This window comes from Rhizobium sp. Root1334, from assembly GCF_001426665.1.
Taxonomy (GTDB): domain Bacteria; phylum Pseudomonadota; class Alphaproteobacteria; order Rhizobiales; family Rhizobiaceae; genus Pararhizobium.
Genome location: NZ_LMEY01000014.1, coordinates 1 through 54,701, shown reverse-complemented (window position 1 = coordinate 54,701; position 54,701 = coordinate 1). Strand labels below are relative to the sequence as shown.

The following is a 54,701-nucleotide window of genomic DNA, read 5'->3' as shown; positions in this document are numbered from 1 at the left end:
TACTACAGTTGCGTTTACATTGAAATCGTGATTCACTTCCGGTGTTTGATGGGAGGGGCTTCGATGTCGGTTGCGGGTTGGTCTGGATCAGTTGTGGCCTGGCAGCAGGAGCTTGATTCACTGAAACAGCGACTAGGTCCGGTCTTTGCTCGGCGTGAACTCCGGGCATCGGCCAGTGCCTTCCTGGATGGTTTGTTGTCTGGTGTTGAGCGGAAGACCGGCTGGTTGATGGCTGAACAGGCCGGACTGGAAGGCCCCTATCGCATGCAATCGCTGTTAGGGCGCAGCCAGTGGGATGCCGACAAGCTGCGCGACGTGGTTCGCGCTTATGCGGTAGAGGCAATTGGCGATGCAGACAGCGTCCTTGTGGTCGATGAAACCGGGTTCCTGAAAAAAGGCACTCACTCGGTCGGTGTCGCACGACAATATTCGGGCACGGCCGGACGTATTGAGAACTGCCAGATCGGCGTCTTTCTTGCCTATGCAAGCCGCTACGGCCAGACCCTGATCGATCGGCAGCTTTATCTGCCCAAAGATTGGAGCGAAAACGAAGCGCGTCGAGCTGCGGCTCACGTCCCACAGCAGCAGGCCTTCGCAACCAAGCCGACCATTGCAGCCAAGCTCATTGCCGATGCGCTCGATGCTGGCGTGCCCTGCGCATGGGTCTTGGCCGATGCACTCTATGGATCGGATTCCAAGCTACGCCGTATGCTGGAAGGTCGCGGCCAGCCATATTGTCTGGCGGTTCGTTCCAATCATTGCCTACGCTTTGTCCGCGAGAAACACCTCGAGCAAACTGATCCGGAAACAATGGCTGCGGAACTGGACGCGGCGGCCTGGTCAAGTCATGCAGCCGGAGAAGGCGCCAAGGGTCTTCGGCTATACGATTGGGCCCGTATTCCTCTGAGCTCTCGTCCTGGTGGACAATGGGAACGCTGGCTTCTCATCCGTCGCAGCCGTCGCGAACCCGATGCACGCGCCTATTATTTTGTCTTTGCGCCTGTCGGTACAGAACTTAGCGAGTTGGCTGGTGCTGCCGGGCTACGGTGGACAGTGGAGGAATGCTTTCAGCGCGCTAAAGACGATCTCGGCCTGGATCATTGCGAAGCACGCTCCTGGCATGCCTGGAACCGGCACATGACGCTCGTCATGGCTGGCGCGGCTTTCCTCGCCAAGCTCGGCGCTGATCTACGCCGCGCGGCTAATGGCAAACCGAACGAAAGGAGTCCAAATCCTCCAATCGCCGCCTGACCCGGACGCTCGCTTTATTGCCGACCGTCGCAGAGATCCGATATCTCGATATATTCTCGCATGGTCACTATGGCGACGGACCCACCAGGCTTCCGCAATGATCTCTCACTATAAAACACGCCATCAAACGCAACTGTAGTACTAGAGCAATTTCCCGTCTGATTGAATCGATCAGGGTTTTCAAATCAGTGTCGAACTGATTCAACCTCCATGCTGGTGAAGGAGGCCAGCATGGATGGCTAAAGCTCTTTCACTCGATCTTCGCCAGCGCGTTGTGAATGCGATTGCCACCGGTATGTCCCGCAGACAAGCGGCTGAGCGGTTTGGTGTGAGCGCCGCCAGTGCTATTCGCTGGCAGAAGCAGTTCAGCGACACCGGAACCATTCAATCCGACAAGCAGGGCGGCGACCGTCGTTCGAAACACATCGACGCCCATGCCGCCACGATCCTTGCGCTTTACGAGACGACGCCGGATATCACCCTTGCCGAAATCAAAGTGCGGTTGGCTGAGAGTGGCATAAGGGCCGGGATCGGCACGCTCTGGCGGTTCTTCGACCGGCACGGGATCACGCGTAAAAAAAGACGGCGCACGCGGCCGAACAGGAGCGACCAGCTTTGATGCAAAAGCGCCAGGAGTGGTTCGAAAGCCAACCAGACCTCGATCCCGAGCGCCTGGTGTTCATCGACGAAACCTCTGCTTCAACGAAGATGGCGCGCCTGTATGGTCGAGCACCGAAAGGTCAGCGGTGCCGGGCATCCGTCCCGCATGGTCATTGGAAGACCACGACGTTCACCGCCGGCCTTCGACTGGGCGGCATGGCAGCTCCCATGGTGCTGGACGGCCCGATGAACGGCGACGCGTTCCTTGCCTATGTCAGCCAGGTTCTCGTTCCCGAACTGACGCCTGGCGATATCGTCATCATGGACAATCTTCCCGCCCACAAGGTTGCAGGCGTTCGCGACGCCATCGAAGCGGCAGGGGCAGGCCTGATCTACCTGCCGCCGTATTCACCCGACTTCAACCCGATTGAAATGGCATTCTCCAAACTGAAGGCCTTGCTTCGCGCCGTAGCCGCCAGAACCGTCCCTGACTTGTGGCAGGCCATCGCCGACGCCAGCAAACAGTTCAAACCTGACGAATGCCGGAATTACTTCAAGGCTGCCGGGTATGATGCTTTCTAATGGGAAATTGCTCTAGTGAGACCTGTGCGTCTGATTTTGCGTCCGGTTCGCCGCTCAAATCCAGCGCCCGGGTCACGCTCAGCGCTACGATCGTGCAGATCGCGCCGGAGATCAGGTAACCGCCAATGAAGATGATGCCGAAATTGCTGGCGAGGCCAAGCGCGACGAGCGGCGCAAAGCCGGCGCCGATCAGCCATGCGAGATCGGAGGTCAGCGCCGCACCTGTATACCGGTAATATTGGCCAAAGCGCGACGAGACGGCGCCGGAGGCCTGGCCGAAGGACAGGCCCAGAATGCCAAAGCCGATGATGATAAAGGCATCTTGCCCCGTGCGGCCTGCATCCAGCAGGAACGGTGCCGAGAACGAGAAAATGGCGATGATGATCGCGCCGATCATCAACTGGTTGCGGCGTCCGATACGGTCGGCAATGACGCCGGACAGGACAATGCCGATAAGGCCGACGGCCGCACCCGCTACTTGTACCCAGAGGAACTGCGCCGCCGACTGGCCGCCGAACAGCGTGACCCAGCTCAACGGAAAGATTGTGACGAGGTGGAACATCGCAAAGCTCGCCAGCGGTGCGAAGGCACCCAATAGAACGTCGGAGGAATGTTTGCTGAGCATTTCGAAAACCGGCCGCGCTTGCAGTTCGTTGTTTTCCAGTGCGGAGCCGAATTCCTGGCTGGCGACGATACGAAGGCGGGCAAATAGAGCCACCACGTTGATTGCGAAGGCGACGAAGAACGGATAGCGCCATCCCCAGGACAGGAAGTCCGCGTCGGGCAGATTGGCCACAAAATAACCGAAGAGCGTGCTTGCCAGCGCAAATCCGATAGGTGCGCCGAGCTGCGGGATCATCGCGAACCAACCGCGGCGATGCGACGGCGCGTTGAGGTTGAGCAGCGACGCGAGACCATCCCAGGCGCCGCCGAGCGCGAACCCCTGGCCCAGCCGGAACAGCGCCAGAAGTGCGACCGACCAGTATCCGACGGTTTCATAGCCCGGCAGGAACGCGATGGAGGCCGTGGAGCCGCCGAGAATGAAAAGGGCAATGGTGAGCTTGGTGCCACGTCCGTAATTGCGATCGATCCACATGAAGACGAAGGAACCGACCGGACGCGCCAGGAATGCCAGCGAGAAGACTGCAAAGGACATCATCGTTGCCGCAACCGGGTTGGGCGCAAACGAAAAAACCAGCCGCGGAAAGACAAGGACGGAGGCAAGGCCGTAGACGAAGAAGTCGAAAAATTCCGACATGCGGCCGATGATTACACCCAGGGCAATACTGCCGGCAGAAAGCGGCTTGTCGCCGTGCATCCGCCGGGCGTCCTGTTCGAGCCCTGATGACGATGGATTTCCAGCCACGCCCATAATCTTTTCTCCTCGCAGGATTCCGATTTCATCACAATGTGAACCCAGGCCGGGCTTTGATCAAGAATATGGTGCAAAACCGTTGTGGTCCATCCTATAAACGATTGTACCATTCAGGAAATGCAACAGACGCTTTGACCTCAACCAAAGACCGTTTATACCTTAGCCCAGCTAGACATTCGACTTCGATCGCAGCCACACTTTTTGCAACGCGACAAATTGCTGCACTGCGACGAACCACCTCATTCCGTCATCCGAGGTGCTTCGTTAGTGCGGACCAGACGAACGCAAAAACTCGAGCCCGCTATGTCAAAATGGAAATCCGCCAGCCGCTTTCTCGCCCTGTTGCCACTCCTGGCTTTGGCCGGGTGCAACATGGTTGTCATGGCCCCGTCCGGCGATATCGCCATGCAGCAGCGGGACCTTATCATCATCTCGACGGTGCTGATGCTTTTGATCATTGTGCCCGTGCTGTTCCTGATCGTGTTTTTCGCCTGGAGGTACCGCGGTTCCAACACCAGCGCCACCTACGCCCCCGAATGGCATCATTCGACGGCGCTGGAAGTCGTTATCTGGTCTGCGCCTCTTGCCATCATCGTCGCGCTCGGCGCGATCACCTGGATCAGCACCCACAAGCTTGACCCCTATCGCCCGCTGGACCGGATCGACGCTGAACGCGCGCTTCCTGCCGATGTGAAGCCGATCACCGTCGAAGTGGTCGCACTGGACTGGAAATGGCTGTTCTTCTATCCGGAGTACGGCATAGCCACCGTCAACGAGATGGCTGCGCCCGTTGATGTGCCGATCAATTTCAAGATCACGGCATCCTCGGTGATGAACTCGTTCTACGTGCCTGCTCTTGCCGGCATGATCTACGCCATGCCGGGCATGCAGACGCGCCTTCATGCCGTCATCAACAAGGAAGGCGAATATGAAGGCCTCTCCGCCAACTATTCCGGCGACGGCTTCTCTCATATGCGCTTCAAGTTCCATGGCCTGCAACAGGAAGGCTTCGACCAGTGGGTTGCACGGGTCAAGGCGCAGGGCACGGCGCTGAACCGCGACACCTATCTGAAGCTCGAAAAGCCGAGCGCCAAGGAACCAGTGCGTTACTACGCCACCGTTGCTGACGGGCTCTACGACGCGGTCCTCAACATGTGCACACATCCCGGCAAGATGTGCATGAGCGAGATGATGCATATCGACATGATGGGGGGCGCCGGTGTCGAGAGCCATGAAAACCGGGCTCGCCTCGAATACGATACCCGCCACAGCACCGAACAGGCACCGGCTGCCACGTTCCCCGCAACCGGCAACCCGGCACGCAGCGAGCAGCCGGCCGAGGGTGTGGATGAGCAGCCGATGAACCACGATATGCATCAGGGCCATTCCATGCCCGAAAACGATCAGAACAGCCCCGCTCCGGCGCAACTGAACACCAACAGCACGACGCAGCCGTAAGGCCGCGCACGCGACATTTTGGACAGAACAATGTTCGGCTATAATACTTTGACGGAATTCATCTTCGGGCGGCTGACCTTGGAGGCCATCCCCTATCACGAGCCTATCCTCGTCGTGACGTTTCTTGGCGTGGCACTTGGCGGTATCGCGGTTCTCGCCCTCATCACGAAGTTCAAGCTCTGGGGCTATCTCTGGACGGAATGGTTCACCAGCGTCGATCACAAGAAGATCGGCATCATGTATATCATCCTGGCGATCATCATGCTGCTGCGTGGTTTTGCCGATGCGATCATGATGCGTGTGCAGCAGGCGATCGCCTTCAACGGCAATGAAGGCTACCTCAATCCGCACCACTATGACCAGATTTTCACTGCCCACGGCGTGATCATGATCTTCTTCGTGGCGATGCCGTTTGTCACGGGTTTCATGAACTATGTCGTGCCGCTACAGATCGGCGCGCGCGACGTCTCCTTCCCGTTTCTCAACAATTTCTCGTTCTGGATGACCACGGCCGGTGCGATCATCATCATGATGTCGCTGTTCGTCGGCGAGTTCGCCCGCACGGGCTGGCTTGCCTATCCGCCGCTGTCCGGCTCGGATTACAGTCCGGGCGTCGGGGTCGACTATTACATCTGGGGCCTTCAGGTCGCCGGGGTGGGCACGACCCTGTCGGGCATCAATCTGATCGCCACCATCGTCAAGATGCGCGCGCCAGGCATGACCTTCATGAAGATGCCGGTCTTCACCTGGACTGCGCTTTGCACCAACATCCTGATTGTTGCCACCTTCCCGGTCCTGACCGCAACGCTCGCACTTCTGACCCTTGACCGTTACGCCGGCACGAACTTCTTCACAAATGACCTCGGCGGCAATCCGATGATGTATATCAACCTCATCTGGATCTGGGGTCACCCGGAAGTCTACATCCTCGTGCTGCCGGCCTTCGGTATCTTTTCCGAAGTGGTTGCGACCTTTAGTGGCAAGCGTCTGTTCGGCTACGCCTCGATGGTCTACGCGACCTGCGTGATCATGATCCTCTCCTACCTCGTGTGGCTGCACCACTTCTTCACGATGGGTTCGGGCGCTTCGGTGAATGCCTTCTTCGGTATCACCACGATGATCATTTCGATCCCGACTGGGGCCAAAATATTCAACTGGCTTTTCACCATGTATCGCGGCCGTATTCGCTACGAATTGCCGATGTACTGGACGATCGGCTTCATGATCACCTTCGTCATCGGCGGCATGACCGGTGTCCTCCTCGCGGTTCCGCCAGCGGACTTCGTTCTGCACAATTCGCTGTTCCTCATCGCCCATTTCCACAACGTCATCATCGGCGGCGTGCTGTTCGGCTTGATGGCGGGCATCGTCTACTGGTGGCCAAAAGCCTTCGGTTACAAGCTTGACCGGTTCTGGGGCCTGATGAGCTTCTGGTTTTGGCAGATCGGCTTCTTCTTCGCCTTCATGCCGCTCTACGTGCTCGGCTTGATGGGCGTGACGCGCCGCGTCTCGCAGTTCGAAGATCCTTCGTTGCAGATCTGGTTCATCATCGCGGCCTTCGGTGCTGTCCTCATCGCGCTCGGCATTGCATCCTTCGTCATCCAGCTTGTCGTCAGCTTCCTGCGCCGTGACCAGCTGGCCTGCGGCAGCGATCCCTGGGATGGCCGCACGCTCGAATGGTCGACGTCGTCGCCGCCGCCGGAATACAATTTCGCCTTCACCCCGGTCGTTCACGACCATGACAGCTGGTACGACATGAAGAACCGCGGCTATGAGCGTCCGCTCACCGGCTTCAAGCGGATCCACATGCCGAAGAGCACAGGCACCGGCGTCATTCTGTCCGCCATCAGCATTGCGTTTGCCTTTGCGATGATCTGGTACATGTGGTGGCTGGCGATTGCCTCCTTCATCGCTCTCGTCACCGTGGCGATCGGACATACGTTCAACTACAACCGCGACTTCTACATCCCTGCGGAAACCGTTACGTCGACGGAAGATTCGCGCACGAAACTGCTCGCGGAGCGGACCTGACATGGCACATGACATTCAAACGCAAGCGGGCGAAAAGCCGGTCTTCTACCTGACCGAAGATCATCATCCGGAAAGCAGCACCAATCTGGGCTTCTGGCTTTACCTGATGAGCGACTGCCTGATCTTCGCCGTGCTGTTTGCCACCCACGGCGTGCTCGGCCGCAATTACGCGGCCGGCCCCTCGCCTGCCGACCTCTTCGATCTGCCGTTGGTCGCGATCAACACGGCGATGCTGCTGTTCTCGTCGATCACCTACGGCTTTGCCATGCTGCAGATGGAGAGAAACGCCAAGGCCGAAACGCTGTTCTGGCTCGCAATCACCGGCCTGTTCGGTCTGGCCTTCCTCGGTCTCGAACTCTACGAGTTTGCGCATCTGATCAACGAAGGCGCCGGGCCGACGCGCAGTGCGTTCCTGTCCTCCTTCTTCACACTGGTCGGCACCCACGGCCTGCACGTCACATTCGGCATCATCTGGCTTGTCACCTTGATGGTTCAGGTCTCCAAGCGCGGCCTGATACCGGAAAACCGGCGCCGGCTGATGTGCCTGTCGATGTTCTGGCACTTCCTTGACGTCATCTGGATCGGCGTCTTCTCCTTTGTCTATCTGATGGGAGTCCTCGGATGAGCTCACACCCGCACGCCCCCGCGCATGAAGATGCAGCCGACGCTCATCACGGCCATGGCCACGAGGCGGGCCATGGTTCGCTGAAGGGTTACATGATCGGCTTCGGGCTTTCCGTCATCCTGACGGCGATTCCCTTCATTCTCGTCATGGCCGGGACCTTCGACAGCAAGTTGCTGACGGCTTTCCTCGTGATGGCGCTTGCCGTCGTTCAGATCATCGTCCACATGGTCTACTTCCTGCATATGAGCCCGCGCTCGGAAGGCGGCTGGACGATGATGGCGCTGATCTTTACGCTCGTCATCGTCGGCATTACGCTCGCCGGCTCACTCTGGGTCATGCATCATCTCAATGCGAACATGATGCCGATGTCGCCGGAGATGATGAAGAATATGCCCTGACGGGTAATCACGGTGACCGCAGAACATCCCGCGACCACAGGCAACCCGCGTCGCGCCCGGCTAGTTTTCGTCAGCGTCATGCTGATGCTGACAGCTGCCTTCATCGCGCTCGGTACCTGGCAGGTCCAGCGGTTGTTCTGGAAGCTTGACCTCATTGCCCGCGTGGAGACCCGTATTCACGCGGTTCCCGCTCCGGCGCCGATGGCAGCGGATTGGGGGACGATCAACGCGGAAAAGGACGAATATCGCCGCGTTACCGCGACCGGCCTGTTCGAGCACGACAAGTCGGTCCTTATTCAGGCCGTGACCGAGCGCGGCGCCGGATTCTGGCTGCTGACGCCCCTGCATCTTTCGGATGGATCGACGATTCTCGTCAATCGCGGTTTCTTGCCGGCCGGCCAAAGTGATTCCACGTCACGCGTCGCAAGCGAGATCGCGGCCGGACCGGTCGCGGTCACCGGCCTGCTGCGCATCAGCGAACCCGGCGGCGCTTTTCTGCGCTCGAACGCCCCGGGCGATGACCGCTGGTATTCCCGTGACATTGCTGCCATCGCGCTCGCTAAAGGCCTTGGCCCCTCCGTCGCGCCCTATTTCATCGACGCAGATGCGACCCCCAATCCCGGCGGCTTGCCAGTTGGTGGGCTGACGATGGTCAACTTCCGTAACAGCCATCTCGTCTATGCGATCACCTGGTATGCCCTTGCCATCATGACCGTAGCTGCGACCATTGCCCTTCGTCGCCGGCGGCTTATCTGATCTGGAGCGTCGATGACTAGTGGACAGGACCGCAAGGCAAGGGCTCGAAAGAGCCGCCCTCCGGTTATCAGTGACCTCGCGCAGCAAGCCATGTCTTCATCATGGCAATCTCGCCTTCCTGGGCTTTGATCACCTCCTCGGCGAGTTGGCGGACCTGCGGGTCCTTGCCGTGCTCAAGCACGATTTTTGCCATGTCGATCGCGCCCTGATGGTGCGGGATCATGCCCCGCATGAAGTCAATGTCGGCATCGCCGCTGAACTCGACCATCATGGCCTCATGCATGCGGTCGTTGGCGACTATATAGGCCTTCGTGGAAGGACTGCCGGTTGCTGACATCGCCATTCCTGTCATGTCGTGTCCCTGCATCGGATTGTTCTTGTTCATTTGGCTCTGTGCTGTCGCCAGGCCCGCGCTGATCGCGAGCGAGCCTGCGATGAAAATCGGAGTGAGCTTGTTCATGCAAACGCTCCTGTTCAGTTCGCGGTTGCCGGATAGCCGGCATCATCGAGAACCCTTTGAACAGCAACCGCGCTCACAGTCGTCTCGACCCTGACGGTGCGCGCGGCGGGATTGGTCTCGATCACCGCGTTGGGATCGACGGACTGGATCGCCTTGGTGACGGATTTGGCGCAGCCACCGCAGGTCATGTTCTCGATTTTCAGTTCCATTGGAATTCTCCTTGCTTGGGTTCTATGACGCGGAAGGTGGAGCTTCCCACCATGGGAAGGTCAAGTGGTGCGGAAAAGAAAAATCTGCTATTGACCTTCCCATGGTGGGAAGCCCCATCTTCCGTCCGAACCTGAATTTCGGAACGAGAAAAGGAGGCGGCTATGAATGCCCCCGTTCGAACAACAGACTTATCTGGAGCGATATCGCTACCCATCGAGGGCATGACTTGCGCGTCCTGCGTCGGCCGTATTGAAAGAGCATTGAAAGACGTGCCTGGCGTCGACACCGTTTCAGTCAACCTGGCAACGGAACGGGCGAGCATCACGACAAAATCGGCTGTTGCCCGTGAAAAACTTGTCGCTGCAGTCGAAAACGCCGGATACTCCGTGCCGGTCAAATCCGCCGCTTCCGTCGGTCCCACAGAGTTGTCGATTGATGGCATGACCTGCGCATCCTGCGTTGGCCGCGTCGAGCGCGCACTGAAGGCAGTCCCCGGCGTGACGGAAGCAGTTGTCAATCTGGCGACAGAACGCGCCACGATCCACGGAACAGCCGGTACTGCTGCCCTGATTACCGCGATTGGGGATGCCGGTTACGATGCAAGGGTAATCGGTGCTGCCGCCAATGACGGTGAGGACGAGAATGCCGAACGTGCCGAAAAGAAGGACGCAGAGCGCCGCGAGCTAACCCGAGACTTCACCATTGCGGCCGTGCTGACAGCGCCGATCTTTCTCATTGAGATGGGGTCGCACCTCATTCCGGGCGTGCATGGCATTATCGAAGCGACGATCGGCATGCAGTGGAGCTGGTACATCCAGTTTGCGCTGACAACGCTCGTCCTCTTCATTCCGGGCATCCGGTTTTATGACAAGGGATTGCCGGCGCTCTGGCGTCTTGCCCCTGACATGAACTCGCTTGTGGCGGTCGGCTCGCTTGCCGCCTACGGGTATTCGCTGGTCGCGACCTTCGCCCCCGGCTTCCTGCCGCCCGGCACGATCAACGTCTATTTTGAAGCAGCGGCAGTCATCGTGACGCTTATTCTGCTTGGCCGTCTGCTCGAGGCTCGCGCCAAGGGCCGGACATCCGAAGCGATCAAGCGCCTGGCCGGCCTTCAGGCCAAAACGGCACGCGTTCGCCGGGACGGCAAGACGATCGATCTGCCGATCGGTTCGGTCGTTTATGGCGATATCGTCGAAGTTCGTCCCGGCGAGCGCCTGCCCGTCGATGGCGAATTGGTCGAAGGCGCCAGCTATGTCGACGAGTCGATGATCACAGGCGAACCGATCCCGGTTTCGAAATCGGTGGGTAGCGAGGTTGTCGGTGGCACGGTCAACCAGAAGGGCGCGTTCTCGTTCCGGGCAACGGCGGTCGGCGGCAATACGGTACTGTCGCAAATCATCCGTATGGTGGAAGAGGCCCAGGGCTCCAAGCTGCCGATCCAGGCGCTGGTCGACAAAGTCACCATGTGGTTCGTGCCGGCGGTCTTTGCGGTCGCGGCGCTGACCTTTGCCGCCTGGCTCACCTTTGGCCCGTCGCCCGCACTCACTTTCGCGCTGGTCAATGCTGTGGCCGTGCTGATCATCGCTTGCCCGTGTGCCATGGGTCTGGCGACACCGACCTCCATCATGGTGGGTACCGGCCGGGGTGCCGAACTCGGCGTGCTCTTCCGCAAGGGGGAAGCGCTCCAGTTGCTGAAGGACGCCAAGGTCGTGGCGCTCGACAAGACTGGCACGCTGACCGAAGGCAAGCCGGCCCTGACCGATCTGGAGCTGGCTGATGGCTTCGACCGCCGGGCTGTTCTCAGTCTAGTCGCCGCTGTCGAGGCCAAGTCGGAACATCCGATTGCCAGTGCGATCGTCGATGCGGCCGCTGCGGAAGGCATTTCGCTGCCCGCCGTGTCGGACTTTGAATCAGTGACGGGTTTCGGCGTCAAGGCCGTGGTCGAAGGCAAGCGTGTCGAGATCGGTGCGGACCGCTACATGGTCGAGCTTGGCCATGATGTGGCAGCGTTCTCCAAGGTTGCCGGGCGTCTGGGCGATGAGGGCAAGTCGCCGCTTTATACCGCGATCGACGGCAAGCTCGCAGCGATCATCGCCGTGGCTGACCCGGTCAAGACGACCACGCCTGCGGCCATCAAGGCGCTGCATGCTCTTGGTCTCAAAGTCGCGATGATCACCGGCGACAACGCCCGCACAGCCTGGGCCATCGCTGCCCGGCTGGGGATCGACGAGGTGGTGGCGGAAGTGCTGCCGGACGGCAAGGTCGATGCGGTTCGCCGTCTCCGGGCCAAGTACGGCAAGGTTGCCTTCGTTGGCGACGGCATCAATGATGCGCCCGCACTGGCCGAAGCGGATGTAGGCCTTGCCATCGGCTCGGGTACGGATATCGCCATCGAGGCGGCGGATGTCGTCCTGATGTCGGGCAGCCTGCAAGGTGTGCCCAACGCGATTGCGCTGTCAAAGGCGACGATCGGCAATATCCGCCAGAACCTGTTCTGGGCGTTTGCCTACAACACGGCTTTGATCCCGGTTGCGGCAGGCGCTCTCTATCCAGCCTACGGCATTTTGCTGTCGCCGGTCTTTGCCGCCGGCGCCATGGCACTGTCGAGTGTGTTCGTGCTCGGCAATGCGCTGCGGCTGCGCACGTTCAAAATGGTAAGCTGACAAACCACAGCAGCCGGCCCTCTATACGGGGCGGCTGCTGTTCCATTTTAGGGAGAATACAGATGAACATCGGACAGGCATCAAAGGCATCGGGCGTTTCGGCCAAGATGATCCGTTACTACGAGCAAACCGGCCTCATTCCGGCTGCAGACCGGAAGCTGTCCGGCTACCGCGATTATTCCGACACCGATGTCCATATGCTGCGTTTCATCCGCCGCGCACGTGATCTCGGTTTTTCCGTTGCCGAGATCAGCGACCTTCTGGGTCTTTGGCGCGACGAGACCCGCCAGAGCGCTGAGGTCAAACGGCTGGCACAAGGCCACATCGATGAACTGAAAAACAAGATCAAGGGGCTGCAGGACATGGCCCATACGCTGACAACCCTGGTCAACGCCTGCCACGGCGACCACCGCCCCCACTGCCCAATCCTGCAAAGCCTCGAAAGCGGTCAGAAGGATGAAGACCTGTCGATCCAGCCCCGCACTGGCGCTGTCGCGCGCCTGTCGCAATAAAGAATGACCGGGGCGCTGTGCCGCGTCTCGGAAAGTACCAGTGCTACGCTCCGGCGCAAGCGTCAGCGGCCTGAATTTATAGTTCCGACGGCTTGATGCCGCTGCCACCGTCGCAAAGCCTGCTTGCGTTGAGAAGCCCCCATCCGAACACCGGGTCCTTGCCGGGCTTCCCGATGTCATCGGTAAATTGCCTTATTCTTACCTCCAGCTTCTCAGGCGACATATCCGGCTCGCCGGCAATCAGCACCGAGACCGCCGCCGTTACGAAGGGGGCCGCGAAGGATGTGCCGGTCTTTTGCCGTGCGCCGGAAACGGACGCGGCAGTCCAGACCCCGACGCCAGGAGCGGCAATATCAACATACTCGCCACGCACGGCGCGGCGGTAAGGGTTGCGCCCCTTGTCAACGGCCGTCACGGCAATCACGTCGTCATAGGCTGCGGGGTAGACCGGCTTGGCGTTCGGCCCGTCATTGCCGGCGGCAGCCACGAGGATCATCCCGCGATCGGCCGCCGTTTTCACCGAGGTCTCAAGCACCGCGTTCGCTGGACCGGTCAAGCTCAAGTTGACGACCTTGACGTCACGCTGAACGAGCAGATCCAGCGCGCGAACCAGGTCGTAGATACTGGCGATATCTGCGGATTTTCCGAACCGTTGAAAGGCATCGACGGCGATGAGTTCCGCTCCAGGCAAGAGGCCCGGGACCCGGCTGTCTGACGCTCCGATCAAGAGGGCGGCGACGGCAGTACCATGCTGTGCGCCCGACTTTGTCTCTTCCCCTTCGCCAAGGCGTATGACCTCCAGCTGCGTATTCGTCAGGCTCACGTGCCCGGCATTGATCGCCGTATCGATGAGGCCAATGCGGGGCGGCTTCGTACAATTCGTGATCTCATCGGCCGGCCATCCGACGATCTCACGGACGAGTGCACAGCTCTCCCCTGTGCAACCGGCCTTGCTCTCCGATTGCGGCTGGTAGAAATGATTGAAGTCGACCGTCGCCGTCGCGCTGCGGGCAACAACAGCGGCACGCGCCGTTGTGAGCGTCATGCCTCGCGGTACGATGAGCCGTACCATTTCACCCCCGATGAGCGTAATCCGGGTGCGATCCTCAACGGCAAATCCTTCCTGAACCAATCCAGCGATCGCTGCGTCCTCAAGACCGATCGCGATGAGCTCGTTTGGCGCACGCTCCGGCACCGCGGCTGGGCGTCGCACAGGTGCGCGGCGCTCGCGGGAAGGCCAGCGAAAGAGCGAACGCAAGTCGCCAAAGGTATCTCCGCCACGATGATATCCGCTGTTGCCGCGGTTTCCGTCGCGGCCATAGCCACCACCCCCAGCAGCACCACCGCCCCCGCCGCCGTCATCGTCTCCATCATCATCGTCCGCAAGCGCAGCGGGAATGGTGAAGGCAGCCTCATTGACCGGCAGTGGCAGAACCACCATCGCTCCTACGGTGACTGCGGCAGTGAGGAGGCGCAATGGTTTTATCTTGGCAATGAGCAGCACGGTCAGTCTCCTGTGGCGGCTTTCCAATCCAGAATCTTGGACCAGGGAGCCGCTTTCGATCAAACTATCCTGAAAATACGTTTGACTCGACAGGTTATTCCCTGGCGTGCAAAAAAGCGGAATGACCGACGACATGCAGACAGTACCGGAACGGCTGGTTGCCTTCCTGCCGAATCTCAGGCGTTTTGCAATCTCGCTCTGCCGTTCCCGGGAGATGGCAGACGATCTTGTGCAGACTGCCTGCGAGCGCGCCATACTCGCAGCCGACAGCTTCGTACCCGGCAGCCGGTTCGACGCATGGATGTTCCGCATTCTGCGAAATCTGTGGATTGACCACCTGCGCCGCCAGAAGACGGCAGGCCCGCACGACGATCTGGAGGAGGCGCGTGATGTGTCGGTTCCGTCGGGCGAAGCTGCCTCGCTTGCGCGCATGGATCTGCTCGAAGTCACCGCTGCCTTGCAGAAGCTGCCGGAGGAACAGCGCGAAGTGCTCGTGCTGGTCTGTGTCGAGGAACTGAGCTATCGCGACACGGCCGAAGTTCTGTCGATCCCAATCGGAACCGTGATGAGCCGCCTTGCCCGAGCGCGGAAAAATCTTGCGGAACTGACGGGAATAAGTTTCGGGGAAAAACGTTCGTTCGATACGAAAGGGGGCGTTGCATGACCCGACACGATTTTGACGACGAGACATTGATGGCTTTTGCCGACGGTGAGCTGGACGAGGCGACAAGCGCCCGGCTGGAGGCAGCCCTTGCAACCGACGAGACGCTGGCCGAACGATTGGCAGTGTTTTTCGAAAGCCGCCTGCTGGTCGCCGGCGCCATGAAGCCGTTGATCGATGAACCGGTGCCGGAAGCGCTTCTTAAATCCGTTCGCCGCATGGCTGACGACGCGCGCAGCGGGGAAACGAATGCCGGCAATATTGTGTCCTTGCGCCCGAAGCCGCAACGAGAAACACGTCGTTGGCTCATGCCGCTGGCGGCAAGTATCGTCGCGGTGATTACTGGCGTCGTCGGCTTCACGGTGGGCCGCAATCTGGACCCGGCCACGCTGGATTCCAGCGCCGAAATCGCTACGGTGCTGGACCGCGAGGCATCCGGACAAGATATCGCCCTTGGCGCCGGGGAGACGCTTCATGTCATCGCCTCCTTTCGCGATAAGAACGGCTCACTCTGCCGCGAGTACGAATTGAAGCAGGCGTCGAGCAGCACGGTCTCCATCGCCTGCCGCCAGGACCAGACGTGGGTGACGCAATTGGCCCTCTCATCTGCAAAAGCCGAGGGCTATGTCCCTGCTTCCGCGCAGGAGACGATCGATGCCTATCTCGCGTCGATCGAAGCCGGTGCTCCCCTGTCGCCCGAGGAGGAACGGGCAATCCTGGCGCCCTGATTGAATATTTTTAAACGCCGGGAATATGTCTTTCCGGGCGCCGTTCTTCTCACATCAAATCATGAGGAGAACAGCCATGGCACTCGCACTTTTAAGGAAGCCACAGCCCCGGCTGACCTTTCTTTGCCGCAAGGAGGACGAGGGTGTTATCTCCGCTCCCGTGCGTGCCAAGTCGGCACTGCCCGACTGGTTCCGCAAGCTGCCGCCTGTCGACGAGGCGCATGTCTCGCCCACCAATAGCGGGCTGACGGTGAAACGCTGCATGCCCTTCCTCGACGCCATGGCCGCGGGCTGGGTGATCGGGCTTGCCGCAAGCGTGCGCATGGAAATCTCCGATGGTGGCAAGACGGTCAATTGCGGCTGGGATTTTGACCGCACGCTCGTCAGCAATCATGCCAGCCACCAGGTGGCCGGTAATCCGCGAGAGCCGCTGCCGCCTTGCAAGTTCCACAATTACTGGACCATACGCACGCCACCTGGCTGGAGCTGTCTGTTCGTGCCGCCGCTCAATCGCCCGAATGGCGTATTTGAGATTGTTGCCGGCGTCGTGGATACCGATACCTATCAGTCGGAAATCCACTTCCCGTTTTTCGCGACCGGCGAGGACGGACTGCATGTGCTGGAGCGCGGCACGCCGATCGTCCAGGTCATCCCTTTCCGCCGCGAAACATTCGACCTCGATGCGGACATTCGAGCGGAAAGCCAGATGGAGGGTACCGTTCGCCAGACGATCCTGCGCAAGACGTTGGCATCGGACGGCTGGTATCGCCGGTTCGCCCGCGCCCAGAGATAGTTTTCCGGACCGCATCACCCGCCGTGACCGTCGCTACCCGAGTAGCGGCGGCGATGCTGCATGTGTTGCATTGGCTGCTTATCCGATTGAAAATATTTTCGTTTTTCGGGAATAAGGATCATTCGCCACCGTTTCTCCCTCGCAGCCAACGAGGCTGTCACTCAAAGGAGAAATGGCATGAAGAAGTTCATCGCAATCCTGAGCGCGTTCCTGGTCGTCGGCGCCGCAGCGCCTGCGCCGGCGGTCGCAGACGATCCGGTTCACCGCTTCCTGCAGAAGATGGCGAGAAGCAACAAGGCAAGCCAAGCTCACTACAACCGTAACCGCGACGATGACCGCCGCGGTGGCTGGAGTTCGAACCGAAACTCCAACAGTTCGTCGAATTCCTCCCGCAATTCCAACTCGAATTCCAGCTCGAATTCAAGTTCCAACAGCAGCTCCAATTCATCAAGCAATTCCAGCTCCAACAGTTCGTCCAACTCTTCGAGCAACTCAAGTTCGAATTCCTCGTCCAACTCCTCGTCGAATTCATCATCCGACGACGATTGAGCTGCAACCCGAAAGACTGAAAGGAGGGCGATCGTGGCCCTATATGCAATCGCCCCTATGGAACCCCACGCTGGCCAGCGTGGGGAACCGTCCACCGCATCTGAGCGCACAGTGCCGCTTGCCCGCGTCAAGCAGATCGTTGCAGCGATCGTGCTTGTCTTCAGCGTCGTCCTGATCTTCCTCGCGATCGACGGTCTCACCATGAACATGCGGTTGACGCTCGCCGTTTTTGTCGCAACGATTACCGCCTGGACCATTCTGGACTTGCCGGATACGCCCGTGGCGCTTGCGGGGGCGGCTATCTTGCCGGTCGTCGGCGCAATTGACGAGGACGTGCTTTACCGTTCGCTCGGGAATGACATTGTCTGGTTGATGCTGGCGGCCTTCGTCGTTGCCGGCGTGCTGCGGCAGGTGGGCGTCATCGAACAGATCATTCGCCGACTGCTTGTCCGGATCGCGACCGTGCAAGGCTTGTTCTGGACGTTGACGCTGTTGATTTTCGCCACGGCCTTCATCATCCCCTCAACCTCGGCGCGCGCTGCCGTTCTGGCGCCGGTCTATCTCGGCCTTTCCGCCGCGATCGGCAACGCACGGGTCAGCCGCGCGCTCGCGCTGCTCTTTCCCACGGTTATCCTGCTTTCCGCCGGCGCGTCGCTGATCGGTGCTGGTGCCCATCTCGTCGCGGCCGGGATGATGGAGCGGTTGCGTGGGCAAAGCCCCGATTTTCTGGGCTGGATCGCGCTTGCCGGTCCTTTCTCGGTTTTGTGTTCGCTGCTTGCCTGCGCCGTACTGCTGCGCCTTTTCCTCACCCGCGAGGAGCGGTCGATGATGATCGCCGAACGCAAGGCTAACGAAACCCCGACCGCGTTGACCCGCCAGCAATGGGCTGTGATTGCGGTCACCGGTGCGATGATCCTGCTGTTTGCGGCGCAGCCCATGCACGGCATCGGCATGCCCCTCATCGGTATTGCCGCCGCCCTTCTCCTGGCCAACCAGAAGGTCTCTGGCCTGCCGCTGAAAACAGCCCTCAAGAGCGTCGAATGGAACCTTCTGCTCTTCCTGGCCGGCACGCTCGTCATCGGCGAGGCATTGTTGGAAACCGGCACTGCGAAAGTGTTGGCCGAGCGGATGGTCGATATTGCCGGCAGCAGCATCGCGGCCTGGCCCGTGCTCATTATCGGGTTCGGCGCCATCGTGGCGACCCTTTCCCACCTCGTCATCACTTCGCGCACCGCGCGGGCAACCGTTCTCATTCCAGCCCTTGCTTTACCGCTTGCGGCCCTTGGCGTTGACCCGCTCAATCTTGTGATGGTCGTCACGCTGGCAAGCGGCTTCTGCCAGACGCTGATGGTGTCCGCCAAGCCGGTGGCGCTGTTCGGTGCGATGGATCCGCCGCCCTTCGGACAAGGCGACCTGCTGCGGCTTGCCGGTTTTCTGATCGTGCCCTTCGTGCTGCTCCTCGTCTTCTTTGCCACGCTCGTCTGGCCGCTGCAGGGCATGCCACTGCACTGAATGGCATGGAGAGACAAAAGAGAAGGTCGCCTCGTGCGGCCTTTTTTATTTAGCCGGCTAAATTTATTTTTAATCTGCCGGAATAGATTTTGGACCGTCCCGTTCCTCCCCTGTCACATCATTGTCATAGGAAAAGGAACACCCCATGTCTTTCACCGTTCTAGTCGCACCCTCCGGTTTCAAGGAAAGCCTGTCGGCGGATCAGGCAGCGGATTGCATCGAAAGTGGCGTCCTGCGCGCGTTTCCCGGCGTTACCGTCATCAAGGCGCCAATGGTCGATGGCGGAGAGGGTTTCACCAAGGCACTCGTCAAGGCGACCGGCGGGACGCTTCACCACCTGACAGTGACCGGCCCGGTCAATGATCCGGTCGAGGCGCATTTCGGTTTCCTTGGCGGCAGCAGTGAGCCGACCGCCGTCATCGAGATGGCCGCCGCCGCCGGGCTCAGCCTCGTACCGCGTGACCGGCGCAATCCCTGCCTGACGACGAGCTACGGCGTTGGCGAACTGGTCCTTGCCGCACTCGACCGCGGCGCGCGGCGCATCCTTCTCGGTTGCGGCGATAGCGGCATCAATGATGGTGGCGCCGGCATGGCCGAAGCGCTGGGCATCCGGTTCCTGGACGAAGCAGGCAATCTTGTGCCCCGCGGCGGTGCAGCCCTTGCCCGCCTCGCCACCATCGACATCGGCCGCCGCGATCCGCGCCTTGATAGCGTGCGCATCGATGCTGCCGTCAACTGGCACAATGTGCTGCTTGGCGAGCGCGGCGTCGCCCGCATCTTCGGGCCACAGAAAGGCGCAACCCCGGCCCAGGTGGAATTGCTCGCGACGGCCATGGAGACCTATGCGAGGGCCATCCGGTGCACAACGGGCATTGATGTCGGCATGGCGCCCGGGTCCGGCGCGTCCGGCGGGCTGGGTGCCGCGGTGCTCGGCCTCCTCGGCGGCAAGCTGCACCGCCGCTACGACATCGTCATGCAGTATCTGGAACTGGACCGGTTCATCGCACAGGCCGATCTGGTCATCACCGCAGAAGGCAGCCTCGACGGGCAAACCCCATTCGGAAAGGTGCCTGCCGAAGTGGCCGCACGCGCGAAAAACGCTGGCGTGCCCGTCATTGCGCTTGCAGGAACCATCGGCAAAGGCGTGCGCCTCAATTTCGAGCATGGCATTGATGCCTTTGCCTCGATCCTGAGCAGGCCCTGCTCGCTGGAAGACGCCATCTTCAGCGCGCCGAAGCTGCTGTCCCGGGCGGCAGAGGATGCCGCTCGCATGGTGATGGTGGGCATGAAACTTGGGGCAAGATGGCGCCAGGTTGCGTGATTTGCCTGAAGCGCAAATTGAAACGACCGGCCGCAGGGGCTGCCTGCCCCTGCGGCTCCTTGCGCGTTCTCGCTGTTATTGTTGCGACGGCAAACGGCTGCTGACGATGCTTGCGTCGAGGGCCTCGTAGCCCTTCAGGTCGATGAGATCGTACAGTTCCGCACGCGTCTGCATCGTCCCAACGGCACCGGTGGTGGAACCTTCGGCGGCGAGGTGCTGATAGAGACGCTGCTGGGCCTTGTTCGCCACGCGAAGCGAGGAGACAGGCCAGATCACCATGCGGTATCCGATCTCCTGCAGTTCGTCCGCAGTCATCGGGGGCGATCTGCCGAACTCCGTCATGTTTGCCAGAAGCGGCACACCCTTCATCGCTGTTGCGAACTCCGCAAACATCTCCGCGTTCGTCAACGCCTCGGGGAAGATCGCGTCCGCACCCGCCTGGACATAGAGCCTCGCGCGGTCGATTGCCTTGTCGAGTCCTTCGTCGGCAGCGGCGTCCGTTCGCGCCAGGATGAGAAGCGAACGCCGGGCACGCGCGGCAGCCGCCACCTTGGCAGCCATATCCGCCGGACTGGCCAGCTTCTTGTCGTTCAGGTGGCCGCATTTCTTCGGGAGAACCTGATCCTCGATCTGGATGGCCGCGGCTCCCGCCTCTTCAAGTCGGCGGCCAGTGTGCATGACATTCAGCGCCTCGCCGAAGCCCGTGTCCCCATCCACCAGCAAGGGTAACCCCGACGCCCGGACGATCTGCCGTGTAAAGAACAGCACGTCCTCGAGCGTCAGGATCCCGAGATCCGGCAGCCCCATGGAAGCACTCATCGCCGCACCTGACAGATACAGTGCCTGGAAACCGGCGGCTTTTGCCTGAAGGGCAGCAAGACCATTGTGCGCGCCCGGCATCCGGACGATCTCGGGCCTGGAGAGAAGTTCGCGAAGGCGCATTCCGGCGGGGACAGCTTCTTCTGCGGCAGGAACAAGGTACGTCATCGTTTGCGCCTCAGTCCGTTTCGGTCATTGTTTCCTCGCGCCAGCGCCGGAACCTCGGCATGAGCAGCGGAATGAGAAGGACCGCACTTGCCATGGCCCAAAGGGTGATCGAAATCGGACTGGACCAGAGGATGGCGACATCGCCCGCGGACAGCGACAGGGCGCGGCGCAGACTTTGCTCAAGGATCTTTCCAAGGACGAGGCCCAGGATCAGCGGAGCCATTGGAACATTTGCCCGGCGCAGGAAATATGCCCCTATACCAAGCCCCACCATCAGCACGAGATCGAACGTCGTGGATTTACCCGAATACACACCAATCGCACTGACGACAACGATGAAGGGGACGAGGACCCAAGCCGGCACCGAAAGCATGCGCGCAAAGACGCCGACGAGCGGGATGTTGATTGCAAGCAAAATAAAGTTACCGATGAAAAGGGAGGCGATCAGTCCCCACACGAGATCGGGCTGCGACCGGAAAAGTGCGGGTCCAGGAGTGAGATTATAGAGCGTAAGAACGCCCAGCATGATCGCTGTCGTGCCTGAACTCGGAATACCAAGTGTCAGCATCGGAATGAAGTTGCTGTTGGATGCACTGTTATTGGCGGCTTCCACGGAAGCCAGACCACGCATATCGCCTTTCCCGAAGCGGCTGCCTTCCGGATCGGTCTTGTCCACCACGCGCTTCTCGGTCGTATAGGCAAGCGCCGAGGCCACTGTCCCCCCCGCGCCCGGCAGAATCCCGACAAAGAAGCCGATAAGCGATCCGCGAAGCGTGGCCGCATTGGTGAACCGCATCTCGCTGAGGTTAAACAGCGATCGCCCGAGCTGCTGGATACGGACCGATGCGCCTGCGTGCATCGTCTCCAGCATGATCAGCAGTTCGCTGATCGCAAAAAGGCCGATGACCACTGTCGCAAACTGAACTCCATCAACGAGGTTTGGCGATCCGAATGTATATCGGTAGACGCCAGAATTGGCATCGATACCGATCGTCGAGATACCAAGCCCCAGCATGATCGCAAGGAGTGCCTTCACAGGCTGGTCCGTCAGCAACCCGGTCAGACATGCAAACGCAAAAACCATCAGCGCGACGTATTCGACGGGGCCAAACGCCAGTGCCCAGCTCGCCAGCACCGGGGCGGCAAGCACGATGCCGGTGGTCGCGATCGCAGACCCGACGAAGGATGTCCAGGCAGAGAGAGAAAGCGCGATACCGGCCTTGCCCTGACGGGCGAGCGGATATCCTTCCAGCGCCGTCATGACAGCAGAGGCCTCTCCCGGCACGTTGAGAAGAATGGCACTGATGCGGCCACCATATTCAGAGCCGATATAGATGGCGGCCATGAGGATCAATGAGCCTTCGGGCGGCAAGCCAAGGGCAAAGACGACCGGGACCAGCATCGCGACCGCGTTGATCGGTCCTAGTCCCGGCAGGACGCCGACCATGGTGCCGACGACCGCCCCGATCGTTGCCAGAAACAGGTTGGTTGGGGCCAGCGCGATGCCGAACCCGTGAATGAGATAGCTGAGCGTATCCATCAGATGATCCCTCCCAAAGGACCGGTCGGCAGGACCACGTCAAGAACGCGGTCAAAAAGCAGGAATGACGAGACCGAGAGCACTGCGCCCACCAAAACCCCCTGCCACCATTTCGCGCCGAAGATCATGGCGATCGGGATCATGAACACGGTCGTGGCGATGACGAACCCCAGTGGCTGGAAGAGGAGCGCGTATGCGAGAAGCAATCCCGACAGAGCCACTATGGCTCTGCCGGGCATGGGAGGCACCGACGGGTCCGCCTCGCCGGGCTTCCACACCAGGATCACGCCGCAAAGGGCGATCATCCCCGCTGCAATCAACGGAAAGGCGCGGGGGCCTGTGGGCTCATAGGCAAAGGGTGCCTCCAGGCCATAGCCGAAGGCGAGCATGATCGCTGCAACCGCGATTGCGGCTACACCCAGGATACGGTCGGTGTGCATCGTTTGAACCTTACTTGACGGCGAGCCCGAAATCGGCCGCGAGCTTCTTGTAGGCGGCCACCCGTTCCTCGACGAACGCCGTGGTTTGCTCACCCGTCATCGGCAGCGGGAAGAGGTTCCTCTTCTGCAGCTCGGCAGCGTAGTCCGGAGACTGCATCGTCGTGGCAAAGGCGTCCGCCCACCACTTGTAGTCGGCGTCGCTCACATCCGGACCGACATAGAAACCGCGCACGATCGGCCACTGGATATCAAAGCCCTGCTCCTTGGCGGTCGGCACCTCGGCCAGCTTGCCTGGAAGCCTGTCTTCAGAGAAGATCGCCAGGAGCTTGAGCGGTGCGCCGCCGTCGATCGCCGCCTGACTGTCACCAACGTCGTTCATGCAGACATGGACATGCCCGCCTTGAAGAGCCGTGGCGCAGTCTCCGCCGCCTTCAAACGCAACGAAGCGCATGGTCTTGTAGTCGATACCTGCAGCGCGTGCCGCCATGGCGGCCTTCATCCAGTCCTGGCTACCGATCGTACCGCCTGCACCAATGATGACGGAGGTTGCGTCCTTCTTGATGGCAGACATTAAACCATCAAGCGACTTGAACTCGCTTTCATTCCGAACAACGACCGCACCATAGTCGGCGCCGATGCTGGCGACCCAACGGACATCCTTCTCGGTGTAGGCTCCGAACTTGCCTTGCGCGAGGTTGAGCAGCGAGCCGGCCGAAAAAGCAACAATCGTGCCGGGTTCCGCACGGCGCTGGCCGACGACCGCATTATATGCGACGGCACCGATGCCGCCAGGCATGTAGGATACGCGAACCTGTGATTTAACCGCACCCGACTGCTGCAAGCTCGCCTGAGCAAGCTTGCAAGTGATGTCGAAACCACCGCCTGGCTGAGCCGGCGCGATGCATTCAGGATTTCTGGGTTCGGCGGCACTTACCGATGGCGCCGCCGTGAACGCACCCAATGAGATTGCGGCCGCAGAGACGGCGCGAGAAACGAATGACATTGATATCTCCTCCAAAGACGTGTGCAGATCTCCACATCTGCAGGAAAAGCAAATATCCGAGCGAAGCTTTCATTCACCTTTCAATGAACGACCGGCAGAGAAATCCTTACGATCAGCCCACTCTGTTCTTGCCGGTTGAGAACTGTCATCGTTCCGCCGTTGGCCCTTGCGACCGTCAGAGCGATCGCCAGTCCAAGCCCGCTACCACTGGAGACATGCCTGCCGCTGCGAAAACGCGTGCCTGCATGGTTGATTTCATCCTCGGTCATCCCAGGGCCTTCATCGATCACTTCGATAATCGCCATGTCGCGATCGGTTTTTAATATCACCGATATAAGGGACTTCTCCGGTGCGTAGGTGACGGCATTATCGATGATATTCACGAGCGCTTCGCGCAACAGGCCCTCATTGACGCGGACGGCGACCTTGCCATCGGGCGCTTCGAACGTGCAATCCATCCGCCTGCCCCGGATGCGGGGCCAAAGCATTCTGATCGTATCCGCAATCGTCTCGGACAGGCCGATGATGTCCTGTGGATAGATGTCAGTGCCCTGCGATGTCCGTGCTTTTGCAAGAGCGAGCAGTTGATTGGTCGTGCGGATAGACCGCTCCAGCACGTCCTTTGATGAACGCAGCGCGATGCGAACCTCCTCCGTATCGCGCTGGTGCAAGGCGTAGTCGATCTGCGTGCGCAGGATAGTCATCGGCGTTCGAAGCTGATGTGAGGCGTCGTCGAGAAAACGCCGCTGCTGTGTCGCCTCCTCCACCGTTTTCTGCATCAAGCCGTTCATTGCCTCGACAAGCGGGCGCACCTCGATCGGCAGCGATGCAACGGCAACCGGCTTGAGATCTTCTGGCTCCCGGGCATCGATCGCCATCCGCAGACTGTGCAGCGGCTTGAGTGCCTTGACCACACCCAATGCGATGAGCACGGCCAGGATCAGCACGACCAGTAAATCGCGGAGGATGGCGCGCACGATGAGCTCTTTTTGAAACGCAGATCGCGATATCTTGGTTTCCGCAACCTGGATGGTGATCTGAACACCGTCGGGATCGCCGGCATCGAGCGGCCGCTGGAGCGCACCGATGCGTATATCCTGACCGACATAGACGCCGTCATGGAAACGGAGCTCTCCGCTCTCGAGATCCGGGGTTTTCGGGAGCAGGACATCACCAATCTGAACGAGCCCATCACTCGTCGAAACGTTGAAGTAGACCGCTCCCTGCGCGGTGAGCTGAAAGAACTCGAAGAGATTGTAAGGCAGTTCGACACCAACCCCTCCGCTCTCGGTCGATATGTTGGCATCTACCGCCCGGACCGCACCTGCCAGCGACCGGTCATAGGCGCTGTCGGCCATTTCCTGGATGGTTGTCGTACTAAACCAGAGGGTGGAGGCCATCGCCGCAATGATCGCAGGCACGATCCAGAAGCCGAGCGTTACCGCCAGACTACGCTCATGACGTTCGGCCTTGGTCATGACTGTCCCGCTTCAAGAACGTAACCCAACCCCCTCAACGTTCTGATCTGAACGGTGCCGGACAGCTTCTTTCGCAGGCGGTGTGCGATCACCTCGATCGCTTCCAGGTGCATGTCGGCATCATAGGAGAACATGCGATCCATGATCTTCTGTTTGGACATCGGTTCGCCAGCATGCTGGATGAGGACACGCAACATCGAATGCTCGCGCGGTGTCAGCTCGATTGGTGCATCCTGCAGGCTGAACTTCTGTTCGGCGGACGAATAGGATAGCTCTCCGCACGAAAACGTGCCGGCATTTCGTCCATGGGATCTTCGGATCAGCGCCACGAGCCTGGCTTCCAACTCCTCTATGGCGAAGGGCTTTGCCAGGAAGTCGTCCGCACCTTCGTGCAGACTGTCGATCCGCTCGGCCAGCGTGTCACGGGCAGTCAATATCAATGCGGGCGTCGTGTCGTGTCTGGCACGCATCGCTGACAACACCGATCTTCCGTCCATGGCAGGAAGACCGAGGTCAAGGACAACCGCATCGAACTCTTCTGCACGCAGACGGCTATCGGCAACCGCGCCGTCCTCCGCCCACTCGATCATGAACGAATACCGTTGCTTCAATGCCTTGATCAGCCACTGCGCCAACTCGGCGTCGTCTTCGACCAGAAGAATTTTCAAGAGATGCCCCACCCTTTTTTGCCAATCTTAGCTGCGTTTGCAGATAAAGCGCCTCCATCTGAACCGGGATAATATCCCGCTGCTGTGAAGTCATTGGCGCATTCCTATAGTATGAAGAGTGTAACGATTTTGCCGCCGCTGTCCCATAAGGCATGACGGAGCGCAGGGCCTTGCGCACAGGATGTTCCTGGTTTGGAAACGCCATCGCGATGGAGAAGCCGTCTATCAATGATCCGGCTCACTACCTTCGATGAAATTATGGAAGATTACGCGCGAGGCATCCGCGCCATTCTGGATCCAGACCGCATGCGGCTCGGTTTCAAGCACGAAATGCCGACGGTGGATGAGTACCGGCATCTCAGGATGGCCGTCTATTCTCGTCAGGAATACCGGACCTCACGATACCACCGCCATCAAGTTCGTTGCCGCATGATCTTTTCGATCATGCGGCAGAGCTGGGCGTGACTTGTTGTCAGCGTCGCAGTTTGATGACTTCGAACGCCAAACCGTTGTCGTCACAGGGTCGGCGGGAGATCTCTACGAAGCTCAGCCTGCGATAAAAGCCCAAGGCGCTCTCATTGAGGGCATACACGTCAAGCTCCAGGGTGCCATGGATCTTGAGGGCATGCTCGATCAGCGATTTTCCAACTCCTGTTCCATGGCTTTCCGGGGCAACAAACAAGCCGCCGATGAAGTTGCCCAACAGGCCGATAAAACCCACCGGCTTGGCTTTGGACACCGCCACCCATGTTTCAGCTTTCGGCAGGTAGACATCGCCGACGAGTTGCTGCTGCTCGTCGAGTTGTGTTTGCGTAAAGAAGGAATGGCCAATCTCGGAGGCTGTACGCCAGATGGTGAGCAGGCGCAGGGCATCCTTCGGCCTATAGGGCCGGATCTCAAGTTCAGTAGACATTCTAAATTCCGTCAATTGGGCGCAAATGCGCGGCATTCATCACTCGGCCAGGTGGTGGCCGTTACCCCTATGGGGTCATTCCGCGTTGAAGTCGCTGCGCATAAATCTCCTTAATTGACGGCGGGCGTCTACCCGTCGATGGCGGGAATGTCAACGATGCTGGAAGTCAGAAGGGTAAGCAACGCACACTTGTTCGGCACCCCGGGCTTGAGAAGGGCGATGGTCAGCAATGGCCCGCCGACCACCATACCGGCGGCGTAGATCGAGATCAGATATCCGACCTCGGCGATCGAGACGCCAAATGCCGCCGAAAGTGACGGCATCATGCAAGCGACCATAAACTCAGACGTGGTCAGCGAGAAAATCGTCAGTCCCAAGATATAGACCACCAGCGGCATGCCCGTTCGCACCTGCTGCCGCTCTCTCGTGCCCGATGGCGCGTCCATTGGGGTGGCGGGATTAATTGTGTCCGTTGTTCACGAATTCATATCTATAATTTTGACTATATAATTGGCTAACCGGCTTGTTTATGGCGCTCAAGCGATTTATGTAAATCTCACTACAGAAAGGAATGCCATGGCAATCCGCGGCCGGCCGCGCAGTTTTGATCGCGATCATGCACTGCAGCGCCTAATGGAAGTATTCTGGGCCAAGGGGTATGAGGGCGCGCAGCTCAACGACCTGACGGCAGCGATCGGGATTACCCCACCCAGTTTCTATGCGGCCTTTGGCTCGAAGGAAGCGGCCTTTCGCGAGGCGGTCGATCTCTATGTGGCAACAGCCGGATCCGGTGCCATACGCGCACTCGAGGGTGCGACGGCGTATGAATCGATACACGCGATGCTTATGGCCAGTATCGACACGGCCGTCGGTGCACCACAATCAGGCGGCTGTCTGCTGATCCTCGGTGTTATCAACTGCCAGATCGAGACCGAGCCCCTGCGCGACCTTCTCAAGCAAATTCGTAAAGATACCGAACTGCGTATTCGTACCCGTCTGGAGCGTGGCGTTGCCGAGGGTGACCTACCGGCGTCGAGTAACGTGCAGATGCTGGCCAACTACTACAGCACCATAATGCAAGGCCTTTCGATGCAGGCGCGCGACGGCGCCACCCGGGAAGATTTGCAGGCGCTCGTCGCCCCATCCATGGCCGCCCTGCAGTAACAGATTCCGGTTTACCGCCCCGTCAACAATCATCATCGATCGAAAGAAACCCATGGAACATCAAACGAACAACGCTGTTCACGACCATGTCACCTCGACGGGCAAAGTTGTAGTGCCTGCGGTCCTCAAAGATGACGTCGAGCAGTTTCACTATGCCCCCGCCCGCCGCGCTGGTGATTTTGTCTTTCTGTCCGGTGTCGTCGCAAGCAACGGCTTGTCGGCACCGATGGACGCCGAGGGTTTTCGCCATGAACTGCGTCGTGCCTTCATATTGATGGAGCAGCTTCTTCACGCATGCCAGGCGCGCATGGACGATGTGGTGGAGCTGCAGATGTTCCATGTGTTCGGCAGCGATCGGCTGATACTGGACAAAGCGGGGCAACTTGCAGCGATTGCAGCTGTCCGGGACGAATTCTTTCCCGCTCCCTATCCGGCCTGTGTCGAACTGGCGGTCGCAGATCTGAACCCGGAAGGCGGGTTGGTGGAAATCAAGGCGACAGCGTTTGCGCCCTTGTCGCTGCGCGCCGGAATTTAGCGCATCGAAGATCTCGCAGCTGCGGGCCTCGGCCGCTGACGACAGGTTCGGCCAACATAGCAGGCCGGCATCAGCGAAGACCGGTATTCCGTCGTTGAACCACTGACGAGCCAGTCCCAAATTCGGCCAAAATGTGCATCGGCGGCGCGGGGTTCATTAAACTCTGCGCTCCCCATCATCGCGGCGGCCGCCTTCAGAGGCTGGCATTCATGGCGCCGCGGTTCCCTGATTTCATCGATGTCGACAACAACAACGCTACGGTCGCCAGGATGGCCGCCACAAAGCCAAGATTCCCCGCGCCCAGCCACGCGATTCCGAGGCCGCCGATTGAACCAGACAGCGCGATGGCAAGGTAGAGAATTGCCTGGTTGAGCGAAATGAGAACACCGGCGGCTTCTGGTTTCAGTGAGATCAGCCGGTGTTGCTGCGGCGTCGTAATCGCAAAAGCAGCAACCCCATAGACGGCGATCATTGCCAAGGCTCCCGCCATGTTTCCTGTCGCCAGCGGCAAGCCCAGCATGCTGATGATCAACCAAAGCAAGGCAATGGTCACAACCCTTGGCCCGCCGATGCGATCTGCGAGCATCCCGGCGCCCAGGTTCCCGGCAGTGCCGACCACACCAAGGGTCGTCATCAGGCCTGCAAGGTAGAAACTGTTCCCTTGCGTGGCCGTCTCAAAGATAATGCCCATGTAGGTGTACGGCATATAAACCGCAGTGAAGGCCAGCAGAGTTACGCCAAGGACCGCAACGATTTGCGGCTCAAGCAGGAGCCGCAATTGCTGGCGCAATCCGGTCGTTGTCGCGACGGGTGTTCTTGTCGGGATAAGGAAAAAGATACCGATGACACCCACCGCCGCCAGTCCGGTTGCAAGCCACATGGTCGACCGCCAGCCGAACATGCCGCCGAAAGCCGTGCCCAGTGGCGCTCCCAAAGCCGTAGCTGCGGTAAAGCCGCTGACCACCAGGGCGATGGCTTTGCCCCGATGCGCGGGTGAGACCATGGCGGCCGCAGTGACCGTCGCGGTCGGAACAAACAATCCGACACCGAGCGCCGCGATAACCTGGCCGATCAGAACCTGCCCATAAGATGGTGCGAGCGCGGTCCAGACGCTTCCTGCGAGATAGACCAATGCCGCGCTGACCAAAACGGTTCTGCGCTCCCATCTTCCGGTGGCTGTTGTCAGGAACGGGCCGGCAAGCGCGCAGGTCAGCGCGAAGATTGTGATGACCTGGCCAGCGACAGACGGTGAAATATCAAGAGAACTGCTGAGGAGCGGCAGGAGGCCCGCCAGAACAAACTCACCGGTTCCAACAACAAAGACACCGAAGGCAAGCATTAAAACCGGCAGCCATTGATTTTTGCCCGGCGGCCGTTCGGCCTCATCTGGCGTTTGCACCGTGGAACTGAGCATAATGGGACCTTTCCGGCGCGGCGATATCAGCACCGGCGCCAAGTTATTGATTCAACAGTTGCGGGTAGAGTGGGTTACAGGCGCAGTTGCGCAGCACGGCTCACTAAGATGTCCGGCTTGAAGCGCACCAGCCCATTCGTTGGAAGGCCTTCCGGAGAACGCGTCATGCTCCCATCGAACCCTTCCAGAGCGGCATGTCCGGTCAGCATGAGCATTTCCCCGGAACCAAAGTCCGGAAACAGCAAACCACAGGCCGGATCAAGCAGAAGATTGCCCAGCGTGCTGAAGTAGAAATTACCCCGGTATTCGGGCCAGATCAGGCCGTCGCCGTCCCATCGGACAAAGCCGGATGGACCACCGCGATGGGAGACATCCATGTCGCTACCCGTGCCGGACGGGGCGCGGGTCGCGATGAAAAACGTGTCTGCGTCGGCGACGACACGCTCGATCACACGGATGTCAATCGCAGCTTCCATCGTAGCGGACACGCGTTCCACCGTCCTGGCACGAATGAACTGCGGACAGTTGCCGAACGCTTGCCGCACGTTGACGACAAATCCACTGTCTCTAACGGACGTGATGGTGCCATTGACCCTTATACGGCGACGGGTCAGGAGATCGATTGCGAGGATGGCAATCGGGGCGCCTTGAACAATGCCCGCCGCCGCCGGGTCGGCAGGATCGGGCAACGCTCCAACATGGACCTGCATCGCATCTATCGCGCGAACGAAACCCGCTGCGCCAAAACCCATCGTCGCCCAAAGGCGGCCGGCACGATCTGGCACGGCCAGGACAATGTAGTTCAACTCTTCCAGGAAGGCTTGAAACGCTGGTGGCAAACTTGTTTGAATCGCGCGCGAACCTGCAAGCCGTTCGCGCGAGGCGACCAGGCTCTGGAGCTCTCGCTCCCCAGCGTGAAATGGATCGCTGTTCATTACACTCTCCGTGCCGCCTCAAGCCGCTGTTTGGACGCACGGCGCGCCAGTTCGAATTGCGCAGCTTCCCCCATCAGTGCTGCCACATTGGCCGATGCCTGGTGGGACGTCAGCTCAAACGCCAGCTGCTCGATGTCAGTGCCGGCTTTAAGTTCTCCAACCCGCATCGCCTCGTTCGACAAATCGATGATGCGCTGTCTCGCTTCGGCTCGATGGTGCTCCACACGGTCACGGATATCTCCTGGGCGCGTCCGGTATTCAGAGCTGAGCGCATGGACCAGGCAGCCGCCGGGGAGCGTCCTGTGCTCCACGAATGTGTACCATCCCTCGACGAGCGCGATCAGGCGCTCGACCGCCGTCGGCTTCGCCATCGCCGGCGCAACAACTGTTTCGGTGTAGAGGGCAACGCCATTTTCGATCGTCGCCAGTTGCAGGGCTTCTTTATCACCAAAAAGGACCTGGATATTGCCCTTTGCCACCCCGGCATCCGCCGCAACCCGCCCAAATGTCAGCCCTTCCAACCCTTCGACGGAGGCGATCTGAATTGCATGGTGGAGTATGTTCGCTCTGGCGCGATCACCACGCTCTTTCCGCTTGTCGATCGTCTTCATGGTCGCTCCGCAGCTCGTTAATTCGGTATACACTTAAAAAATATACATTCGTATGTATATTGTAAAGAGACAATCACATGCCGCTGCGCGATTTTGAACACTCCAACGGGTGGAGGATCGAATGGGCCGGGAATAAAACACGAAGCAGCCAGCCATGAAGAATGTGTGTGGGGAGGTGGCTCATACCGTGCCCCCCGGATTTCCTTGCAACCCGCAAGATTCTTGGCGGAGCAGTGATGGCGCCGGAAACTCTCTGAACGGGACAGCGACCTTGTCGCCGTTCATCCGTCTTGAACGGGCGCAACGCTTTGGACGCTGCAATTTTGTTCAAGACTGGCGCGTCTTCGAGCTGCAATCACCGGAACCCCGCATGAAGAAAGGAACGCCCTTGATCACCTTCGGTTACTCCACCGCCATCAAACATCGATTTCCGGAGTTGGCCTCGCAGGCAATACTTTTCGATGGCGTCACCACAGAGGCAGATGTCTCCGGGCCAGTGCGAGAGTTCACCCGCATCGCCAATGTCCGGCTCGCGACAGGATCAGAGAGCGAATTCCCGGAAATCCAGGCATGGCGGCGTACATTCGCCAAGATGGGCTTGAAGCCGACACAATATAGGTGCGCCGCAGAAGCACTGCTTCGCCGGTTGAGAAAGGAACAAAGCCTTCCCGCCATCCATCCCCTTGTCGATATCTGCAATGCGATATCCGTCGCTTTCGCCACCCCCATCGCGCTCTTCGATACGGCAAGGGTGCACACTCACCTCGAAGTCCGCCAAGCCGAAGGAACCGAAGTTTATCAGACCTTCTCCGGGGAGACCGAGACGCCGGAAGCGGGCGAAGTGATTTTCGCAGACCATGCGGGCCATGCGCATGCACGCCGCTGGTCGAATCGTCAGAGCGGCCGCTCTATCATACGGCCGCAAACGGCATCGGTCCTGATCGTCGCGGAGGCGCTTCACGATGGCGCGGCGGAGGACCTGATGCGGTTAAAGGCAGCGCTCGAACACGCCTTGCCGGACGCCTGGCCGCTTGGCCGGATCATCAAGTTTCCGACAGGGTGAACATCGGATTTCAGGCCGTTAGGGCACCCTTGAAAACTGGATGCTGGCGTCTGACAACGACTCCAAAACAGCCATCGCCTGACAAGGGGCGATGGGAGAAAGTGAGAGGAATTCCGTCAATCGGCTGGCACGATCACCCGTCAGGGCGGCGATAAAACGCCGGTACTTATTTGTTTTCAGGATTTCTCCGAAGCTTCAGGATATTGCCTTTGGGCGCCAACGCCGCCTGCCTTTCACTGGGCAGCGTCAATCATGGTGACCCAGGCGGCTGCCCGGCGGGCGGCGTTGGCCAGAACGGGCTTAGGCGCCTTGTACCATTCGTTTTCTGGCAGTTCGCGCTTGAGGCGAACAAAGGCTATCGCATCGTCGAGCGTTGGGAATTCCTGTGGCACAGTCAGGTGCAGAAAGAGCGCAACAACGGCAACGGAGCGGGAGCGGCCGCCGCGGCAATTGATCAGCACGCTGCCGCGTTCGCGCCTCGGATAGGAGGGCTTTTCCGGGAGTACCTGCTCGAGTGCAGCGCGCAAGATATAATGGGCCGCGACCATCTGGGTTTCTGGATTGCCCTCGCCGTCGATCAGACCGATCTTGAAATAGCGGATCTCGCCCGGCCCATAGACACTGCCCTCATGATCTGAGACGACCTGTGGCTGCTCGACGAAATTGAAGTCGAGATTGACGGCGCAATTGACAACCGTAGTGATGCCCTTGCTGCGCAGGAGATTAAGGTCGCTTGCACCCTCCTTGCCGGAGATGAACAGATCGACGCCGTACAGCGGGTGGCGTTCGTAGATGAGGCTGAGCTTCGGCAGTTCTTGCGATTCCGGTGGTTGGGCGATATCCCGTTCCAGCTGTTGCATGTCATATCTCCGTCGGCGCCGATGTGGCTGCCTTTCAAGTCTCTGGTGTTTAGGGCCTGCTCAAGCGCGAGCCGCAGTCTGGTCCCGCTGTGCCGCAGCCTTTGCGATCCGGCCTACGGAAATGGAGCGGGCGACCCGTTCAAGTGTCGGATAGTTTGCCCCCTCCCCCGTTGCGATATAGCCCGGGCAGAGAAAGTCGGCGGAATCCTCCGCCACCTTGCCAAGCGTTAATGGTTCGTAACGTCCGCCCGCGTTCCTGAGGATAAGTGTGGCCGCCGCCACATCCCAGGCATTGACGCCGAAGCCGGTGGCCGCATCCGTCCAGCCGGCGGCGACATGGGCGAGGCTGAGGGCTGCGCTTCCCGGCCGCCGCACTGTCGAGAAGGTCTCGACCAGCGCGCCGAGATTGGTGAGCGCCACCTCACGGCCATCAAGCCGAAAATCACGCGACACCGGATAGCCGGTGATCAGCGTGGCACGGGTCTCCTCCGGATTTGCGCAGGAACGCAATCTCTTGTCGTTGACATAGGAGGCCTTGAGATCGGCAGCAAACATCAGGTCAGCGACCGGATCGTAGATCGCGCCGGCAACGACCTCACCGTCGATGACGGCTGCAATCGAAATGCACCAGAAGGCAAGGCCGCGGGCAAAATTCGCCGTTCCGTCGATAGGATCGACATACCACTGGATTTCGCCGGTGCCGATCTGGCCACCTTCTTCGCCCATGATTGCCGAATTGGGTTCATGCTCAAGGATAAAAGCCCGGATGGTCGCTTCGGCGCGCTTGTCGTGGATGGTGACGATGTCATGGAGATCGACCTTGTAGTCGACAGCCATATCCGAGCGGAACGCCTCAAGCAGCGGATCGCGCACGGCAAGGGCTGCCGACTTCGCGATTTCCATCAAATGCGTCGAGCGGGAAAGCGCCTCCCCGGTTACGGATTTCGGTTCGGTTGAGGAAGGGCTTGGCATCGGCATGTCCAGTCTGCTCGTTCGATAAAAAGGCCGGCGCGGTGGAGGACGCGCCGGCAAGGGGGTCACTTGGTGTAATTTACGCGCCAGAAATCCTGCCACTCTTCGCGGCGATCGAAATCGTCGAGGCCGGTGGATGAATCGTAGCCAAGCAGCTTGCCGGCGACCTTCATCAGGCCTGACGGCTCGTCGGCCGGCATCTTGATGTCGGTGCTGGTCGGCAGCTTGCCGTCCTTCATCTGTGGCGCGATGCCTTCTTCGGTCAGGATATAGTGGATGAAGAGCTTGGCGGTGTTCGGGCTCTTTGTCTTTGAAGCGATCAGGCCAAGCTTGATGTAGCTCCAGCCAACCCAGGGATCGAGATCAGTGCAGATGCCGAGCTTGTACCCCTTGTCCGCATTGTCGCGGAACTTGGCGGAGCTGAGCAGGCCAATGAAGGGCTCTTTCTGGCCGGCAACGCCAACGGCTTCGGCAACCGGATCGTCACCATCCGTTGCCAGCGGTGCGTTCTGTGCCAGCGCCTTGATCCAGGCCGCGGCCGCGCTCTTTTCGCTTGTTTCGAGGTCCTTGCCGAAATGCGCCTTGTAGGCTGCGGCCACCTTGTCGGTGCTGTGCGTTTCGAGCTGATTGAACCAGTCGGTGTAATTGCCTTTGGTCAGCGGGTCGACCATGGCGACCTTGCCCTTCCATTTCGGCTCGGTCAGTTCCCAGATATTGGAAACGGGGCATTTGTCGTAGGCTTCTGTATTATAGGCCCAGACATTGGCGTTGGTGGAGATCGCCAGCGGATTCTGGAACTGAGCCGGGATCTTCGAGGTCATGTTGCCGGGCAGGTAGTTCTCGACGAAGTTTTCCGGCAGCAGCTGCGCCAGTGCGGCTGGTGCGTCGGTGATCAGCACGACATCGCCCTGGACATTGTCCGCCTGGCTTTCGCGGATGATCATTTCCAGCTGGCTATTGGCCGAAACCTTCATGCCCGTCGCCTTCAGCCCGTATTTGGTGCTGAAATTCTCGGCCATCTCGACGATCTTGCCGGTGCTGTCATAGATATTGATCGGCTTTTCCTGCTTTGCCGCAGCAACAAGAGCGTCGAGATCGAAGGCGTCGTCCGCCGCAGCCGGGACGGTGGAAATCCCCGCCGTCAGAATGGCGGCGATCGCCGTCATCGTCGCGTATGTGCTTTTTCTCATCGTTTCCCCTCCCAAGGAAAGTGAAGGCAGGCTTGGACCTGCCTCCGGTTTATTTCTTGTAGTTTACACGCCAGAAATCCTGCCAGCTCTCACGCTTGTCGAGATCGTCTGCAGCGGTCGCGGCATCGAAGGCCATCAACTCGTCGAGATGCTTGGCGACGCCCGAAGCTTCGTTGGCCGGCAGGCCGATCTTGGAATTGCCGGAGATCTTGCCATCGATTGTCTGTGGCGCGATGCCCTCTTCGGTCATCAGGTAGCGCAAGAAAAGCTTGGCTGCGTTGGGGCTTTTCGTCTGGGCGGCCATCAGGCCGAAACCGGGATATAGAAAGCCGGAAAAAGGTTTTACACCATCGCAAAGCCCGAGCTTCAGCCCCTTGGCCTCGTTGTCGCGATACTTCGCCGTTGACGTGATGACGAAGAATGGCTCTGCCTGTCCCGGTGCACCGGCGGCTTCCGCGACAGTGCTTGAATCCGAAAGCAGCGGTGCGTTTTCGGCAAAGGCCTTCACCCAGGCTGCTGTCGCACTCTTTTCGTCCGTCGCCAGCGCCTTGCCGTAGAGATCTTCGTACGCCTTGGCCACATCCGCATCATGATGTGTTTCAATCTGGTTGAACCAATCCGCGTAGAGCGGCTTGTCGAAGAGGTCGAGCATGGCAAGCTTGCCCTTCCACTGCGGCTCCGTCAGCTGCCAGATGTTGGTGACCGGGCATTTGTCGTATTTCTCGGTGTTGTAGGTCCACACATGCGGATCGGAGACGACGACGAGCGGGCTACGCAGCTTTTCCGGAATGTCGGTTGCCAGGTCGCCAGGCGTCCAGCTGGTGGCGATGCCTTCCGGCAGAAGCTCACCCATGGCCGAAGCAACATCGGTTGCGACGCTGACATCACCGACGATGTTGCCGGCCTGATACTCGCGGATCATCAATTCGACCTGAGTCGCCTCGTTGACCTTCTTGCCACTGGCTTGCACGCCGTATTTGGCGGTGAAGGCCTCGGCCGTGTCGACGATCTTACCGGTCACGGCATAGACGGTGATCGGTGGTTCCTTCTTCGCTGCATCGATGAGGGCGTCGAGATTGAAAGCCTCTTCGGCATGCGCTGCGCCGCCGATCGCCGTTGTAAGAATGAGGGCCAGTGCGGAGGCGGCTGCTCGCCGCCTCCGCTGGTTTGCCTGCATGGTTTGGGTCATGGTGACTGCTCCCTGATCTGCCGTTATTTCTGATAGTTCAACCGCCAGAAGTCCTGCCAGGTCTCGCGCTGATCCCAGTCATCGAGGCTGGTCGCCATGCTGTAGGGCAGGACCTGGTCGAGAACGGCGCCGATACCGGACGGCTCGTCGGCAGGCGGCTTGACCTCGGTATTGGTTGACATCTTGCCGTCGATCGCCTGCGGTGCGATGCCCTCTTCGGTCATCACGTAGTGGATGAACAGCTTTGCCGCGTTCGGGCTGTTGGTGCCCTTGGTGATCAAGCCAACGCCGGGATAGAGCCAGCCAAGCCATGGCTTCAGGTCCTTGCAAAGACCGAGCTTCATGCCCTTGTCGGCATTGTCGCGGAATTTCGCCGAACTGATCAGGCCCATGAAGGCCTCTTTCTGACCGGGAACACCGACGGCTTCGGCTGCCGCGGCATCGGCATCTGTAAGCAGCGGCGCGTTGGCGGCGAGCGCCTTGATCCAGGCCGCGGTGGCGCTCGTCTCTCCGGTCTGGAGGTCCTTGCCATAAAAATCCTTGTAGGCGCCCGCGACCTTGTCGTCGCCATGCTTGGCCATCTGGTTGAACCAGTCGACATAGGACGCTTTGCCGAGCGGATCCTGCATGGCGACCTTGCCCTTCCACTTCGGCTCCGTCAGCTCCCAGATATTGGCAACGGGGCATTTGTCGAAGAGTTCGGTGTTGTAGGCCCAGACATTGGCGCTGGTGACGACCGTCAGCGGGTCCTGGTACTCGGCGGGAATGGTCTTGGCGAGATCCGGCGGCAGCCAGCTTTCGGCAAACCCCTGCGGGATCAGCTGGGCCATGGCCGCCGGTGCATCGCTGATGATCGACACGTCGCCCTGGATGTTGTTGGCGCGCGCTTCGCGAATGATCATCTCAAGCTGGGCCGTTGCCTTGACCTTCGAGCCTTCGGCCCCGACGCCATATTTCTTGGCGAAATTCTCAGCCATTTCGACGATCTTGCCGGTGCTGTCATAGACCGTGATCGGCTTTTCCTGCTTGGCTGCCTCGATCAGCGCATTGAGATCGAAAGGCTCCTCCGCCTTCGCCGCACCGGCAAGCAAGGTTAAGATCGCCGTTGCACATAGCAGGGTGTTCCTGCCGCCTGTCATTTTACGCTTCATACTGCTCCTCCTTCAGCAAGCATATGTCCGTTTCCTGGTGATCTTAGTTGTAGGTACTGCTCCTTAGCAGCGCGTCGGCTTCAGTGATGCGCTGACCGTCCGCATCGAAAACATGAAGGGCTTCGGCCGGAACATGGAAAAACACGCGATCGCCGCTATCGACGCGCGGCAGCGCATGCGTGGTCAGGAACAGCGTATGGTTCTCGCTCCTCAATTCGAGAATCCAGCTGCCCCCCGTTGGCAGCACGCCGGTCACTGTCATTTCGCCGGAGAAGCTGCCCTGCGGCACGTCCTCGAGCTTGGCCGCATAACCCATGGCTTCCGGCCGCATGCCGATGGAGCCGATGCCGCGCAGCTGCGGATAGCGGGCCGCGAAATAGGCCTCGGCCTTGTCGGCGATATCGGAGGCGCCAGGTTTTCCAAACGTCAGGATGTTGATCGGCGGACTGCCGACGAATTCCGCGACGAAACGGTTGGCCGGGCGGTCGTAGATATCGTTGGGCGTACCCATCTGCTGCAGCGTGCCCTCGTTCATGACGGCAATCGTCGTCGCCAGCGTCATGGCTTCCCACTGATCATGGGTGACGAAAACGATCGTCGTCTTGAACTCCTTGTGCAGCCGCTTCAACTCGGCCCGCATTTCCAGCCGCAGCCGCGCGTCCAGATTGGACAGCGGTTCATCGAGCAAAAGCACACCGGGATTGACGGCGAGCATACGGGCGAGCGCCACGCGCTGCTGCTGCCCGCCCGAAAGCTGCGACGGATAGCGGTCGCGGTATTTGGCGATGTCGAGTGCCTGCATGACGCGCTCGACGCGCGCTTCACGTTCGGCCTTCGGCAGCTTGCGCAGGCGCAGACCGAAATCGGTGTTGCGTTCGATCGTCAGGTGGGGCCACAGCGCGTAACTCTGGAAGACGAGCCCCATTTCGCGCCTTTCCGGCGGGATGAAGATTCCGTCGGCAACGGAATCGATGACCCGGTCTCCGACGCGGATTTCGCCACCGGAAAGGTTTTCGAGGCCGGCGATCATGCGCAGCGTCGTGGTCTTGCCGCAGCCGGACGGGCCAAGCAGGCACATGAATTCGCCGTCGCGGATTTCAAGGTCGAGGTCGGAAACCGCGTTGGCGGAGTTTACACCGTAGTTCTTCTGCGCACCGCGCAAGTTGATGGTAGGCATCAGCTTCCAAGTCCTTCTGCAAGATTTGTACGGGTCAACTTCTGGGCCAACAGCGTGCCGAAATAGGCGATGGCAGCGATGATCAGCACCACGGCATTTGCGGCTTGCGTATAGTGATAATCGACCAGCCGCAGGGAATAGGTGGTCAGCACGTCCGTGCTCGGCACAGCCAGGATCACGAAGAGGCTGAGCCCCTTGATGCCCGAGATGAACGGCAAGAGCACGCCTGTCACCAGCGATCCCTTCTGGATCGGAATGACGATGGAGATCATGCGGCGGAACCAGCCGGCACCAGCGATCTGAGCTGCTTCTTCCGGATCCTTGCCGAGCTGGGTCATAGCGGAGATGCCTGCACGTGAAGCGTAAGGCATCTGGTCGGCGATGAGAGCCAGAATAAGGATGGTCACGGTACCATAGAGAGCCGGCATCGGGCCGCGCGGCACTGCAAACAGCGAAAGATAGGCCGCTGCAAAGGCAATCCCGGGAACCAGATAGGGCAGGAATGTGACCTGGCGCAGATAGACCGACAGGGCGCGGACGGGTGTGCGGATGACGACATAGCCGACGAGCAGGCCGAGGACGCCGGACACAAGGGACGCAAGGCCGACGATCATCATCGTGTTCTTGGCTGCAGCCCATAGCTCGGGGCTGAGCAGGATCCCTGTCTGCAGCGCCACGGTATGAAGGTCGGTGCCGATCCAGTAGTCGAGGGTGAAATTGTCGAGCGTGAATTTCGCCGGCATCTTCATCACGGTAGACAGGGCAAGCGTCAGAAGCGGCAGGCCGACGGAGAGAATGAAGACCGTTGCTGCAAAGCCGGTCGCCGGGAGGCGCATCTTGCCGAGGCGGCTCTGCCTGTTCATCGAGCCCTTTGAACCAATGGTGACAAAGCGGCGGGCTTCGCGCACCAGCCGTGCGTCAATCATCAGTGTGATAATGCCGATCAGCATGATCGATGCGGCCACAACCCCGGCAACACCGGTCTGGCGGGATGCAATGCTGCGGAACAGCGAGGTCGAGAGGACTTCGAACTTGACCGGAAGGCCGAGTACATAGGGAACGCCGAATTCGCCAAGGCATTTTGCGAAAATCAGCACCATCGAAGACAAAAGCGCCGGACGCATCAGCGGCATGATGATCTGGATGGCAACCTGGTAGCGGTGAGCGCCGAGGATTCGAGCGGAGTCCTCCAGTTGTGAATCGAAGCGGCGGAGCGCCGAGCCGAACAGCAGGATGACGAAAGGCGTGTAATGCAGCGCCAGAATGATGGTGATCGGAAAGCGGCCATAGGCGACCCAGTCCGGCGGCGTCAAGCCCATGGCCTCGAACCAGCCGGGCTGGCCGCCGATCGTGCGGTTCTTGAACAGCGTCGTCCAGGCCAGCGCAAACGTCCAGGCGGGCAGCATGTAAGGCACGATCAGGGCCGTTGCGAACCAGCGTCGGCCGAACATATCCGTACGGCTGATCAGCCAGGCAAGCACGGTGCCGATAACAAGGGACAGCGAGATGGCCCCGAGCGCTACGGTGAGGGTGTTGAACAGCGGCCGCCAGAAGAGGTCGTGCGCGACCGGTGAGAAGAACGCCCGGTCGATGTAGTAAAGCGTGAGATCGCCGACATCCTTGCCGAGACGCCGCTCATGCCCGAATTGCACGCGCACTGCGTCGAGAACGATCGAGATGATCGGAACAACGATCAGATAGGTAAAGATGAGAGCCGTCAGGACGCCGACGAGTGTCGTCGGTTCGCGCAGCGCAACCTTTAAGCGGTATCGCCAGACCTGCCATGCCGAAGGCGTGGCGACCGGCTTTCGAACCAGACCCTCCACCTTCGCTGTTTCACTTAGAAGTGCCATTATATTCCCTCGCAACCACAGCATTGCCCCTGCCCTCCGGCAGATACCTTCAAATACGTCGCGTTCTCCCGTGACGGGCTGACACGATGCGCTTAGGCGCGGGCAATGGTTTCAATCCTCCAGCATCAGGCCGGGCCTGCTTGACGGCGATGATGCGGCTCCTCCCAGAGGCATCGTTTCTTCAGAAAAATGGAATAAATATTCCGTTCTTTGGATCACCTTGGAATACATGATCTATCGACATCGCCGTTTTGTCAACGAAAAAATGCACACGCGGTCATTAGTTTATCTATTTGATTTTATGTGATTATTTTTGTGTGTTTTGCACAAAGTTTCGCTCGCTCTGCGAACGTGTGCCTCTTCGCAAACGATGTGTCGCAATCGCCTGAAGCCGGATGCACGTTCATCGACGGTGGATTGCGCGTGTCTCGCTGCTCCGACTCTGCATCGGCGCAAATTTTTAGGTTGGAAAAACCAATACAATGTGGCCTGTAATATCAGGCACTTGATTTGAATTGGGGACGTGCATGGCAAGAGGCTTCGTAACGGCCGAGGAAGTGGCCAAGAAGGCCGGTGTTTCGCGCTCGGCTGTTTCGCGCACATTCACCCCCGGCGGTAGCGTCTCCCAGTCGGTTCGGCGCAAGGTCCTAAAAGCTGCCCGTGACTTGGGCTACCGCGTCAATCGTCTGGCGCAGGGGCTGAACAACGACCGGTCGAACTTGATTGGCGTTGTCGGGACAAATCTCAGCTCGCCCTTCATTTCCAAGCAGCTTGATCTGCTGAGCCTCGGCCTCCTGCGGCGCGGGCTGCAATGTCTTTTGCTGAATGCAGCCGACGCCCGCAAGGATATTGCACCGCTCATCGAGCTTCTCTTCGAATTCCGTGCGCAGGCGATCGTGGTCCTTTCCGGCGAGCCGCCAGCATCGATTATCGACGAGTGCATGGCCAATGGCGTCCGGCTCATCCTGATCAATCAGAGGCTCGACCGCACGGATACAAATATGGTGCTGAGTGACGATTCCCATGGTGCCGATCTCGCCGCAATGCGGCTGATCGAGGCTCGGTGCCAAAAAGTCGCGGTAATATCCAGCGCAAGCCAGACACCGGCACAAGTGCGGCGAGCGACGGCCTTCAGCAAGCGTATGGCCATGGAAGGTGCCGAAGTCGTTTCCTGGTTCGACGGCCCGACAAGTTATGAAAGTGGCTATCAGGCGGGGTGCGACCTGTTGGGCGACAAAGCAATTGATGGCGCATTCTGCGTGACGGATCTGCTTGCACTGGGCTTTATAGATGCTGCCCGGCTGGAAATGGGCCGTCGCGTGCCGGAAGACCTGTCGATTGTCGGCTTTGACGACATTCCACAGGCCGGTTGGAAGAGCTATCAATTGACGACGGTCAGGCAGTCTGTCGACGCCTTGACCGAGAAGGTATTGACGGCGCTTGCAAGCGACGAGCCGGAAACCCGGCTCCAAATCGTGCCTGTCGCCTTGGTCGAGCGCATTACCGCCCGTTAAAGCGCCTGCTTGATCCGGCTTTCGCTCAGAAGGCCGCTCTGGTCCAGGATTGGGTGGGCGACCGAGGCGATATGGGCATTGATCCGCTTCAAATCGCGCAGCATGTCGAGATGCACGGAACTCGTCTGAATGCTGTCGGCCCGGCCGTCGCGAAGGCGCTGCAGGTGCCGTTCGGCGGATTGCTTTTCCAGCCGGCGCACATCTTCCTTCACTTCAACCAACCGGCGCGCAAGGTCGGCATTCTGGGTCGCGAATACCGTTTGCGCCATGCGGATATTGTCGAGCGTGATGGTGAAAAGCTGCTCGAGCTCATTCTTGCCGTCGCCGGAGAATTGCAGGCCGAGATTGATCTTCTTGGCAATTTCCGGGCGAATACCCTTCTCGATGATATCGCCGATATGCTCGAGATTGATGGCATATTCGACGATATCCATGGCGCGGCGATGGTCCTTGCCGCTTAACCCGTCCTGACCGACCTTCGAGACATAGACCTTGATCCCATGCTGGATGTGGTCCACCCGTCCCTCCAGCGCGCTGATGCCGGCGAGCTTGGACAGATCGCTGTGGCGCATGGCCTCACTGGCCTGTACCAGCATGCGCTCGATCAAATCGCCCACCAGCATGACCTCACGGCTTGCCCCAGCCAGGGCTGCGACCGGCCGGTCGAGATCATGACTGTCGAGATAGCTACGATCGCCATCGTCTTCCTTCTTCTCCGGAAGAAGGACCGTGGTTGCGCGAAAAAGCAGCGGCGATAGCGGCCAGGCGATGATGGCAACGGCGACATTGAAAAGCAGATGCGCATCAACAGCGAAATTGGTGTGCGAGAAAGGCGACATTTCCAGCAGCCCGGCGCCATAACCGGCGAGTGGAAGGGCCGCAACACAGCCGATCGCCCGTACGATGAGGTTGCCGAGAGTGACCCGGCGGGCAGAAACCGGCGCCTTCAACGTTGCCAGCACGGGCGGAATAGCGCCTCCAAGATTGGCACCGAGAACCAGCACGATGACCAGACTGGTATCAATGCTGCCGTTTGCCGCGAGCGACAGGATCAGAACGACGATGGCAAGGCTTGAGGATGCCAGGACTGCGAGAACCGCCGAGAAGATCAGCGCGACGGGCCAGGCATTGCCGAGCATGGTGATGAACAGGCTGAGCGCCGGGGATTGCCGTATGGGATCGGTCGCAGCGGAAAGTAGGTGCAGCGAAAGCAGCATCATGCCGACGCCGACGAGAGCGGCACCCGCCCCCTGTCGCGGTGCCGACTTGGTGCGCGAAAGAATGACACCGGCAAGGATCAACATCGGCGAAAGCCAACCGAGGCCAAGAGCAACGATCCACGCCGTTGTTGCCGTGCCGACATTGGCACCAAGCAATACGATTTGCGCCATGGCAGGAACGATCAGATCCTTCTCGACGAAAGAGGCCACCATCAAGGCTGTTGCCGTGGAACTCTGCAGGGCGACCGTTGCGATGAAGCCGGCGATGAAGGAGCGGAGCCCGCCACGTGTGCCGGCGGCCAACCCGATGCGTAGCTTGGCGCCAAAGGCACGCGTCATGCCCTCCTTGATCTGGCCAAGCCCAAACAGCAGCAGTGCAACGGCGCCGAAGAGATTGAGGCTGATAACAATCGATTCCATCAGATCACCTCGCTTGCTGTCGGGGGTCGCAGATACGCAATTCATGGACGGCCTCGCCCGTCGGAAGGCGGTCCGCGGTCATACCGCGAGCAGTTCGTGCCGCGGTGCAAGGTCTACCGTTATCCTCCGCGACCCGCGTTCGGCGCGGTCGAGAAACAGCCCGAGTGCGCCGAAGAAAATGCCAAGAAAGCCCTCAAGGGTGCCGTCGTGATCCTCAGGTTCGTGGCCGAAGCGCTCCGCCAGTGCGCGATACAGGACGAGCCTTTCGGGCTCGATATGTGGCAATGCCAACGCTGCTCCCTGGCGAAGGCAGTACCAGTCGGCGATCAAATCCAGCATCGGCAGAGCGGCAGACAGAACTGCGTCGGCCGGCGGCCCGGGTTTTCTGCTGAACGAGCCAAGGACCTCCGCAACGGTGCGATCCTGGAGCACTGCCACGATGTCGGCCGGCCATTCTTTCAGGAAATAGCGATGCCGGACCAGCGCGCGCTTGTGGCAGCGCAGGAAGATGCCGTAGTTGCCGGCCGTGAAGGCAGGGTCCATCCCCTCACCGGCAAACGCAGTTTCCCGCGCATATCCGGCACTGATTTGGCCGTTGACCGGCAATGCGGACATTTCCACGGTTTCGATCGCGATCGCATCCTGCGATGGATGAAGGACCTTGAACGCGGGTGGGAAGGCGACAAGCGATGGCACGGCGATATTGGTCAACGATCGATCCGCAGCTTCGCGCCGCGTGACGCCTTCGACATGCAGATGCCCGCTAAAATGGACGGCGAGTCCCGCCTGCAGCAAGGCATCTTCAACCGCCTTGCGCGGCGTCCGGCGCACACCATTGGTTTCACCAAACAGCGCGCCTTCGGCACGGGTTGCTCCGTCAAAGGGATCAAGGGCGGGATAGTGAGAGAAGGCAAGCAGCGTCTTACCAAGGGCCTGCGCCCTGCGGCTGACATCGGCAATCCAGTCGATGATGAAGGGCTTGCTGCGCAAAAGAGCATTCCAGCCGCCCGACGTACTGTCGGTGAAGGCAGCCTCATCTCCCGTTTCGAAAAGGCCGTCGAGTGGCTCGAAGATGTTGGCGTCGATCATCAGCAACCAGAGCCCGGCTTCAGGCTCGACGAGATACGAAGCGTCCATCAACTGGTAGACATTCCTGCCATCCGGCGAGCGAACAACGTAGAGACGATCTTCCGGCGCAGAAGATCCGCCAAAAGGTGTTTCCCAGTGCACATAATCCGGGCGACGAAAATAACCGAAGGCGGCCATGGGGCTAAGGCCCGCGGGATAGCCTTCGCAATACATGCCACCGTTGATAACGACACGCTCACCAGCAAGGCGGGCATCGCTGGAAACGGAAAGGCCGCTACCGTCCTCCGCCAGGAATTCCTTGATATGGTGCCGACCGCGCGGGCCGAAGATATCGTGGTTGCCAGGCAGCGCGTAGAAGCCGGTGCCATACTTATCGCTGTGGCGCTGCAGGATGCTTTTCAGCATTCCGGTGGTGGCCCGCTGCCCATCGTCGGTATAGTCGCCGAGCAGCACGACATGGCGGATACCCCGGCGTTGCACCTCGTCGAGCGCCGCATGCAGCGCATCGGCACTTTCGTTGAAGACGCGGGTAGACTGGCGGGTGTCCGACCAACTGCGCATGGTTATGCGCTGGCCATCGATCTCGATGCCGGGAAAGCCGAAATCGGCGGCCGTGTCATGGAAATGAGCGTCGGCGATGACAGCGACTGACGGGAGATTGCGTGTCAGCATGATTACAGCTGCTTCCTGCCTTCGATGATGTCAATCCATTCAGAAGCGCGACGGGCGGCGGCATAGAGCATCGGTTTTGGCGTTTCGAACCATTCATCCGGCCGCAATTCCCGCTTTTCGCGGATCACGGCGACTGCATCGTCCAAAGTGGGGTATAGATGCGGCTGCTGCTTGTGCAGAAAAAGCGCCACCAGCGAGACGGACCGGCTGCGACCGCTCCGGCAGTTGACCAGCACGTTGCCGCCGTCCGGAAAGGGATAGGTTTCCCGCTTCGGCATCGTCTGCCGCAGCGCGCCATCGAGAATATAATAGGCGCCAAGCATCATCGTGTCCGGGCTGCCTTCTCCATCGATCAGGCCGAGCTTGTAATACCGAATGTCGCCGTAGCCGCTTGCCCGCAGATCGCCCTCTTCCCCTGCCCCCGGCACAAAATTGATATCGAGATTGACCGCGCAATTGACCACCGTGGTAATACCGTGCTGGCGCAGAAGCCCAAGATCGCGTGCACCATCGCTGCCACCGATGTAAAGCGCTGCGCCATGGGGGCCAAGGCCTTCGCCAATCAGGCTGATTGCAGGCCGGCTATAAACGGGTCCATCCATGTCTACTCCTTCGCACGCACGCGGCGCGCCCTTCACAGGCTCGTCTTCAGAAACCAGGCCGACGTTGCCAACTGCAAGTCCTGCACTTGCGATGCGGCGAGCGGAATATTCGAAGCCTTGCTGACACCCCGCGCGACGCCCGCGGCGGCGGCGAGCACCGGCCCGCCATCCTTCAAGCTGCCGATATCGAGGAACGGGCAGACGTCCCCACCAGCTTCGCTGACAAGTAGCAGGCCTGCGAGGCAATCCCAGGAATTCATGTGCAACTCGATATAACCATCCGAGCGGCCATCGGCGACATAAGCGAGCGCCAAAGCGCCAGACCCCGCGCGGCGGACATTGGTGCCCATATCGAGCAGATTCTTGACGACATCGAGATAGGTGGCGTTCGGCACGCGGGTCGACCATCCCATTTCGATGGAGGCCGCATCGAAGCGCTTTGTCTCAGCGACCTTGATCGGCAGCCCATTGCGCGTTGCGCCTTCGCCGCGGCGGGCGAAATGGAGTTCATCGAGGGCAGGATTGTAGATGGCTCCGATTTCGGTGCGGCCATTTTCGACATAGGCGATGGAAATACAAAAATGCGGGATGCCACGGGCAAAATTGGCTGTTCCATCGACCGGATCGACGACCCAGACCCGCTCGGCAATATCGCCACCACCCTCTTCCCCGAAAAAGCTGTCATTCGGAAAATGCGCTGAAAGCGCATCTCGAATATGCGCTTCGGAAGCAGCATCCGTGACCGTCAGGAAATCCTGGGGGCCCTTCATCGAATAGTTGCGCGTTGCCTCGCCGTGAAACCCGTTCAATACCAGCTCTCCGGCAGAGCGAATGACGTCGCGGCAAAGGTCGGCACGAGCTTCCAATGTGTCTGGGTAGGACTTTGATTCCATGGACTCTAACCGTAGATAGCGCGTTGAACACGTGTTCATATTGCACACGCGTTCAATCTTTTCAAGCTAGATTGATGGACGCTATCCGCTCACTCGGCGGAGCCCAAAATTCCGCATTGAACTAAACCACCACTACGCTATCCCGGGCAATCGGATGGAAGCCCTGAGCCCCGGTCCCGCGTTCTCAAGAGTGATCGTGCCGCCTGCGGCCTGAACGATGCTTTCGCTGATTGAAAGTCCGAGGCCAGCTCCCCCGCTTGTCGTATCCAGACGGCCGCCGCGCCGAAGCACGTAAGGCAGAAGCGTTTCCGGAATTCCGGGACCATCGTCGCGAATGTCAATCTCCACCATCGCCCCGTTGGGCTTCGCATGGATGGAGACTTCTTCTCTGCCATAGCGGGCCGCGTTTTCGCAGAGATTGCCGATGAGTTCAGCCAGATCGTCAGGATCGATCCGCACCTTCAGATTTACGGGAACAACGACGATCCACTCGATGTTCTGGCCGGCGGGCGCACGCTGGACAACGGCGATGACACTGGCGATTACCTTGGCCAGATTGGAGCTGGCGTGATGGCTGCTATCGGCGATTCTCGCCCGCGCCATTTCATGGTCAACCAGCCGTCGCATGGACTTGATTACAGCGTCGATGTCTCGCGCCATATCCATTTGCCCCGCCGCCTTGAGCCGCTCCACATCGCCCGCAAGAACTTGAAGAGGTGTCTTAAAGCCATGAGCAAGTTCTGCTGCCCGCTCCCGGGCGCGCAGCAATTGCTCCTCGCGATACTGCAGCAGCCCGTCGACTTCCGCTGTCAACGGCTGCACTTCGTCGGGGAAGCCGTTTCCCAGCCTGTCAGCACTTCCGTTCCTGATCAAAGCGATGCGTCGGCGCAGTTCATCGAGAGGCTTCGTCCCGACGATAATCTGGGCCAGGCTGGCGGCGAAAAGCAGAAGGGCCAGAAGGGCCAGGTAAGGAAGCAAATCTTCGCGAAAATCGGACGTGGCCTGGCCGACGATCGAACGATCGACAGCGACCGTTGCCAAAACCGGAACACTGCCGAGCTGCGCATTCGTTACAACACTACGCGACAGGGCGATAAGGTCGGCATTACCAGGCCCCTTAACGCCAGTCTGCCGCACGGCCGCATCAGGCTGCGGTGGAATTGTCAGAGCCGTATCCCAAAGGGATCGGGAAAATCGCTGCCCGCCTTGCACTTCGATTTGCCAATAGAGGCCGGATAGAGGTTTATCAAATCGCGGGTCAGCGGGCCGGCGAACGACATCAATCCGGCCGGCGGCGTCCTGCCACAGACCTGCAATCACCTGATCGAGATGAACGGCAAGCTCGTTGGCAACACGCCTTTCGACATGACGCTCGAACAACAGCGACAGGCTGAAGAATGCAAGCAGGAGTGCAAGGCCGGCTGAAGCAGCGCCCGCCAGCGCCAACCGCAAACGTAGCGAGCGCCGGGTCATGCGTTTTCTTCACCGATCAGATAACCGAAGCCCCGGCGAGTGGCGATGGTGGCAGGGCCAAGTTTCTTTCGAAGACGGGCAATCAAAGCCTCGAGTGCATTTGCCTCGCGTGAAAAGTCGTCGCCATAGACATGGTCCAGCAATTCACTCGCCGGCACCACGCGGTCGCGATGATGTGCAAGATAGCTGACCAGGCGATATTCGAAGGCCGTCAGCGACAGTGGCATACCGCCCAGGCTCACGCGCATGCTGCGCGTATCGATGGTGACAGGGCCAACTTCTATGATCGCCGCGCCGTGACCGACGGAGCGACGGATAAGCGCCCTTACCCGTGCCAAGAGCTCTTCGAATTGAAATGGCTTGGGAAGATAGTCGTCCGCACCGGCATCGATGCCTTCGACACGCTCCGCCCAGCTGCCGCGTGCAGTCAGGACAAGCACCGGCATATGGCGGCCGTTGCTGCGCCATTGCTTGAGAACGGTGACACCATCCATGCGCGGCAGGCCGAGGTCGAGCACGACGAGGCTGTAATCTTCGGTGTCGCCCTTGAACCAGGCACTTTCGCCGTCATGGACGAGTTCCACGGCATAGCCCGACGAAGAGAGGACCGAACGAATGTCCTCCGCAATCCTGGCGTCATCCTCAACGACCAGCAAACGCACTAATCTTCCTCGCTCCCGATAATGTTCTTGGTCAAGGCATCCACTTCGACTTCGACAATCTGCCCCGAAGGCTGGATGATCTCGATCTCGTAGATATACCGGCCATCTTCAACTTCAAATTCGATTTCGATGATATCACCGGCGAACTTTTCCCGCACGGCTGCAACAATCTCTTCGAGCGGGCGGATCTTGCCCTGCCTGAGCGCTTCACGCGCCTCATACTGTTCACGTACATCGTCTCCGTCCTCGAAGTCCTGAACTGTATCGCTCGATGCGCTGAATGGCAGCAAGGTGAAGACTGCGGCCAGAAGACAGATAATCAGGCTGTGAGAGCGCTTTTCCGTGAACATGATTTTTCATACATCCGCCAATCTGACAATTGGCTGACGATCGCTGTCAGATTGCTGAAAGGCCCGCTCGATCAAGGTGTTCACCATTGGCGGGCCAGATACACAATGCCCGTCTTCACAATGGAGAAGGAGTAACGCACATGGCACGATTGAAGGGTACCAAGGCCGGTGACCATTTGAAGGGCACGAGTTCTGCCGACGACATCTACGGTTTTGCCGGCAATGACAAGCTCTACGGCCGTGGCGGCAATGACGAAATCGAGGGCGGCGATGGCAACGACCACATCGATGGCGGCAGCGGCCACGACGATCTGGAGGGCGGAAGGGGCAACGACACGCTGATCGGTGGTTCCGGCAACGATGAGATGGAAGGTGGCGGCGGCAAGGATGTCTTCGTCTATAGCTCCGGCCGCGATGAAATCAGTGATTTTAACCTGCGCGACGACACGATCAGCCTCGACAAATCTCTCGGCATAGGCTCCTTCTCGGAGCTGCTGAGCAAGGCAAAAATCGTCGATGACGGCGAGGATGTTCTTTTTACTTTCGGCAATGGCAAGACACTCACGCTCGAAGATGTTGATATCAAATCTCTGAAAGCCGAGCATTTCGGCTTCAAGGCAGGTTCTGAACCGCTTCCGACCCCAGGAGACGAAAAGCTCATCGGCACGGCTGGCAACGACACGCTCGATGGCGGCGGTGGCAACGACACGATTTACGGCCACGGCGGCCACGACGAACTGGACGGCGGCGCCGGTAACGACGCGCTTTACGGCGGCAGCGGCAATGACGACCTCGAAGGCGGCGCCGGACATGACCGGCTTGACGGTGGTTCGGGTCGCAACGAACTGGAAGGCGGCAGCGGCGCCGACACTTTTGTATTCTCGGCGGGTATCACCGAAATCGAAGATTTCCGCGCCGGTACCGACAAGGTCGAGCTTTCCAAGTTCCTTGGCGTCTCAAACTTTTCCGACATGATGACGTTTGCAACAGCAATCAACGGCGGTGAAGACGTTCGTATCGATTTTAGAAATGCCGTCCTGATATTCGAAGACACAACCCTCACCGAGCTGAAATCGTCGGATTTCTTCTTCGTCTAAAAATCATCAAGTTCTTTGAAGCGGCGGATATCGATGACAACGAGTTTGGCATTGGTGTCTGGATGACTAATCGAACTGGCGTAGGCGAGCGGCCAGATCACTAGCCAGGTTTGTCGCCGCCTTGCCCTTCAAACACGATGCCGCGCCGCCATGGGGAAGACAAAATTTAAGGTGGCGGAGTAACGGCTTAACTTGCGCGGCGCGATCGCCCAGAAAGCCATACGGATGTTGTATGAAAGCCCATTGTTTCCGATATCGGCTTTGCCCACACCCATGATCTTCATCCCGATCTGACGAAGAAGCAGTTGGACGCGTCGCTCTCCAAGATCATCAATGCCCTTTACAAATGCATTGCGCCACTTCCTCCATCCGCAACTCCGCCCTCCCTCGAAGCGCAGATTCAGCTACTCGGCAATTCAATCTTCACCCAGGTTAAACAGGGCCAATCAGGGTCGCGCGGACGCCGACTGCGTGTACATGGAGGATCGGAGGCCCAGAAGATATCCACCAATCGATCTAGGTCATATGCAATCGCTTCGGTCCTGATGATCCTCCCTCCGTTCGGCATCGTCGGATGGGCGCACCCATTGACGGCCGCTGGCGTGTTGTTTCCCGGCTGGAGCTGGATCGGTCTTTTTGCGACCGCGACCGGCATGCTCGCCCTAACGACAAGACAATGGCCGATCGTGGTCGTAGTGTTCGGAGGCCTTTGGGTCTGGTCTGCCGCAAGCTGGGTGCCTCCTTCCTCGCCGAAAGGCTGGGTGGGTGTCCACACGCTTCTTGGCCAATCAATGGGTCGCGGTTTTGATCTTGAGCAGCAACAGTTACTTATCAGGGCAGTGCGAGCGGAAGCGGCACTTGGAGCTCGAGTGGTGGTCCTTCCCGAAAGTGCGCTTGGCTTCTGGACCCCGACGATGGAACGATATTGGCGAACAGCTCTGGAGGGAAGAGGCGTTACGGTGTTCGCCGGCGCTTCGGTGGTTGATCCTGCCGGTTACGACAACGTCATGGTCGCAGTGAACAGGGATGGTGGATCGCCAGGGTATCGCCAGCGCATGCCGGTACCCGTGTCCATGTGGCAACCATGGCTGTCCTGGTTGGGAAGAAGTGGCGGCGCCCGGGCCAACTTCTTCGCCAATCCGATCGTCGCCGTGGCCGGCGCTCGCGTTGCCACTCTGATTTGCTACGAGCAGCTGCTCACGTGACCGATCCTGCAGTCGATGCTTCATAAGCCTCATGTAATCGTTGCAAGCGGGAACGGCTGGTGGACGGCTGGAACCTCAATCGTCCAGATCCAGCGCACGAGTGCACTCGCCTGGGCAACTCTGTTCAACACCCCCATCATCGTATCCCTCAACACGTGAGCCTTTGGAACATCTATGTTTGATCCTGCCTTGATCACCAAATGCGCGGATCCAGCCCTGAAGCCCGCCATCATCGAACGGTTCATTGCCGAGGCCGGTTCCGCGAATCCCCTATCAGTTACCGTGAAATCCGGCGATCGGCTCGTTCTTGTGCCCGTTGCAAGGACGAGCGAGGAGGTGATGGCGATCGTGTCAACATATGTTGGCCACGCGGTCGTCAGAGTTGGAGTTACGCAATACCCCGCCGGGATCGGTGTGAACGAAGCCTCCGAGCTAAAGGTCGACCTCGTTGACGCCTGCGAAAATATACGTGTGGGGACCGGTCTGTTCGCGAAGGTCTATCGCATCGTCACGAAATGGTATGGATCTGAGCCACCGGAGGCGTTTGATGATGCCGTCTATGCTTGGCAGACGGGGTATTTCGAGGGTAGGTCCGTGTTTCTTGAGCCGGAGCCCGGGAAGCCGGAGACCGGCGCTGCTAACATAAAGTCTGAGAACCACGATGGTGCCCCGTCTACGCTGGCCACCCCCGCGAAAGATGTGACCAGCCACGGGGACCACCCAGCGAGCGCTGACCCCCGCGTCGANTAAAGTCTGAGAACCACGATGGTGCCCCGTCTACGCTGGCCACCCCCGCGAAAGATGTGACCAGCCACGGGGACCACCCAGCGAGCGCTGACCCCCGCGTCGATTTATCGAGAATTAATGGATYCCAATGAGTGTTTCACCAATAATTCAATAACAACCCGATCCGGATCGTGGCAGTACCGAAGGTGATCTGATGTGCGACTGACAATAGGACCGGCAGGGGTACTTGRATGCCCGATTTCGATTGCAAGCCCACCCGCTGATCAGTTGCTGCTATAGGCAACCGTGTCTGGGAAAAAGTGTTCGTGAGATGACGGATACCAAGAAGCCTCCACGCAGGGCGAAAACGCTCTGAAATTTCTCGTCAATAAACTCGAAATAATATTCTGTGCATATTGACAGCGACTTAAAACGATCGTGAACGATTTTCCCTACGCAAGGACCCACCAATGGCTGATGATACGAATTTACCTCCTGCAGTCGACACTGCGTCCGCTGAGGCGGCTTCGAAGGCAAAAGAAAAGAAGACGCGCGCACCGCGGAAGCCAAAAGCCGCTGCGGAAGCTGTGGCTGACACTTCGGTAAGCGCGCCGATAAAGAAGACCCGCGGTCCCGCAAAGAAAGCAGTGGCGGTGAGCGCGTCTGTTGCAGCAGAGCCGGCCGCAATGGCGCCAGCTCGGGCAAAGAAGGCCACAGTTGCGAAGGCTCAGCCCGCAAAGCGCGCGCCGAAAGCCGAGGCAGCGCCGGTTGATACGGACGGTTTTGCCGAGCTTCTCAAGCTCGAAGAAGAAAACCAGAAGCTTCGAAAGGAGCTTTCCGAAAAACTCCGCGCCGAAAACGCTGAACTCCGTAAAAAGCTCGGGATAGCTTGATCGTAGACGATCGCCAACAGCCGCCGATCTAAAGCCGCTTGGCGACTAAAAACCGGGCTTGCATTGCAAGCCCGGTCTCCCGCTCTGTACAATCGGCCAGGAAACGAGTCGGGAGACTACGATGAGATCACCCTGGCAACTATTCAAAGACTTTGCATCACGCCGCAAGTCAGATGTTACCGTTGCATCGGTCGATGAGGCCGCGCCTACATCTGACCCGCAGGTTGATTTATTCGAGCAGCTCAACGCACGGCAAAGGGAATTGGGAGGGCGCCCTCAATCTATCGCTGACGGGAACAAAACAGATCGGCAGCCCGCTTCCATCGGGGCAGACGCCCAGCAATCCCTACCGGCGGCGCAAACCGATCCCGTGCCTTCGCAGCCGGCAGATAGCGTTGCACCGGAAGGACCTGACCAGCCCGCACCAGTGACGGCCGTGAAGACTATCGGTGGGATCGGTGGGACAGACACCGTTCCCAACAAATCAAACGGGCGACGGGCGAAAGCGGTTCAAGCGCGCGAAAACCTTGGCAAGCGGGTGGTTTTCAAGACAGCSYTAGCCCAGCCTGTGGCGACGAAGAAAACGGCCAYTGACGAAGCTATTGAGCTAGACCTTGAAATCAAAAGTCTTCGATTGAAACTGTCTGCGAAACTGCTTGAGCAGAACACGCAGTTGCGTCGTATGATCGGCCGCTACGATGGCGCGTAAGCTCGAATCCAGCGGTGGTTGTTTTACAAGTTCTGTCCCAGATA

General features: G+C 59.4%; 52 protein-coding genes and 3 pseudogenes. 25 read left to right on the top strand and 30 right to left on the bottom strand.

All coding sequences use genetic code 11. From position 1 onward, the window contains the following. The first annotated feature begins 63 nt into the window (after positions 1–63). A complete protein-coding gene (locus ASD36_RS17685) occupies positions 64–1,251 on the top strand; it encodes an IS701 family transposase (protein WP_060511561.1) in 1,188 nt (395 codons plus the stop codon). A gap of 235 nt (positions 1,252–1,486) precedes the next feature. After that, a protein-coding gene (locus ASD36_RS30230) for an IS630 family transposase (protein ID WP_112834759.1) occupies positions 1,487–2,433 on the top strand; the annotation gives its coding sequence in 2 pieces (ribosomal slippage) (positions 1,487–1,832 and positions 1,832–2,433; 948 coding nt in all). Positions 2,434–2,491: 58 nt separating this feature from the next. Here ASD36_RS30230 and ASD36_RS17670 read toward each other — a convergent pair. Then, positions 2,492–3,805, bottom strand: a pseudogene (locus ASD36_RS17670) (MFS transporter); the annotation flags it as partial. Between the two features lie 306 nt (positions 3,806–4,111). On the opposite strand from ASD36_RS17670, the gene cyoA reads away from it, so the two are divergent. From cyoA to ASD36_RS17645, 5 genes are all read left to right on the top strand, one after another. Further along, the gene (gene cyoA / locus ASD36_RS17665) at positions 4,112–5,266 is read left to right on the top strand and encodes a ubiquinol oxidase subunit II (protein WP_060511556.1); all 1,155 of its coding nucleotides are present in this window, start codon (positions 4,112–4,114) and stop codon (positions 5,264–5,266) included. Between the two features lie 30 nt (positions 5,267–5,296). Then, positions 5,297–7,297, top strand: a complete 2,001-nt coding sequence (cyoB, locus tag ASD36_RS17660; protein WP_060511554.1) for a cytochrome o ubiquinol oxidase subunit I — start codon at positions 5,297–5,299, stop codon at positions 7,295–7,297. Between the two features lies 1 nt (position 7,298). Further along, positions 7,299–7,922, top strand: a complete 624-nt coding sequence (cyoC, locus tag ASD36_RS17655) for a cytochrome o ubiquinol oxidase subunit III (protein ID WP_060504362.1) — start codon at positions 7,299–7,301, stop codon at positions 7,920–7,922. After that, entirely contained in the window at positions 7,919–8,320 is a 402-nt protein-coding gene (gene cyoD, locus ASD36_RS17650; RefSeq protein ID WP_060511552.1) for a cytochrome o ubiquinol oxidase subunit IV, read from the top strand. Before cyoC ends, cyoD begins: the two co-directional genes overlap by 4 nt. 78 nt (positions 8,321–8,398) lie before the next feature. Further along, complete coding sequence (locus tag ASD36_RS17645; RefSeq protein WP_060511570.1) at positions 8,399–9,076, top strand: SURF1 family protein; 678 nt, start codon at positions 8,399–8,401, stop codon at positions 9,074–9,076. A gap of 67 nt (positions 9,077–9,143) precedes the next feature. Here ASD36_RS17645 and ASD36_RS17640 read toward each other — a convergent pair whose 3' ends face one another. After that, positions 9,144–9,536 carry a DUF305 domain-containing protein gene (locus ASD36_RS17640; RefSeq protein ID WP_060511550.1) on the bottom strand — a complete coding sequence of 131 codons (393 nt, stop codon included), beginning with the start codon at positions 9,534–9,536 and terminating at the stop codon, positions 9,144–9,146. Between the two features lie 14 nt (positions 9,537–9,550). Then, positions 9,551–9,745 (bottom strand): heavy-metal-associated domain-containing protein, encoded by a 195-nt coding sequence (locus ASD36_RS17635; RefSeq protein WP_060511548.1) that lies wholly within the window; start codon positions 9,743–9,745, stop codon positions 9,551–9,553. A 162-nt stretch (positions 9,746–9,907) separates the two neighbouring features. Here ASD36_RS17635 and ASD36_RS17630 point away from each other — a divergent pair, with 162 nt between their 5' ends. Both ASD36_RS17630 and cueR read left to right on the top strand, forming a co-directional pair. Then, on the top strand, positions 9,908–12,409 hold the full coding sequence (locus ASD36_RS17630; protein WP_060511546.1) for a heavy metal translocating P-type ATPase: 2,502 nt from the start codon (positions 9,908–9,910) through the stop codon (positions 12,407–12,409). A gap of 62 nt (positions 12,410–12,471) precedes the next feature. Beyond that, complete coding sequence (cueR, locus tag ASD36_RS17625; protein WP_060511544.1) at positions 12,472–12,921, top strand: Cu(I)-responsive transcriptional regulator; 450 nt, start codon at positions 12,472–12,474, stop codon at positions 12,919–12,921. Between the two features lie 76 nt (positions 12,922–12,997). Here cueR and ASD36_RS17620 read toward each other — a convergent pair whose 3' ends face one another. Further along, a complete protein-coding gene (locus tag ASD36_RS17620) occupies positions 12,998–14,425 on the bottom strand; it encodes a S8 family serine peptidase (protein WP_244489852.1) in 1,428 nt (475 codons plus the stop codon). Between the two features lie 121 nt (positions 14,426–14,546). On the opposite strand from ASD36_RS17620, the gene ASD36_RS17615 reads away from it, so the two are divergent. The 6 genes from ASD36_RS17615 (at position 14,547) to ASD36_RS17590 (ending at position 19,989) form a co-directional block, all read left to right on the top strand. After that, complete coding sequence (locus ASD36_RS17615; RefSeq protein WP_060511542.1) at positions 14,547–15,089, top strand: RNA polymerase sigma factor; 543 nt, start codon at positions 14,547–14,549, stop codon at positions 15,087–15,089. A gap of 29 nt (positions 15,090–15,118) precedes the next feature. After that, positions 15,119–15,814, top strand: coding sequence for a hypothetical protein (locus ASD36_RS17610; RefSeq protein ID WP_244489851.1), 696 nt, complete (start codon positions 15,119–15,121; stop codon positions 15,812–15,814). A 76-nt stretch (positions 15,815–15,890) separates the two neighbouring features. Then, the gene (locus tag ASD36_RS17605; protein ID WP_060511539.1) at positions 15,891–16,607 is read left to right on the top strand and encodes a DUF6065 family protein; all 717 of its coding nucleotides are present in this window, start codon (positions 15,891–15,893) and stop codon (positions 16,605–16,607) included. A 177-nt stretch (positions 16,608–16,784) separates the two neighbouring features. Beyond that, complete coding sequence (locus ASD36_RS30700) at positions 16,785–17,156, top strand: hypothetical protein (RefSeq protein WP_156393883.1); 372 nt, start codon at positions 16,785–16,787, stop codon at positions 17,154–17,156. Between the two features lie 33 nt (positions 17,157–17,189). Continuing rightward, entirely contained in the window at positions 17,190–18,668 is a 1,479-nt protein-coding gene (locus ASD36_RS17595; protein ID WP_244489850.1) for an SLC13 family permease, read from the top strand. Positions 18,669–18,813: 145 nt separating this feature from the next. Then, the gene (locus ASD36_RS17590; protein WP_060511533.1) at positions 18,814–19,989 is read left to right on the top strand and encodes a glycerate kinase; all 1,176 of its coding nucleotides are present in this window, start codon (positions 18,814–18,816) and stop codon (positions 19,987–19,989) included. A gap of 75 nt (positions 19,990–20,064) precedes the next feature. Here ASD36_RS17590 and prpB read toward each other — a convergent pair whose 3' ends face one another. From prpB to ASD36_RS17560, 6 genes are all read right to left on the bottom strand, one after another. Further along, on the bottom strand, positions 20,065–20,976 hold the full coding sequence (gene prpB, locus ASD36_RS17585) for a methylisocitrate lyase (protein WP_060511531.1): 912 nt from the start codon (positions 20,974–20,976) through the stop codon (positions 20,065–20,067). Positions 20,977–20,986: 10 nt separating this feature from the next. Continuing rightward, complete coding sequence (locus tag ASD36_RS17580; protein WP_060511529.1) at positions 20,987–22,516, bottom strand: tripartite tricarboxylate transporter permease; 1,530 nt, start codon at positions 22,514–22,516, stop codon at positions 20,987–20,989. Further along, on the bottom strand, positions 22,516–22,956 hold the full coding sequence (locus ASD36_RS17575) for a tripartite tricarboxylate transporter TctB family protein (RefSeq protein WP_060511527.1): 441 nt from the start codon (positions 22,954–22,956) through the stop codon (positions 22,516–22,518). The genes ASD36_RS17580 and ASD36_RS17575 overlap by 1 nt, the downstream gene beginning before the upstream one ends. 10 nt (positions 22,957–22,966) lie before the next feature. Continuing rightward, positions 22,967–23,959 (bottom strand): tripartite tricarboxylate transporter substrate-binding protein, encoded by a 993-nt coding sequence (locus ASD36_RS17570; protein WP_060511525.1) that lies wholly within the window; start codon positions 23,957–23,959, stop codon positions 22,967–22,969. Between the two features lie 80 nt (positions 23,960–24,039). Continuing rightward, positions 24,040–25,437: a sensor histidine kinase gene (locus tag ASD36_RS17565; protein WP_060511520.1), complete on the bottom strand. Its 1,398-nt coding sequence runs from the start codon at positions 25,435–25,437 to the stop codon at positions 24,040–24,042. Then, entirely contained in the window at positions 25,434–26,105 is a 672-nt protein-coding gene (locus tag ASD36_RS17560) for a response regulator (RefSeq protein ID WP_060511565.1), read from the bottom strand. Before ASD36_RS17560 ends, ASD36_RS17565 begins: the two co-directional genes overlap by 4 nt. Positions 26,106–26,333: 228 nt before the next feature. Between ASD36_RS17560 and ASD36_RS17555 the strand changes: the two genes are divergently transcribed. Beyond that, positions 26,334–26,570: a hypothetical protein gene (locus tag ASD36_RS17555; RefSeq protein WP_060511518.1), complete on the top strand. Its 237-nt coding sequence runs from the start codon at positions 26,334–26,336 to the stop codon at positions 26,568–26,570. Between the two features lie 7 nt (positions 26,571–26,577). Here the strand turns inward: ASD36_RS17555 and ASD36_RS17550 are convergent, their stop codons facing one another. Beyond that, the gene (locus tag ASD36_RS17550) at positions 26,578–27,018 is read right to left on the bottom strand and encodes a GNAT family N-acetyltransferase (protein ID WP_060511516.1); all 441 of its coding nucleotides are present in this window, start codon (positions 27,016–27,018) and stop codon (positions 26,578–26,580) included. 128 nt (positions 27,019–27,146) lie between these two features. Further along, on the bottom strand, positions 27,147–27,416 hold the full coding sequence (locus tag ASD36_RS17545; protein WP_060511514.1) for an MFS transporter: 270 nt from the start codon (positions 27,414–27,416) through the stop codon (positions 27,147–27,149). A 178-nt stretch (positions 27,417–27,594) separates the two neighbouring features. Here ASD36_RS17545 and ASD36_RS17540 point away from each other — a divergent pair, with 178 nt between their 5' ends. Further along, entirely contained in the window at positions 27,595–28,182 is a 588-nt protein-coding gene (locus tag ASD36_RS17540; protein ID WP_200954910.1) for a TetR/AcrR family transcriptional regulator, read from the top strand. A 52-nt stretch (positions 28,183–28,234) separates the two neighbouring features. Further along, on the top strand, positions 28,235–28,717 hold the full coding sequence (locus ASD36_RS17535) for a Rid family hydrolase (RefSeq protein WP_060511512.1): 483 nt from the start codon (positions 28,235–28,237) through the stop codon (positions 28,715–28,717). A 193-nt stretch (positions 28,718–28,910) separates the two neighbouring features. Here ASD36_RS17535 and ASD36_RS17530 read toward each other — a convergent pair whose 3' ends face one another. The 3 genes from ASD36_RS17530 to ASD36_RS17520 form a co-directional block, all read right to left on the bottom strand. Next, entirely contained in the window at positions 28,911–30,131 is a 1,221-nt protein-coding gene (locus ASD36_RS17530; protein WP_060511510.1) for an MFS transporter, read from the bottom strand. A gap of 74 nt (positions 30,132–30,205) precedes the next feature. Then, entirely contained in the window at positions 30,206–31,066 is an 861-nt protein-coding gene (locus ASD36_RS17525) for a pyridoxamine 5'-phosphate oxidase family protein (protein ID WP_060511508.1), read from the bottom strand. After that, positions 31,066–31,677 carry a TetR/AcrR family transcriptional regulator gene (locus ASD36_RS17520; RefSeq protein WP_060511506.1) on the bottom strand — a complete coding sequence of 204 codons (612 nt, stop codon included), beginning with the start codon at positions 31,675–31,677 and terminating at the stop codon, positions 31,066–31,068. Before ASD36_RS17520 ends, ASD36_RS17525 begins: the two co-directional genes overlap by 1 nt. Positions 31,678–32,068: 391 nt before the next feature. On the opposite strand from ASD36_RS17520, the gene ASD36_RS17515 reads away from it, so the two are divergent. Continuing rightward, positions 32,069–32,740, top strand: coding sequence for a phenylalanine--tRNA ligase beta subunit-related protein (locus tag ASD36_RS17515; RefSeq protein WP_060511562.1), 672 nt, complete (start codon positions 32,069–32,071; stop codon positions 32,738–32,740). 233 nt (positions 32,741–32,973) lie between these two features. On the opposite strand, the gene ASD36_RS17510 is transcribed toward ASD36_RS17515, so the two are convergent. From ASD36_RS17510 to ASD36_RS17480, 7 genes are all read right to left on the bottom strand, one after another. Beyond that, positions 32,974–33,600 carry a dual specificity protein phosphatase gene (locus ASD36_RS17510; RefSeq protein WP_060511505.1) on the bottom strand — a complete coding sequence of 209 codons (627 nt, stop codon included), beginning with the start codon at positions 33,598–33,600 and terminating at the stop codon, positions 32,974–32,976. Positions 33,601–33,660: 60 nt separating this feature from the next. Beyond that, the gene (locus tag ASD36_RS17505; RefSeq protein ID WP_060511502.1) at positions 33,661–34,578 is read right to left on the bottom strand and encodes an inositol monophosphatase family protein; all 918 of its coding nucleotides are present in this window, start codon (positions 34,576–34,578) and stop codon (positions 33,661–33,663) included. 59 nt (positions 34,579–34,637) lie between these two features. After that, positions 34,638–35,738 (bottom strand): ABC transporter substrate-binding protein, encoded by a 1,101-nt coding sequence (locus ASD36_RS17500; RefSeq protein ID WP_060511499.1) that lies wholly within the window; start codon positions 35,736–35,738, stop codon positions 34,638–34,640. A gap of 73 nt (positions 35,739–35,811) precedes the next feature. Further along, positions 35,812–36,951 (bottom strand): ABC transporter substrate-binding protein, encoded by a 1,140-nt coding sequence (locus ASD36_RS17495; RefSeq protein WP_060511497.1) that lies wholly within the window; start codon positions 36,949–36,951, stop codon positions 35,812–35,814. 23 nt (positions 36,952–36,974) lie between these two features. Continuing rightward, positions 36,975–38,102, bottom strand: coding sequence for an ABC transporter substrate-binding protein (locus ASD36_RS17490; protein WP_060511495.1), 1,128 nt, complete (start codon positions 38,100–38,102; stop codon positions 36,975–36,977). Positions 38,103–38,145: 43 nt separating this feature from the next. Then, positions 38,146–39,279: an ABC transporter ATP-binding protein gene (locus ASD36_RS17485; RefSeq protein WP_060511492.1), complete on the bottom strand. Its 1,134-nt coding sequence runs from the start codon at positions 39,277–39,279 to the stop codon at positions 38,146–38,148. Then, a complete protein-coding gene (locus ASD36_RS17480; protein WP_060511490.1) occupies positions 39,279–41,132 on the bottom strand; it encodes an iron ABC transporter permease in 1,854 nt (617 codons plus the stop codon). Before ASD36_RS17480 ends, ASD36_RS17485 begins: the two co-directional genes overlap by 1 nt. A gap of 527 nt (positions 41,133–41,659) precedes the next feature. Between ASD36_RS17480 and ASD36_RS17475 the strand changes: the two genes are divergently transcribed. Further along, positions 41,660–42,646 carry a LacI family DNA-binding transcriptional regulator gene (locus ASD36_RS17475; RefSeq protein ID WP_060511488.1) on the top strand — a complete coding sequence of 329 codons (987 nt, stop codon included), beginning with the start codon at positions 41,660–41,662 and terminating at the stop codon, positions 42,644–42,646. Here ASD36_RS17475 and ASD36_RS17470 read toward each other — a convergent pair. From ASD36_RS17470 to ASD36_RS17440, 7 genes are all read right to left on the bottom strand, one after another. Beyond that, positions 42,643–44,286: a Na/Pi cotransporter family protein gene (locus ASD36_RS17470; RefSeq protein ID WP_060511486.1), complete on the bottom strand. Its 1,644-nt coding sequence runs from the start codon at positions 44,284–44,286 to the stop codon at positions 42,643–42,645. The two genes, ASD36_RS17475 and ASD36_RS17470, sit on opposite strands and share 4 nt — an antisense overlap. Before the next feature lie 78 nt (positions 44,287–44,364). Continuing rightward, complete coding sequence (locus ASD36_RS17465) at positions 44,365–46,047, bottom strand: metallophosphoesterase (protein WP_060511484.1); 1,683 nt, start codon at positions 46,045–46,047, stop codon at positions 44,365–44,367. 2 nt (positions 46,048–46,049) lie between these two features. Further along, on the bottom strand, positions 46,050–46,649 hold the full coding sequence (locus ASD36_RS17460; protein WP_060511482.1) for a dual specificity protein phosphatase: 600 nt from the start codon (positions 46,647–46,649) through the stop codon (positions 46,050–46,052). A gap of 32 nt (positions 46,650–46,681) precedes the next feature. Next, the gene (locus tag ASD36_RS17455; RefSeq protein ID WP_060511481.1) at positions 46,682–47,542 is read right to left on the bottom strand and encodes an inositol monophosphatase; all 861 of its coding nucleotides are present in this window, start codon (positions 47,540–47,542) and stop codon (positions 46,682–46,684) included. Positions 47,543–47,674: 132 nt separating this feature from the next. Beyond that, complete coding sequence (locus ASD36_RS17450; RefSeq protein ID WP_060511480.1) at positions 47,675–49,015, bottom strand: HAMP domain-containing sensor histidine kinase; 1,341 nt, start codon at positions 49,013–49,015, stop codon at positions 47,675–47,677. Continuing rightward, complete coding sequence (locus tag ASD36_RS17445; RefSeq protein ID WP_060511479.1) at positions 49,012–49,677, bottom strand: response regulator transcription factor; 666 nt, start codon at positions 49,675–49,677, stop codon at positions 49,012–49,014. Before ASD36_RS17445 ends, ASD36_RS17450 begins: the two co-directional genes overlap by 4 nt. Further along, a complete protein-coding gene (locus ASD36_RS17440) occupies positions 49,677–50,027 on the bottom strand; it encodes a PepSY domain-containing protein (protein ID WP_060511478.1) in 351 nt (116 codons plus the stop codon). Before ASD36_RS17440 ends, ASD36_RS17445 begins: the two co-directional genes overlap by 1 nt. Positions 50,028–50,167: 140 nt before the next feature. Here ASD36_RS17440 and ASD36_RS17435 point away from each other — a divergent pair, with 140 nt between their 5' ends. Continuing rightward, positions 50,168–51,124: a calcium-binding protein gene (locus ASD36_RS17435; RefSeq protein WP_060511477.1), complete on the top strand. Its 957-nt coding sequence runs from the start codon at positions 50,168–50,170 to the stop codon at positions 51,122–51,124. A 128-nt stretch (positions 51,125–51,252) separates the two neighbouring features. Here ASD36_RS17435 and ASD36_RS30695 read toward each other — a convergent pair whose 3' ends face one another. After that, a complete protein-coding gene (locus tag ASD36_RS30695) occupies positions 51,253–51,399 on the bottom strand; it encodes a hypothetical protein (RefSeq protein WP_156393882.1) in 147 nt (48 codons plus the stop codon). Positions 51,400–51,429: 30 nt separating this feature from the next. Here ASD36_RS30695 and ASD36_RS17430 point away from each other — a divergent pair. The 4 genes and pseudogenes from ASD36_RS17430 to ASD36_RS17415 all read left to right on the top strand — a co-directional run bounded on the left by ASD36_RS17430 (position 51,430) and on the right by ASD36_RS17415 (position 54,657). Next, positions 51,430–52,488: pseudogene (locus ASD36_RS17430) on the top strand (conjugal transfer protein TraB). A gap of 15 nt (positions 52,489–52,503) precedes the next feature. Next, positions 52,504–53,075 (top strand): annotated as a pseudogene (locus tag ASD36_RS17425) (conjugal transfer protein TraH); the annotation flags it as partial. Positions 53,076–53,525: 450 nt separating this feature from the next. Beyond that, positions 53,526–53,948 carry a hypothetical protein gene (locus ASD36_RS17420; protein WP_060511474.1) on the top strand — a complete coding sequence of 141 codons (423 nt, stop codon included), beginning with the start codon at positions 53,526–53,528 and terminating at the stop codon, positions 53,946–53,948. A 121-nt stretch (positions 53,949–54,069) separates the two neighbouring features. Then, entirely contained in the window at positions 54,070–54,657 is a 588-nt protein-coding gene (locus ASD36_RS17415) for a hypothetical protein (RefSeq protein WP_060511472.1), read from the top strand. The last annotated feature ends 44 nt before the right edge of the window (positions 54,658–54,701 follow it).

Bases quoted from the DNA above. Each gene is read 5' to 3' on its own strand.
- ASD36_RS17685 (WP_060511561.1), top strand. From the start codon at position 64: ATGTCGGTTGCGGGTTGGTCTGGATCAGTTGTGGCCTGGCAGCAGGAG.
- cyoA (WP_060511556.1), top strand. From the start codon at position 4,112: ATGTCAAAATGGAAATCCGCCAGCCGCTTTCTCGCCCTGTTGCCACTC.
- cyoB (WP_060511554.1), top strand. From the start codon at position 5,297: ATGTTCGGCTATAATACTTTGACGGAATTCATCTTCGGGCGGCTGACC.
- cyoC (WP_060504362.1), top strand. From the start codon at position 7,299: ATGGCACATGACATTCAAACGCAAGCGGGCGAAAAGCCGGTCTTCTAC.
- cyoD (WP_060511552.1), top strand. From the start codon at position 7,919: ATGAGCTCACACCCGCACGCCCCCGCGCATGAAGATGCAGCCGACGCT.
- ASD36_RS17645 (WP_060511570.1), top strand. From the start codon at position 8,399: ATGCTGATGCTGACAGCTGCCTTCATCGCGCTCGGTACCTGGCAGGTC.
- ASD36_RS17640 (WP_060511550.1), bottom strand. From the start codon at position 9,536: ATGAACAAGCTCACTCCGATTTTCATCGCAGGCTCGCTCGCGATCAGC.
- ASD36_RS17635 (WP_060511548.1), bottom strand. From the start codon at position 9,745: ATGGAACTGAAAATCGAGAACATGACCTGCGGTGGCTGCGCCAAATCC.
- ASD36_RS17630 (WP_060511546.1), top strand. From the start codon at position 9,908: ATGAATGCCCCCGTTCGAACAACAGACTTATCTGGAGCGATATCGCTA.
- cueR (WP_060511544.1), top strand. From the start codon at position 12,472: ATGAACATCGGACAGGCATCAAAGGCATCGGGCGTTTCGGCCAAGATG.
- ASD36_RS17615 (WP_060511542.1), top strand. From the start codon at position 14,547: ATGACCGACGACATGCAGACAGTACCGGAACGGCTGGTTGCCTTCCTG.
- ASD36_RS17610 (WP_244489851.1), top strand. From the start codon at position 15,119: ATGGCTTTTGCCGACGGTGAGCTGGACGAGGCGACAAGCGCCCGGCTG.
- ASD36_RS17605 (WP_060511539.1), top strand. From the start codon at position 15,891: ATGGCACTCGCACTTTTAAGGAAGCCACAGCCCCGGCTGACCTTTCTT.
- ASD36_RS30700 (WP_156393883.1), top strand. From the start codon at position 16,785: ATGAAGAAGTTCATCGCAATCCTGAGCGCGTTCCTGGTCGTCGGCGCC.
- ASD36_RS17590 (WP_060511533.1), top strand. From the start codon at position 18,814: ATGTCTTTCACCGTTCTAGTCGCACCCTCCGGTTTCAAGGAAAGCCTG.
- prpB (WP_060511531.1), bottom strand. From the start codon at position 20,976: ATGACGTACCTTGTTCCTGCCGCAGAAGAAGCTGTCCCCGCCGGAATG.
- ASD36_RS17580 (WP_060511529.1), bottom strand. From the start codon at position 22,516: ATGGATACGCTCAGCTATCTCATTCACGGGTTCGGCATCGCGCTGGCC.
- ASD36_RS17575 (WP_060511527.1), bottom strand. From the start codon at position 22,956: ATGCACACCGACCGTATCCTGGGTGTAGCCGCAATCGCGGTTGCAGCG.
- ASD36_RS17570 (WP_060511525.1), bottom strand. From the start codon at position 23,959: ATGTCATTCGTTTCTCGCGCCGTCTCTGCGGCCGCAATCTCATTGGGT.
- ASD36_RS17565 (WP_060511520.1), bottom strand. From the start codon at position 25,437: ATGACCAAGGCCGAACGTCATGAGCGTAGTCTGGCGGTAACGCTCGGC.
- ASD36_RS17555 (WP_060511518.1), top strand. From the start codon at position 26,334: ATGATCCGGCTCACTACCTTCGATGAAATTATGGAAGATTACGCGCGA.
- ASD36_RS17550 (WP_060511516.1), bottom strand. From the start codon at position 27,018: ATGTCTACTGAACTTGAGATCCGGCCCTATAGGCCGAAGGATGCCCTG.
- ASD36_RS17545 (WP_060511514.1), bottom strand. From the start codon at position 27,416: ATGCCGCTGGTGGTCTATATCTTGGGACTGACGATTTTCTCGCTGACC.
- ASD36_RS17540 (WP_200954910.1), top strand. From the start codon at position 27,595: ATGGCAATCCGCGGCCGGCCGCGCAGTTTTGATCGCGATCATGCACTG.
- ASD36_RS17535 (WP_060511512.1), top strand. From the start codon at position 28,235: ATGGAACATCAAACGAACAACGCTGTTCACGACCATGTCACCTCGACG.
- ASD36_RS17530 (WP_060511510.1), bottom strand. From the start codon at position 30,131: ATGCTCAGTTCCACGGTGCAAACGCCAGATGAGGCCGAACGGCCGCCG.
- ASD36_RS17525 (WP_060511508.1), bottom strand. From the start codon at position 31,066: ATGAACAGCGATCCATTTCACGCTGGGGAGCGAGAGCTCCAGAGCCTG.
- ASD36_RS17520 (WP_060511506.1), bottom strand. From the start codon at position 31,677: ATGAAGACGATCGACAAGCGGAAAGAGCGTGGTGATCGCGCCAGAGCG.
- ASD36_RS17510 (WP_060511505.1), bottom strand. From the start codon at position 33,600: ATGCAACAGCTGGAACGGGATATCGCCCAACCACCGGAATCGCAAGAA.
- ASD36_RS17505 (WP_060511502.1), bottom strand. From the start codon at position 34,578: ATGCCGATGCCAAGCCCTTCCTCAACCGAACCGAAATCCGTAACCGGG.
- ASD36_RS17500 (WP_060511499.1), bottom strand. From the start codon at position 35,738: ATGACGGCGATCGCCGCCATTCTGACGGCGGGGATTTCCACCGTCCCG.
- ASD36_RS17495 (WP_060511497.1), bottom strand. From the start codon at position 36,951: ATGACCCAAACCATGCAGGCAAACCAGCGGAGGCGGCGAGCAGCCGCC.
- ASD36_RS17490 (WP_060511495.1), bottom strand. From the start codon at position 38,102: ATGAAGCGTAAAATGACAGGCGGCAGGAACACCCTGCTATGTGCAACG.
- ASD36_RS17485 (WP_060511492.1), bottom strand. From the start codon at position 39,279: ATGCCTACCATCAACTTGCGCGGTGCGCAGAAGAACTACGGTGTAAAC.
- ASD36_RS17480 (WP_060511490.1), bottom strand. From the start codon at position 41,132: ATGGCACTTCTAAGTGAAACAGCGAAGGTGGAGGGTCTGGTTCGAAAG.
- ASD36_RS17475 (WP_060511488.1), top strand. From the start codon at position 41,660: ATGGCAAGAGGCTTCGTAACGGCCGAGGAAGTGGCCAAGAAGGCCGGT.
- ASD36_RS17470 (WP_060511486.1), bottom strand. From the start codon at position 44,286: ATGGAATCGATTGTTATCAGCCTCAATCTCTTCGGCGCCGTTGCACTG.
- ASD36_RS17465 (WP_060511484.1), bottom strand. From the start codon at position 46,047: ATGCTGACACGCAATCTCCCGTCAGTCGCTGTCATCGCCGACGCTCAT.
- ASD36_RS17460 (WP_060511482.1), bottom strand. From the start codon at position 46,649: ATGGATGGACCCGTTTATAGCCGGCCTGCAATCAGCCTGATTGGCGAA.
- ASD36_RS17455 (WP_060511481.1), bottom strand. From the start codon at position 47,542: ATGGAATCAAAGTCCTACCCAGACACATTGGAAGCTCGTGCCGACCTT.
- ASD36_RS17450 (WP_060511480.1), bottom strand. From the start codon at position 49,015: ATGACCCGGCGCTCGCTACGTTTGCGGTTGGCGCTGGCGGGCGCTGCT.
- ASD36_RS17440 (WP_060511478.1), bottom strand. From the start codon at position 50,027: ATGTTCACGGAAAAGCGCTCTCACAGCCTGATTATCTGTCTTCTGGCC.
- ASD36_RS17435 (WP_060511477.1), top strand. From the start codon at position 50,168: ATGGCACGATTGAAGGGTACCAAGGCCGGTGACCATTTGAAGGGCACG.
- ASD36_RS30695 (WP_156393882.1), bottom strand. From the start codon at position 51,399: ATGGGTGTGGGCAAAGCCGATATCGGAAACAATGGGCTTTCATACAAC.
- ASD36_RS17420 (WP_060511474.1), top strand. From the start codon at position 53,526: ATGGCTGATGATACGAATTTACCTCCTGCAGTCGACACTGCGTCCGCT.